Here is a 57135-nt window from a genome sequence, read left to right as displayed (position 1 = left end):
CCGGCGACATGCTCTGCGGCGCCAGCACCCGCAGCACCTTGCCGGTGGCCGCTTCCATCGCGACGCCGGCAAGCGTGTTGAGCCGGCGCTGCGGCTGGTGACCGTAAATCTCCACGCGCGCGTTGGCGTCGCCGGCGTCGTGGAAGGACAGGCTCTCCGGCACGAAGCCGGGGCTGGCCGCACGCGCGCGCGCCAGCAGGTCGGCCACCGGCAACGGCGCCGCCTTCGTCTGCGCCGGCTGCACATGCGGGGTCAATTCGAAATCCGGCGCCAGCACCTGCATCAGCTTGCCGTCGAACACCAGGTACTGGAACGGCGCCAGCAGCAGCACGCCCAGGGTCAGCACCGCGCCGGACCAGGCGAAGATCACGTGGAACGGCAGCGACAGCATGCCGATCGCGTTGTGCGCGTCCTGCCACAGGCGCTTGACGTTGCGTCCCAGGCGCAGCGCGAACAGGTCCTTCAGGAACACCGGCGCATACAGCACCACGCCGCTGACCAGGGCCAGGCCGTACAGGATGCAGACCACGCCGAACAGGTAGGTGCCGAAGGTGCGCGGCAGCCCGGCGGTGAAATGCAGGTCGTACAGGAAATCGGCAAAGCCGCTGCGCTGCGGCAGCTGCACCAGTCGCCCGTCCACACCGAGCTGGAACTGCACCGCCCCGCCGAACGGCTGCGCCGCCGGCCCGAACGCATACAGCCGCGGCAACGCGCCGTGTTCCCCCGGCAGCATCAGCGAGAACGACTCGGCCAGCGTCGGATGCCGCGCCAGCACCGCATCCTGCAGGGCTTGCGCCGCCTGTTCCGGCGTCTGCGTCGCCGGGGCGGCGACCGCCGCCGCGCGCGGCCAGTCGTTGAGCTCGTGGGTGAACACGGTGATCGCGCCGGCATAGAAGGCGATGAACAAGGCCATGCCGGCCAGCAGGCCCATCCAGCTGTGGGCCGACAGGAACTGGCGCAAGGTCGCCGCCTTCATACCGTCACCTGCACCAGGCCGGCGGCCTTCAACGCGTACAGCAGGCCATGGCACAGCAGCGTCGCCAGGCCCAGCCACAGCCAGGCGCGCGCGCCGCTGCGGAACACGAACGCCAGCGACATCGCGCCGATCCACAGCGGGAACACCAGCAGCAACCACGGCAGCGTGTGCACCTGCAGCGCGCCCGGCCACAGCAGCACGCACAGCCCGACCACGCCCACCGCCAGCGGCAGGCCGAGCACGATCGCCGCCAGCCACCTAGCCCACATCGGCGCGGCCTCCGCGCAGCTGCCGCCAGGCATCCAGGTACGGCAGCGCGACCGCGGCAAGCATCAGCGCGCTCAGCGCCGCGAAGATGCCGGCCCACACGCCGAGCGCGGCGATCGCCGCGGCCAGCGCCAGCACGCTCGACACCACGCCGGCCACGTTCAGCGCGCGCGCATGCCGGCGCCAGGCCGGACACAGGCGCTGGTGCGCGGTGGCCAGGTAAAACGCCAGCGCCGCCAGCGGCGCGGCGAGCAAGTACAGGGCGGTGGTCAGCGCGTGCATGGCCATCGTGGGTTACCAGCGCGCTTCGAAGCCGATGCCGACCACGCGCGGTGCGCCGAGGATGGCGATCGGCTGATCCGCCCAGCGGTACTGGATGTACTGCCGGTCGAGCAGGTTGTTGGCGAACACCCACGCGCTCCAGTCCAGGTTCTCGTAGCCGAACTTGGCGTTGAGCAGCGTGCGCGAGGCCAGCCGCGGCGCATCGCTGCCGATGTCGGTGTAGACCTTGTCGCGGAAGTTGGCGTTGAGATTGGCGACCCAGCCCGCGCCGAAGCGCCAGTTGCCGCCGAGCGCGGCGGTCCAGCGCGGCGCATAGGCGAACTCGCGGCCGGCATAGTCGGTGATCTCGGCATCGGCCACGGTCTTGAACTCGTCGAAGCGGGTGCGCGAATAGCCCAGCGAGGCGTACCAGTCGAAGCCTTCGCCGAGCCGGTGGCTGGCCTCCAGCTCGAAGCCGTACAGGTGCGCGCGGCCGGCGTTGACGGTGTTGTAGTCGTAGTCGTTGAGGCCGAAGAAGGCGAAGACCTGCTTGTCCTTCCAGTCGATGTAGTAGACGTTGGCATTGACGCTCAGGCGCCCGTCCAGCCACTGCGAGCGCAGCGAGGCCTCGTAGTTCCAGGTGTATTCCGGGTCGTAGGCGAAGGCCTGGCTGCGCGCGGTGTTGAAGCTGGAGCCGCCGGAACGGTAGCCGCGCTGCACCACCAGGCTGGCGGCCAGGTCCGGGCTCCACTCGTAGCGCGCGCCGAGCTTGGGCAGGAACGCACTGAAGTCGCGCGTGTTGTCCGGCACCTCGCCGCTGGCCGCATCGACGATGCCGGCCACGCCCGCGTTGATCGCGGTGATCGCCTGGTACAGCGCGGTCCCGGGACTGGCGAAGCTGGCCGCGCTCGGATAGCTGCCGACGAAGGTCGCGGTGGTGCTGGAGGCCATCTCGTAGCGCTGGCGGTCGTAGCGGAAGCCGCCGATCAGCGAGAAGCCGCCACCCACATGCCATTGCCCGTCGGCGAACAGCGCGCGGTTCTCCGAGGTGGTCGGTGCGTCGCTGACGTACAGCACCGGGATCACCGGCAGCGCCTGGCCGTAGGCGGCCGAGATCGCCGCGGCATTGGCGGCCGGGAAGCCGGCGCCGGTCAGCAGGCGGGTGATGGTGGCGAGCGGGGTATTCACGTTGAGACGGTTGACCACGTCGTTCTGGGTGTCGTGCTTGGCCCAGTACAGCCCGAACAGGCCGTCCACGGCCTGGCCGTCGTAGTTCAGGCGCACTTCCTGCGAAGTGGTGCGGGTGGTGGCCAGGCGCCTGGCGTAGGCGACCTGGGCGGCGCTGCGGTCGCCGTCCCAGCTGCTGTCCATGTCCACCTTGTTCCAGGCCGTCACCGCCGACAGCGACCAGGCCGCATCGATCGCGTAATCGACGTCGAGGGTGGCGATGTCGCTGTCGGTCTGACTGCGGTTCGGGGTGTTGTCGTGATTGACGCGGCGCTTGAAATAGTTCGCCTCGTCGGTGGGCACATACACGTACAGGTACGGCCCGTTGCGATGCGCCTTGGTGTAACCGAGCTGGACCTTCAACCCCTCGATCGCCGACGGCGTCCACAGCAGCTTGCCGCGGTAGGTCAGCGCGTGCTGCGCATCGTCGGACGCCTGGCGCGTGTCGTTCCAGCTGTAGCCCTCGAAGCTGCGCTGCTCGACCGAGGCGCGGAACGCCAGTTCGTCGGCCACCAGCGGACCGCCGAACGCCGCGGCCAGGGTCCGGTCGGACGGATCGGAGGCCAGCACCCGCAGCTTGCCCTCCCAGTCCATGGTCGGCTCGGCGGTGCGCAGGATCACCGCGCCGGCCAGCGCGTTCTCGCCCTGCAGCGTGGACTGCGGCCCGCGCAGGATCTCCACCTGCTGCAGGTCCCACAGGCTCAGCGGCGCCGAACTGATCGCGTTCTGCGGCAACGCCGCGCCGTCCAGGTAGATGGTGGCCAGCGGCGCATCGCCGCCGCCGTCGATCTCGCGGATGCCGCGAATGGTGAAGCCGGTATCGCCGTAGCTCTGCGCCACGTTGGCGGTGCGGTTGAATACCTCGTAGAGGTTCTGCAGGTTCTCCTGCTCGATCCGCGCCTGGGTGGTCACCGCCACGCTGCTGGTGGTGTCCTGCAGCGTGCGCGCGCGCTTTTCGCCGGTGACGACGACGCGGTCCAGGGTGGTGGGATCGGCGACATCCGCTTCGGCGGCCAGCGCAGGCGCTGGAGCATGCAAGGCCAGAACCGCGGCGACGGAAACAGACAGGGGCAGCAAATTGACGCGCACGCGCATCGCTCCGTAGAAAGAAGATCGGACGGAGGCATGGCGACGGCTGTGCCTGGCTGCCGGACCCGGCAGCGCTGGGCGCGGACTTTAACAGAGCGTGAAGATGGCGGCTACAAATTTGTGCGGTGTATCAAGGGCTGCCATGGCGGATCTTCGGCATGCCGTCTTCCCGCTCGCAAGGATGGAGCGCCTTTTGTAGGAGCGGCTTCAGCCGCGACGGGCCTTACCGATAGATCCTGTCGCGGCTGAAGCCGCTCCTACACAGGCGGGCGCGACGGTGCAGCCCGTCAACCGACAGGCTGCGCCATCGCGGCGCTGGCCACCCGAGGCCAGCCGGAGCCGCTACAGGACTACCGGCCTTTTGCGCATCAATGCCAGTGCACGTCGACCGACAGGCCGACGATGCGCGGCTCGTTGTACACCGCCGCCATGTAGTTCTCGATCACGCCCTTGAGGTTCTTCTCGTTGGTGATGTTGCGTGCGAACGCCGCCACTTCCCACGCGCCGTAGTCGCCGCTGTAGCCCAGCTTCAGCCCGCCTTCGAAGCTGCCCTTGGAATTGAACTCGGTCGAGTCGTACAGCACGAAGCTGGTCTTGCCCTGCTTGTTCCAGTCGGTGGCGACGAAGAACGCGCCGCCGTCGGCGACCGGGATGTCGTAGCGCGCGGCCAGGTTGACGTTGTAGGTGGGCGCGTTCGGCAGCGGATTGCCGTCGATCTGGGCGAAGGTGTTGGCGCCGACCTTGATCGTCGGATCGTTCACCGTGCACACCACCACGCCGTTCAGCGCGCACACCTGCGCGTACACGCGCTTGTCCTGGATCTCGCTGTGCAGCAGGCTCAGGCCGGCGCTCAGCGACAGGTTCGGGATCGGGCGCCAGTCCAGGTCCGCTTCCAGGCCGTAGGCCTTGGCCTTGTCGGCGTTGAACAGCACGCCGTTGCCGTTGGAGTCGTTGCCGTTGAGCTGGATGTCGTCGACCGTGTAGGTGAAGCCGGTGACGTTCAGGCGCAGGCGGTTGTCGAACAGGCTGCTCTTGATGCCCGCTTCCCAGGACAGGATCGTCTCCGAATCGGCGGTGGTGAAGTCGGAGTTGAACACCGCCGAACGGCCCTGGATGGTCGGGCCGCGGAAGCCGCGCGCCACCTTCGCGTACACGCTGACGTTGTCGTCGATCGCGTACATCGCGCTGAAATCCCAGCTCGGCTGCGTATCGGCCATGCGCACGTCGCGGCGGCCACGGTAGGTGACCACGCCGGCGGCGGTGTCGGCGGTCTTGAGCAGCTTGGTTTCCTTGCTGTCGCGGGTCTGGCGCACGCCCGCGGTCAGGGTCAGCGCATCGGTGGCCTTGTAGGTCAGCTGGCCGAAGCCGGCCCACGAGGTGTTGCTGTTGCGCAGGCGCACCCAGTTGTTCGGGTTGCGCGCCGCGGTCTGCAGGAAGTACGCGCGCTGGTAGAAATCGGTGGTGTCCTTGCCGTCGAAGTAGAACGCGCCGGCCTGCCACTGCAGCGCCGCGTCGCCTTCGCTGGCCAGGCGCAGCTCCTGCGTGTACTGGTCCAGGTCGCGCACCTGGCCCATCGACTGGCCGTAGCCGTTGGCCACGCCGTTGACCGGATAGTTCGCCGCCGCGCCGCCGTCGGTGTCGCCGCGGCTGTAGCCGGAGGTGGTCTCGTAGGCGCTGATCGAGGTCAGCGACACGCCGCCGAAGTCGTACACCGCCTTGAGCGAGCCGCCATGGGTCTTGTACGCCTGCGGATTGTCGTGCGCCTCGTCGTAGGCGACCTGGTCGCGCGGCACATCGACCTTGTTGGAGCCCTTGGTGACCGCGTTGCGCAGGAACAGCGTGGAGGTGCCGTCGTAGTCTCGGGTATGCGCCGAGGCCAGCAGCGAGAAGTCCTCGCTCGGCTTGAGCAGCAGCTGCAGGCGCGCGTTGCGGTCGTCGTAGCCGCCCATCGCGTCCTTCTTCGGCGTCACCGTGCCGTCGGCGCTAGGGCCGCTGTAGGTGTTGTCCACCCAATCGTCGCGGTGCTGGTACAACGCCGACAGGCGGAACGACAGCACGTCGTTGATCGGGCCGCCGAAACCGCCGTCGAGCGAGGTGGTGCCGTAGCTGCCGTAGCTGGCGCTGAGCCGGCCGCTGTAGTCGTCGCTGGGCTTGATGCTGTCGAACTTGACGATGCCGGCGGTGGTGTTGCGGCCGAACAGCGAGCCCTGCGGGCCGCGCAGCACTTCCACCTGGTCCAGGTCGTAGACCGGATTGGATTTCAGCACCACGTGCTCGAGCACCACGTCGTCCTGGATGATCGACACCGGCTGCGAGGCGCCGAGATAGAAATCGATGTTGCCCAACCCGCGGATGTAGAAGCGCGGGAAGATGCGCCCGGTGGTGGTCTCGGCGTAGAAGCTGGGCACGCGGCCGGACAGCGCCAGCAACGTGTCGTCGCCGCCGGCGGTGTAGTTGCGCAGCGCATCGCCCTGCACCACGCCCACCGACACCGGCACTTCCTGCAGGTTCTGCTCGCGGTGCTCGGCGGTGACGGTGATGGTGTCCAGCGAGGTCGCCGCATCGCCGGTCGCGGCGCCGCGCGTGGCCTGCTGCTCGCTACCGGCCAGCGACGGCGCCATGTCCTGGGCGGCGGCCGCGGTGGCGATCGACGCCAGCAGCAGGCCGGCGCAGGCCTGGGCCAGGCGGTTACGGACCGGGGCAGCGGACAGGCGCGACGAACGCGTGGCCGAGCGGCACGCGGAAAGATCGGGATGCAGCAACATGGCGATTCCTTTGGGCTGGATGACGATTCCGTTCGGCTTGCGCAGCAGCCCGCGACGGCGCGCCAGACGATGGCGTAGCGCGGCACGATATGTCATCCATGTTGCAACTCCGTGGCATCGCCGGCATGCGCGTGACGGCATGCAACGAAAGCGCGGTCCTCGCCAGGAGGCGGGCCTGCGCCTGCAGCCTCGGCGCGTGCAGCGCCGCGTCAGTCGCTATCGATCCCGATCACCGTCAACAGCAGGCTGGGTGAGTCACCACTCCCCGCCACCTCCGACAGCATGCCGGTGACGCGCACGATCTGCCCGGCGCCTTCTTCTTCCAGATGCGCCGCCTGGTCCTTGGTCACCGCCAGGCGCAGGCGCCGCACAGCGTCGTGGCGCGGCGCCTGACCGGCGGGCGACGCCGCCACGCAGACCGGCTTTGGCAGCACCAGCACCTCGCTGTCGGCGTCGGCTGCAACAGCTTCACTGGCCGGCGCTGTTTTTGCGTGCGGCTCCAACTTGCCGGACAGCGTGACCTTGATCGGGCCATAGGGCAGGCAGTGCGGCTGCGCTGCCCGCGCGATCGGCGCGGCCGCCAGCGACGACCACAACAGCAACAGCGGCAACATCCGGATCGACATCGGCAGCACACACGCAGGGAAGACCGGCGCGAGGATACGCCAGCTTGATGGCCGTGGCGCGTCAGCTGCCCAGGCCTCATCGCGCGGTTCCCGTCCGGGTTTCACCGGCACCAGCCGCAGGTCTTGGCGATCTCACAGCCGCAAGGAACTGCAGCCATGCCGTGCGCGATCCCGCTTTGTACATCCATGGCCGCGGCGAGCGGTTGCCTGCGGACCTCGCCGGATTCGATATCCGGTCGCATTGCCTCCTTGGACGCATGCCTGGCCGCGTAGTACCGTGCCGTGTCCACACGCGAAGGAGAGAGCAAGGATGCGGATCTGGATGATGACCGTGCTGCTGGCGCTGGCTCCCGCGGCGGAAGCGGAGGCGGAGGGAGGAAAGCTGGGATGGCTGCGGGCGCACGAGATCGTGGACCTGTGGCAAGACTTCTCCGTCAACGACGACATCATCGCCGAGGACTATGCGGGTTTCGTCCGCGCCGTCGATCTCGATGGCGACGGCACCGACGAGATCGTCTACCTCAACTCGTCGTACTGCATCGGATCCAGCAGCGACTGCCCCAACAGCATCGACGTACTGCGCAAGCGCGTTCCGGGCAAGACCCCGTCCATCGGCCGGCGCGTCGACGAATGGGAAGCCAGGGCACGCAAGACCGGGTACGTCCCGGACGCCGGCGAGCAGATTCCCGGAGAGGTAATGGAACTGCAGACCAAGGGCAATCGCATCGACGTCACCTTCGTCGTCCGCGAGACCTCGCCGATCTGCCTGCGGCACCAGCGCGCGCCCGACGGCAGCGATCGCTGCCCGCCACCGGGACGCTACACCTGGGCCTATGCCTGGGCGCCCGGCAAACTGACGCGCCTGCCCGACAGCCGCTACGAGAAGAACGTGGCCAAGTCCCACTTCCCCGCACAGCTCCAAGGCAAATGGGTGATCGCAGGTGGCTCGTGCGAAAAAGCCGACGACCCTAGCCATTACCTCACGTTCGGCAACGAGCGAATGACCGGCATGGGCGAGGACATCTGGCCCAACCTCGTTACCCTGCTCGCACGGACGCCGTGGACCTGGCAGATCCTCACCGCCTCGGCGAGCGATCCCGACAAGGAAGTTGCCGCCGTCTTCATGCTGGGCCAGCGCGGGGATCGCCTGGTCGTCGCCGAAGAGTCGCGGGTGCGCACCTTCGATCGCTGCAGTTTCTAGACGAAGATCCTGACGGCAATCATGCGCAAGCGCCGCGCGATATGCCGCTGGATGGCCCCAATGCCCGCTTCCATCCGCGTGCGGGCAGCCGGGTTCGCGGAGTGCACGCGACCTACCGGGGATACGAAACCGCGCGTGACGACGGCCTCCTCTATACGAGACCTCGAGCTGGCTAGGCCGCGTTCGCGCGAGCGCCCGCCACGGAAACTCCGAGCATGCGCAGGATGGGACCGGTCACGAGCACGCCGAGGATCGAGCTCGGCGTCCCCCAGAACAGGACCGCGACATAGATCATGGACGCCCCACCACCGGTGTATGGACGTACGCAATCGGTGTAGTACGCCAGTCCCAGCCAGGGCGCGAACAGAAGGCAGCCGCCGACGGCCCGCAACGGGTTGGCCGTCGCCAGCGCGATGATTGGCGGCAGCAAGGGAACGAGCAGGAACATCCCCAACGCGGCAAGGAATTCCCGCAACCCGTGCTGGTAGCAGGCAAAGCTATTGAATGCTTGCAGGGCCACGACGCCAAGAATGGCGACAAGGCCATATGTCACTGCGCGACCGCGATTGATCAGCATGGACGTTGCGCCTGATGCGGGCCGATCCGCAAAGTGGGAGCGGCTTGTGGTGAAGCGTCGACAACATGCAGCGATGGCACATCTCTTTAGCGGATCGAACGAACTTCTAAATCACCACTTCCCGAAGTACGACGAAATGTCGAAATAGACGTCTCGCTCTTCGCCGGATGGCCGCGAGATCGTAATCAGGTCCATGACCGGTGGTCCGGACAGAAGCGACTGCGATTTTACCTGCGCACCGGGGTAGTGCTGATTGAGCCAGTCCCTTTCCGCTCGTATTCCCTGTCCTTCGCTGTGCGCAGCGGATAGATCGACTGCATGCTCCGGGGAAGAACCGTCGCCATGGGCGATGTTCGCCCGCGGCGGCGACGCGGATTGGCAAGCCGCGAGACCTGTCGAAAGAACGACAGCCAACATTACACGCCGCATACGATTCCCCCTAGGTGATCCCAACATCCCTGGACCGCTCAGAACCGGCCGTCCCCCACGGCCGGACAAGGCTGTCGCCTCGCGTCACTCGGCCACTACGGGCCGCTGGATCTTTTTACCACAGGTGGAACAGAACGCGTCGCTGCCCGCCACCTCATGGCCATCGGCGCATCGCTGTCGCGAGAGTAGGCGCGGTGTACGGTACGCCGAGTAGAGAATGGCGAAGGCGGCACCATAGAACACCAACCAATGCCCGGAGAATGCACGGATGACCGAAGCGTCACCGATCCTCTTGAGATCCTGCGATTCGCTAGTCGCCATGATCCAGAAGAAGTTGGCGGCGGCATAGACGAATAGCGCGTATCCCGTGTAGCGCATCCATGGCGGGCAACCGGACAGCACCGTCTTCCAGTAGTCGCGGTGCGGCCTGCCCCGAGTGATACGGGTGGCGACCAGCACTGCGGGAAGCCACACCACGAAGATGCCGATGTGCAGCGACCAGACCAATGCACCGCCTGGAACCCGGAGTCCGAGCAGGGAGGCGACGTGGACGCAGAGGCTCAGCAGCAGCCCGACCGCCGCCAATGCCATGAAAGGGAGGAGTAGTGCGGCCATCGTTGCCCCTGATTGATACCTGACGCCTGAGTCGGCGGAATCTCAAGACAGCTTGGAACGAATGCGTTGCCATAGAGCGCCACGGCCGCAGCGCGAACCGGCGCGGGCGTGACGAAGTGTCAGGTCGCGCGGGCACGCACCTGCACGACATTGCCTTCCGGATCATGCCCATCCAAATGCAGTTGATCGCGCCAGCGCCACGCGGACGCGAGCGGCTTGAAGGCACCGCCGCAGGACTCGGCGGCAGACCGGGCATGCTCCAGACTCTCCACCAGGAACGAGCATTTGATTGGCGTCCCGGTTCTCACGTGGAGCGGCCCAGGTGCGGGAGCAGGTGTCCTGTCGCTCGCCATTCGGACCACCGCGATTTCGTAGTGGGGATTCCCCACCACCACGAAAGCGTCGTCCTGTTCCACAAGGTCGAGCGAAAGCGTCTTCCTGTAGAACTCGGCGACCCGCTCGATGTTCCGGGCGTAGATCACGCTGAGGGCATGGACGGGATGGGAGGTGCTCATGCAATCGGCTCCGGTTCGAAGGCTTGGTTGGGCAGCTGCTGGCCGCACCATGGACAGAATCGCGCAAACGCATAGTGCTCGTTGATCGACCAGCACGCATCCTCCCCCCTGAACAGTCCGAACGCGAATCGGACCTCGGCGTCGGGATGCGTCGCAGCGGCGAGCATGTGGATGCAGCAGTACTTGCTCAGCCGTTCGCGATGCGTCACACGCTCGGGAAACTGGGCGTCCAGCCAGCTGGCGCTCCACCGCTGGCACGCTGCGCACTCCTCGATATGCGCCATCGCCTCGTACGTCGTCCGGTCGGGGAAATGCGCTTCTTCGACGGCGATCATCCCTTCCAGCGTCAGCTTGAGCGCGGCATCGCCGTCGATGCGGTCGCGCATGCTGGCCATCGTCTGTCGGGCGGCAAGGCAGGTCTCGTCGGTCGTCATGTGCTGTTCGTTCGCTGCGATGCGTGAGATCGACCGAGCCGCAAGCGGCCTAGGTCGGCATGGCGTCAGGCAACATCCAGCGCTGCCTGCAGCCGCGAAAGCTTGTGGAGGTATTCGTCCGTGTACGCCCAATCGGGCTGGAGCCTGGCCCACACCGCTTGGCGCTTGAGCGCGCGTGCCACGTAAGGCTTGGCCGAGGCATCGATCGTGCCCTCATCGGCGAGCTGCCCGAATGCCGTCGCCAGCACCGAGACGTCCGTGGTGAAGATGTACTGCTGATCGTCGAAATCGGGATCTTCGATCTGCTCGCGCACCGTGGACTCGTTGAAGATGGCGTCGGAATACTCGGACACCTCCATCTCTCCAACCGACTCGATCGTCCAGACGATGCAGTCCTCGAGCGGTTCACCTGGATGGTGCTTGCGCCATTCGCGGTACTCGTGAAGGGCGGTGTCTCCTTCGTCGGATCCGAACGGGGCAAGCTCGTCCGTGCAATCCCAGAAGAATTCATCCGGAATGATCTGGAGTGCGCGAGGATGGCCGTGTTCCTTGTCGATACCGCCGAGATCTTCTTCCATGATGTTCCCTCCTGCCTGTGCGGACTGAATGGGCGGGATTGTAGGGGCTTCGGTTGCCGAACGGGAGCAGGCGCTCAGACCTTTCGACAGGCTTGCGAGCCTCTTGCCTGACGACACCGAGGTCGGCGTACCGCTGGAACGTCTGAGCGCGTCCGGGCCGCCGCTGACATCAGGTTGTCCCCATTCTTGCCGAAGCAGGCCCTGGGGAGCGGGCGCGCTGCAATCGGTGCTCGTTCGCGGATAGCCACGCATTCGACCGCGAGGTGGTGCGCGGGCGCCTGCGTGTCCGTCTCGCGCTTCCCGAATAGCGGTGAAGCCGCAAATGGATGACGCCGGATCGCCTCGGGTCGCTTGACGCCAACTCGCTGCCATTGGCCCACACTATTGCCCCCACCCCTGGAGTGATCGAGATGCAGAAAGCTTGGCTGTTCGCCCTGTTGGCGATACCGGCGATGGCGCATGCCGCGCCGGACGATGCCGATGCGGCCACCTGCCGCAATGGCCTGTTCACCAACAGCCCGGCTGGGTTCGCGCTTGCCAAGGTCGCGGTGCCGCGGTTGTACCTGCTCGACGACAGCGACGGTTGCCCGGGCAAGGGCGAGGCCGCCTGCCGGCAGCGCGCCTACGTGGTCAAGGGCGATGTGGTGGTGCTGGCCCAGCGGCGCGGCGGGTTTGCCTGCGCGTTCTATCCCAACAAGGTCGGCGGCAGTGCCGGCTGGGTCGCGCAGGCCAGCGTGCAGCCGTTGCCGAGCGCGGCCCAGCCGACGCCGAAGGCCTGGAACGGCCGCTGGCACGATGGCGACAACGAACTGCAGTTGACCGCCAATGGCGACGGCAGCGTCACCGTCAACGGCGACGCCTACTGGCCCAGCGCCAACCCGGATCCCCAGCAGGTGCCTGGCGGCCCGCACATAGGCGCCGTCACCGCGCGCGGCTATCCGGAGGGCAACCGGGTCGAGGTCAGCGAGGACGAGTGCAAGGTGCGCCTGCAGCTGCTCGGCGACCTGCTGGTGGTCGCGGACAACCTGCAGTGCGGCGGCGCGAATGTGAGCTTCGGTGGGGTCTATCGGCGGGAGGCGGCGGCGCGACGCTGAGGTCGTGCCGTGCGATGGGTTTCCAGCGACGCAGGAAGCCCGTCGGTGGAACCTTCGCATTTCAGCTCTCGAAAACGATATCTGCGTTCTTAGGCGCTGTTTAGCGCTCAGCTACCAAGAGCCGGGTCAGAGTGCACTTTCAAAAGCGCGCATAGAGAGGAGAGGGTCGCACTCTGACCCCATATTCCTTCTGTCAGCCATCCAGTTCGCGCAACCGCTGCTCGATCTTGTTTCGGTCCAAGCAACGGGCCACCGCGGGCCAATGCCGAGCCGCGCTCATGCGCCACTGGCCAAAACCAATAGCCAACCCGACGACGAGGGCGCCAGTCGTCGTGAACAGGGTGAGCAGGGAGTTGGCACGAAGGACGCCCAAAGCAATCACAACGACGAGGAATGGAATCGTCAAGCCAATCACCTCCCTCTTGAACATCGATTGCCAACGGTTGTCTATCGGCTCGTTCATGCTGGCCAGCATCGAGGCCAGCAGATGCTTTTCTTGCCGCTTGTCCAGGGGACGTAATTTCATTTTCTGTCCATACATGAGTAGACCATCGTGTTGCGAAGCGACCACGCCAGGAAACGCTGCTGGCCACCTATTCGACGAAGCATCTTGAAGGGTACCTGCCAAGACGGCTGAGCGAGGCTTAGCGGCGTCGGTAAAAAGTGGCGAGCACGAAGTACAGTGGCAAGGCCAGCAGCATGATCGCAAAGGCGATCTCATGCCTCGACCATGAATCAGCCCACTTTTCGATCGTGCGCGACTTTCCCACGAGCCCAACGAGGATAAGCAAGACTCCAACCAGGAGGGCGAGTCCGAACCCAAGTTGCCACGCTGGGGAATGCGCGCTAACGCCAACGGACTCGCGTCCTGCGATCAGACAGCATAGCCCGATCAACAAGCCGCCCAGAGTGGTGAGATAGCTGCGGCAGTAGACGGGCCACGAGAAGCTATCTGCAACTTTGCGTAGATCCAACATGGCATTCGCCATCCTTGGGTGGGTCGATACCGAGGCAGGTTCCACGCCACTTTGCTGGATTTGTAGAGGCGTCGCAACAAGGCTCTCCTGTCCTGACGTCGTTGACGGATAGCCATCCAATTGAGCTGGTAGCCGGCATCGCCGGCTTGAAGGGAACGCTAGGCATCTGCCCCCACGTCGGGGCACTTCCCGCGGGCCAGTAATGCTGCCATTGACCGCAATCCAGCTTGCACGCGTATGTTGCCGCGCACGGTCAGCCTCGTATTCCCACTGAGCCTCTGAGCGCAAAGCTTGGTGGGAGTGGGGGATCATCTGGGTTGGTGTAGACGAGATCGATACGCCGGCCGTTTTGATCCATCCGCGACTTTGTAGGATCTGCAGGAAGACTGCGTTACCCGCCGTTGCCGGAAACGAAGTTCCGCCAAGCGGTTCGTACCCCCGAAACCGGAGTCAGATTGCCCTTTTACTCCGTTACCGGCAAACGAGCATCGGCTTGGACGGATCGTTAGCCCGTCTTCCCACGATCCGGCGTGAACATCAGCGGCGTGTGGTGGTGACCGGTTTCAGCTGGCCACAGTTCGCCCGGCAGCGTGATGCGCTTGCCGAGCCGAGGCCGGAATAGCTTGTATTGCCCCGGCTCCAGGAGCAGTTGCAGGCGGTTGGCCGAGATTGCGCTTTGATCTGAATCGAGCACGCATACCGGCGCCGGCAGTCGCAGGACGAAATAGGTTTCGGGTGCGTCGCCGCTCTGGATGCTCTCGTAGTTGGGCGGGCCTGCGAACGTGACGCGCTCAAGTACGCCTGTGAGTCGAACCACGGATGGCTGACCGGGCAGACACTGGGCGTTCGCAGCAGTGGATGCCGCGAGGAGCAAGGCAAACAGACAAGTGAAATGTCGAAGCATGAGTGTGCGCGCTTAGTAACTTGGCCGCAGTGGCAGGCCAGGATACCAAGCCGCCGACGTCCGCTTGCTGCGTTGCTTCTGATCTGGACCCTGCTATCGGCGCTTCCGGCCGCCGTTCAGTAGCACTTCGCCGTTCCGTCCAGGAAGAACTGCACGTCATGCGCCTGGCACCAGGCCTCCAGCTCGGCCTTGAACACCGGCCATAGCGCTTGCGCCCACGCCGGCGCGCTCTGCGCCCAGGCGTGCTCGGTGGGCGCGAACACGGTCGGCACGCCCATCGTGAAGTCCAGCACGAACGCGCCGCCCGGGCCGGTGCAGACCAGTTCTTCTTTCCAGCGCGGTTGGAATTGGAAGGTGCTCATGGACGATTGATTGGAGCGATCCTCGACCAGCCGAGGGCCGTCAAGGATAGACGCACAAAGGCGGGGTCAGGCTGACTTCCTCTCAAGTGAACCTGACCACGTTCTTGCCGTCCTATACTCGCAGGCCCGCAGACTATGAACTGAAGGGCCTGATCATGACCGATCGCACACGCCGAGATCTCATCGTTGCCGCCACCGCTCTGGCTGCCGGTATGGTGGCCACCGGCTCCCACGCAGCCGCGCCCACACGCGCCAACAAGGCCGCGTTCCCGCCGGTCGTGCACCACGTGTTCTTCTGGTTGAAGAACCCGGATTCCAAAGAGGATCTAGCCAAGCTGCTCGCCGGTTTGCGAACGTTGGCCGGCATCGACACCGTGCGCGGCATCCACATCGGCGTGCCGGCGGAGACCGAGCAGCGTGGCGTCGTTGATGGCAGCTACAGCGCCTCGGAACTCCTGTTCTTCGACGATGTGGCCGGACAGAACGCCTATCAGGTCCATCCCATTCACAAGCAGTTCGTCGCCGATTGCGAGCACCTGTGGCAGCGCGTGGTCGTGTATGACGTCAAGGCCGCCGCGCCGTAGCGCGTTTGCAACTAGAAGTGCACGCTGACCCCATCCTTTGTTGACTGCCGTCAATCACCCCAAGCACCCGAGGCATTCCGTCCTTTTCAGCATGGATGCATGGCGGTCCGTTCAGTACTTGCCGGCCAATCGCGGCGCGAGTCCATGGTTGAGAGTTAAGGCCAGGAGGAGAACTAACTTTCTCCGCCCTTCTCTACCTTCCATCAACTTCTCAGCTTCCTAGCTACAGCCCTGGTAAAAGGACGCACACATATGAGCGCTAAAATTCCAGACGCTACGACACCAGCATAGGCCACATAAGCTTCGCGACCTGGAAACGTAAAATTTGACAGCCAAATCGTCAAAACACTAAATACGAAAATACTCAGTAGCGCGCAGGGGAAGAGCCAAATGGCGAGTTTATCTTTGATTTTCACAGCCACCTTGGGACTCCACGATATTCTATACCACCATATACTAGCATAAGTTGCAGCGGAGAGCATATTCAAATTTTGAGTGCACGCAAGCCATCAATTAGCGCAATCCTTTACTTGAATACCAGGAGCACTTCCTGTTCGCAGCCAGGCAATTGCCTGAGAGGATGGCAATTGAATCCTTCCAATAGCATTTGCTCGCTCGCGCGCCTCACGATCTGATTCAGTTCTCTGCAAGGGCGAAGCTCTCTTATCAAGCCTTTCGATCTGCTCGTCAACAAATCGAATTACTTGGCCGTCTCCATCTACGGCTGCAATTTTTGCCATCTTATAAAGGGTTAAGGACTCTTGAACATCGGCCTTTACGGCTTGGGCCAGATAGGATCTAAAACCAATCTGATTTTCAGGCTGATAGGCTGCTGCCAAGCTTAGAAGAGCCATCCCGCTTCCGCGATTGATCGCCGCTTGAGAGATCTGCGGTGCGATTTTTCGATAGGCGATCAGCTCCTCTGCACTATCCAGTGTGGAAGCAACCGAAAAAGCATTGCCTGCAGCATAATTTACCATTGCGGCAAGATTTCCGTTTTCGGCAGACCTTCTCCACATTCTCGAGATCTCTCCTGCTCCCACTTCCTCTGCGCCTTCGCAGTGGGCAACATTAGAATAGAATTTGGACTGATCCAGCGGGAGAGCGATATCTGGCACTTCCTCGCTGCCCGAGTGATTTTGGGAAAGCACATCATCAGCATGATTAACTTGCTGTCGCGTCAATTCGCACTTCTGATATTCCAAGGCCAAACGGCACGCAGCGTCAGCATCGCCCTTAAGCGCGCGGATCCTTAAGCTGTCTGCAATCAAACGGAAAGGGGTGTCTTCTGGCGGCAATTGAGTCCGCTCCTGTGAGCGAGAGACAGACGCCGCAGATGACTCAGGCGGATTTTGTCGTTGCGCAGCAACTTGTTGGACAATATTCTTACTTTGGGGACGGTAATAAATTAATGCGCACATGATGGCCAGCCCAGTTGCGGCCATCGCCAATGCAGAGCGCGAGAATTTTTCTTTCATGTTTTTTAAAGTGCTGGGAGACTTAACCTCCCAGCGCTCCTCTTTAATAGATCATAAGCTGGCAAATCGGAGGCCCATTACCTGCCGAAGAACAGCCGATCTTAAAATTGGTACCTACGCCGCCGCCAATGCCGATAGAAATTCCCATTTGGGATAGCCTGTTCGTGAATTGGGTCATATCGCTGTTACTGCCCTGACCAAACCGGTATTCGCGGTAGCCACCAGCGGTAACATCCTGGATAGTTTCAGGAATAATATTTCCAAAGTTGTCGCGCGCCGAACCCGGTACCCGAGTCCACAGCTTTGTTTCCGGCTTCCAAATGTAACGTGCCCAAGTCCCATCTGCAAATTTAACCCGCGCTGAAAGAGGGACAGCAGCTGGGCTAAAGCCGTTAAGAATTGGAATGACTGACGCACCCTGCTGGTAGGAATTAATAGCTCCGGCCATGGATCCTTCGACATAACTACTGATAACTAGATCGTACGAAGGACTGGCTATTGCGTCATAGGCCGATGGAGGCACCTGGCCCGCGGCCGCTGTGGTCATGCTGCGCGCTAATGATACCGAGCTAAGAGTTATCCATCCGTTCGGTGGCATCTGCGCATGCAACGATGAGATGAACTGACTGACTTGCGTCTCTACCGGAGAACTTATACCCCAAGCCCTAAAAGTGTCATTTTCCCAGTTAAAGTTCTGATCAACATTATGCGCATACATCACCTTGAGCACAGTGCCATCTTGAATGTTGGTAATGTAGACAGGGGGTGAGGCTTTCTGAAAGCGACACTTGTGACTAATGACTGCCCCTTCGCAAACATCTCAGACGATGAACATCCTTCGCAAGCGACTTGCGCTTTCGCTTGGCCACATATAGCCATGGCCACAACCATTAATACTCCAACTACTACGCGCATAGTTCTCCAATGTATAATTATTGAGTGCAAACTACTTATTTGCATTACATTAACAAACTGTACCAGGTATGTTTTAAAGAGAAAACGACTGCACGCAAGGCTAATGGGTGAAGCGAAGGCACACGATCGCATCTTCATAAAACTCAGATATTATGCTTTCAGTTATGGACCTAAACTAGTCAGACAAAACCTTAGTCGCGAGTAGGAAATTTCTGACATAGCTATTTCAAAATTTAGGCACATTCCAATCCTGGAAGATTTTTTCAACAAGATCCAAGTATTTTTGTCTACTGATCTCCAAATATTCTTGGCTCTGGATTCGATCTTCTATAGTTGAGCCAAGACGTCTAAAAGCCTATTGATTCCCGACAATATCTCGCGGGACGCTACATCTTTCCCGCCGCCCGCGGTCGGCGATAACATGAGTCAATGCACGCATTTTATGCAGCCGACGGATATTGACGGTTCAATCCTCGGTAGCTGCGCTCAGCACTAGTTCGCCATCACGTACACGCACGCGCACCTTCCCGCCGATGGCGAAGCCCAGTTCCTCCATCCAGCGGCCGGCCAGGCGCAACGCGGGCATGCGCTTGCCGTTGGCGGAATGGCCGCAGCCGACGGTGCACTGCTGCGGTGGGCGCCTGCGGCGCGGGGCGCGTTGCTGGCGGGCGAGATCGGCGGCGTCGGCCGCGGCGATCTGTTCGGGCGTCAGCATGGGGATAAGCTCGGACTCGACGATGGTCCAGTTCGGGCAGCAGTTTGCCTTGTGCGAGGCACGCTTGCGCGCAGGGGCGGGGCGGGATGACGGTGGATGCATGGCGAAGCCCTCCTTGACGGCCAGAAACCCGCCGCCGACCGGCGACGGGATGTCGGGAGGTTAGAAACCGCTAAGAGACGGCGGGCGTATTTCCCCGAAGGGTGTTGTATTAGCCGCCCTCCCGACGTAGGCATCGCGTCGGTTGTGCTTGAGGATCAGGCACAAAAACCCACCGGTTTGTCGGAGGTGGGTACCGCTCTTAGAGGAGTTTCTACGCTCCTTGAGGTTGAGATTGCTACTGGCTAGGCGGGATGTCAAGTGGGTAACGGGGCGACTAAAAATCTGGATCAGATTTAAATTTTTAGGGCAACTGGTACAGAGAAAATTGCACTCTGAACCCATTTTCTGCGCACAGATTAAGGGGTCACTTACGGCCTGCCGCGGGAGCTCCCATTAACTTAGGGGTTAGCTCGCATTACTCGTATGCGCCATCTTCATGGCTTCAACTACCGGCTTGATAAAAAATATTTTACCCGGCTGGAGAGCATCGCCTGGTTCCAATCTGCTAAGTACGGGAAGGTTAGCTCCGATGGGCCTCGTAATGTTCCACGCCACGACCTCGCGCAGATCTGATGCGTCTGCACCTACTACATGCAGTTGCTCGCCAATAATGGGTAGATCGCGAACTGGGCGATTTTGATGCTCTTTAAGATCTCTTACCCAAGCCTCGCTTATCCAAACCAATGCAAATGCCTTGAGATAGAAGGCCCGGTCTGCAACATTCCGCCAGAAAAGATACTTTTCGGCCTGATCAGCGAAGGCCGTGGACATGAAGTCAATCTGATTCCACTCTTTGTCATACAGAGCAAGCATCGGAACATGATTCCCATGAAGCTCGAAATTAGTCCAGGCCATCTTGGCGTGCATCGCTACAATCTCGATGAGGGAAGTGGGCCTTGGCATTGATGTGAGTTCTTCTTTTAGCCGCAGCAGCGCCGGCGGTGGCCGAAAGCTTGTATCTACAGCGATACGGATATTGGCGTGCCGTCCAACACCGGACTTGCCGAACTTAATGAACCGGACTTTTGCAACGTCGTTCGACGAGGGGTCGATCGTCGTGGGGTGTAGTACGGATGGATCCAACGCAGATTCTAGGTGGGCTGCGAGCGTGCTGCAGGCACGATAAAGTTGTGCGTAGACGTACGTGAGTGCGAAGATGAGTTCGCGATCGGGCAATGTGTTCGCAACCCACCGGCGCTGAATTTTGAGTACCGCAGAGTCAGCTATTCCTGGCGGCAGTTGGCGCCCTGCAATTTGTAGTAGACGATCCGTGGTCGCCTTGAGCAACTCTTCCCGAGTTACTTCAAGAACCATATCTTCATCAGAGCTGTAGGAGTAGAGAAGCGTTGCTTGGAGCGTGCTCTGCATGTCGAGATCGCCTTCCTTCTCGATAACATTACGCGCATCTTTTGCCCAAGACATTATGGGGTCGGTAGCCCAGGGCTGAAGCACGTTGGTCTTGTACCAAGACTCAAACTCAGGAATAGTAGCCTTGTTCTTCTGGATGATGAACGTAACCGTTCGAGAAGTCTGAAGGAATTGATTGATGGTTTGACGAAAGCGCTCTGGCGAAAAGTAAGTTTCACCACAATTACTCAACAGCTGAGCTAGATCACGGAGACGGCGTTCCCATGGTCGCATGACTAGTCTTTGTGGTTAATGATTAACAGGCATTTGTTGTGTAGCTTAACACCTTATTAAGCCGGCGCCGCGGAGCGGCGCCGGTTGGATCAATTTTTAGGCCCGCACCCTCACAGGCAGAATACCTCTTGCACCCAAGCGTCATGTTGATATGGGCCGTGAATTGATTGGAATGCTCCACGGCTCTCAGCCACTTCGCGATTCAGGTCAGTCGCCACCCAGTCGACAGTACAGAGAACCCGGTTTGTGTCGAGGATAACGCCACGCACAATTCCCAAGTGCATGATACGAATGCCTATCTTGGCCTTGCCTTTCATTCGTTTGATAGCAATACGGTCGCCTGGCTTTATCTCTGCTGCTCGCGCAGGCTGATGCCCATCCTCCCAGCCAAGCATCCAGATGCCCTCTTTGACGAAGCGCTGATCTTGATGATCAGAGCCGCCCCAGCTAGCGCCAACTACCCAATAGTTCGCCATAAATCTCCCATAGCACCCTAACGTTCGACGTCCCCTTGACAGCAAAAACCGTGGTCAGAGTGCGCTCTAAGAAAAGTGCACTCTGACCCCTGGTTTCACTCCAATGGGATTAAACTCGACCGGCAGGTTGCCGAAAGATTTGTGGTTTGATCTTACATATTGCTCAACGGTTTTCGGCCATCTGCCATCACGGTCGGCCTCAAGAATAGTGATCTTTGAAGTCTGGTAATTTCCATAGCTCTTCCCCATGGCTTTCTCCAGCGCCTTCTCAAACTCGTGAAAATTCCACTCGTCAATTCTTGCCTCAAATTGGTCGAGGACTTTAGTTTTCGTTTGGGAAATTTTTCTCATTATCGCGTGCACTCCTTCTTGGTCTAACGCCGGAATTAAGCCGCGCCGCGAGGCAGTGTCGGCTTGAATGAATTGTTAGGGGCACCCGCATGCGCATCAATTTGCCTTTTGGGGCCGCGCGATAGGTATCACTTCTGGAAGCAGTGTGTTGTAAACCCAATTAAATGCTTCATCGCCTTGTAGATTTAACGCGGGGTGGCCCTTTCCACTGGCCTTTTGGACAAGCTCTGACAGTGAAAAGTAAACAATAGGAATGTGCTCTAGGATGTTAAACGCAGGATCCCTTGCCAGGATAAGTGTCCCGAGATCCCAGCCGTCTCTCATACCGCACTCTTGTATCAAAAAGGTAGCGGAAGTAGATGAGCCGCTGACCAAATGGCTGCCATTGTGTTTTATGACGTTTGCGAGCGCGCGAATCATCTGCAGGGTTCTTGCATTTGACACGTCATGATTGTTGTCGAAAGAGTCAAATCTAAAATTGAAGGCTCTTTTTAGATCTCTAACTGTATCGTCTATTGCTTTGGCCAGCGAGAGTATGGCTGTTTCATGAAGATAGTCGTTGTACTGGATGGCGGCTGCGCCTACATCCTTCATCCGCATCTTGTTGTTGTAACGGTCAAGCGATTCGTCGACCCATGGGGTCGATGCGATCTCATTGATCTTTTCCAAGGTTGCGAGATATGAAAGCGCAAGACCGCCTAACCGACTATCAATGGCTCCCCATAGGCCAATCGCTTCCAAAAGCTTCTCTTCTTCCTGCGGTGACATCCTATTTATCTCCCATGCCCCTAACGCCTGAATTAAGCTGAGTTGCGAAGCAACTTCGGCTTGAATGAATTGTTATACGCCACGTAGGATCTGAGTGATTGTCTGTGACGCAACGGCAATAGCTGCTAAGACGGCACCTGCTGAGTTCCATCTGACCTGCGCCTCCATAGTCTCTTTCAACTCAGCACCGAAGAGTTCAATGCCACCAAGGTTTGGCTTTTCGCCAGTCTTCTCGGCACGTTTTCGACGCTTTTCCATTGCGGCCTCCCGGGTCACCTTCACGTTGCTGGCATAGAGCCAAGCTCCAGCAGACATGAAGCCTGCAATTACGGAGAGCCACGTGAGTATCGTCGCCAGCATGATTGCACCGTATAGCGCTTGAATTAAGCCGACCCGCGAAGCGGGTTCGGCTCGAATAAATAGTTAGCCCGCGCCACGGACACGGACGTGGATAGTCTTAGCCAAGTTTGAGTGGAACGAATCCGGCTCCAAGTCCCCGGGTTGCTCCCTCTATGACGGTCGCCATAATCGCGTCGACGGCGGGGCCAAATCTTGGAAAGTGAATCTCTAGTCCGCAGGAGCAGCGAAGTACGTACTCATCAGCTGGCTGGACATACTTTTCGATCATGCGTGCGCAGCCAGTGTGTGTAAACTGGTACGCACCGAAGGAGATCTCACGATCCTCGTTGGGATCGTAGACAACAAGCTCCACGTTCATTGATGCTCCATAAGAGGCCTAACGCGTGAGTTAAGCCGAGCCGCGAAGCGGGTTCGGCTTGAATGAATTGTTAGGCCTCATTGAGCGGGCTGAACATGGGTAAATGACTCTCCAATTGCGCTTTGCAGGTCGTTGTAGCTAGAGCGGGTGCCATCAACCTCAATATCTAAGCTGCTTCCGTCGCTACCGAAGATAGTGATGATCTTGGTGCCGCCAGATGTGAGTTGGAACTTGTAAGGAGTGCTGAGAGTGAGCGACAGCTTTACGTTGTGACTCATGAAATATCCAGTGTGAGTAAAGGAAGTGGTTTATTGAGGCCTAACGCCTGAGTTAAGCCGCCCCGCAGCGGGGTGGCGGACACGTGCTAGCGTAGCGCAGGCACGTGGACGACGCCACGATGCGGGGTCGGCTTAAACGAATTGTTAGGCGCCATTACGTAGTTCTTGATCGACTTGGCGATATACCCATGCCCAAGTGGCAGGATTGAGTTTTCCTTGTCCCCAATGAGTACTTGTCTTTCTCATGATGCCCATGCCAATCTCGCGGCACTTTTCTAGTGCTTCTTCGGGGTTTTCAATTCCGATGAATGGCTTCTCCCCGTACATGAGCTCGTACTCGCGTATGCCACGCAGTTGCCAATATGTTCCATAGAAGGGAACTGCATGTGCTCTGAGCCACTCCCACATAAATTCTGCATCATTGACGTTTGGAGCTTCTGAGTGGCATTGCGCGCACAGAAGAACGAGATTGCACGGATCCTCAGTTCCGCCTAGAGCCCGAGGAACTATGTGGCAACGTTGTAGAAGGCGCTTGTGGGCACACCTCCAGCAAAGTTTTTCTGCTTCCGCCCAGTCAACGGACAATCCGCATTCGTCTTGATGGCTTGCCCAGTAGTCAACAATGTCGCGATGGATAGTGAGCATGGCGCCTAACTACTATTGGACCGCCTAAACGCGGAATAACACAATCCTCGCTGAGTCGTTGAACGCCGTCAATCCGGCCGAAACATCTATGGTTCCTTGCCTCTGCCGACATTGTGCCAACTGCACCGCATGGCGTTATGCCGCATTTTTGCGGGTGTAACTGTTACAGCCGCTTATTTACGGGTGTAATGAAGGCCTGCCGAGATGCCAGCACACCAGGCGCTTTCGGTTTTCACCACAACACCAGCATGTTGTTGCGTTGAGTGACCTCCACCACCTCCTCTTGGGTCACTACGCGCAACCGCACCCCCTTGCCGCCGCCGCCCGCCGGCACCACTAGCCGCACCTCCGCAGTCCTCGGCTCCAAGTCCCGCGGCGCCTCCAACGCAGGAAACGCTGCCCGCGCCAATTCCCGGCCACGCGCGTCTTCCAGCACCACGTAGCCCGCCGGCGCATCCGCGTGGCCCAGGCTGTGCACGGTGACGTCGATGGCCTCCGCACTCACCCGCACATCGCCACGCCCGATCCCCAGATCCGGTCGCTGTTCGACCGGCACCGCGGCAGGTGCGATCAATTCGAACTCCATCACCACCGTCTTGCCTGCGGGGAATTCCACGTCCACCGCCCCGCTCTTCTCGAACGCGAACTCGCGCGTGGCGGGCTTGCCGTCGATGCGTCCATCGCCGTCGCGATCGAGGCCCGAGCGCATCCGCCATTGCCCGGCGGCGACATTCCACCCGGTCATCTGCGCCCGCTGCAGCTTGCCGCCGAGGTTGTAGCCGATGACGGTGAAACGATCCTGCCGCGGCTTGGGCAGCAGCAGGGCGACCTGCATCGCGCCTTCGGAGTCGGCGAAGCGCCAGCTGACGGTGTGGCCGGGGTAGGTCTGGTTGCGCTTGAGGGCCACGCCGCCCAGGCGGGCGCGCTGCAGGTTCACGGTGGGCGATTCGACGCGGTCGCTCCACCAGTGGCCTTCGGTGTTCATGTAGAAGCTCTGCAGTTTGTCGCGGGTCTCGGCGCGGTACAGGGTTTCCAGCCAGCGCGGGTCGCCGCTCTGCTCCCAGGCGACGTGATGGGCGAAGTCCGGGGCGTCGTTGGCGTCCGCGTCGGCCGCTGCCTTGGCGAGGCTGGCACCCCAGCTGTCGCGCTTGCCGAGCAGGTCGAGGAAATTCTCGTTGAGCAGCGACAGGCCCGCCGGGCCGGCGTTGGCGACGCGGTAGTCGATGGGCTTGAGGTAACGCGCCTCGCCGGTCCAGCGGTAGGCGGCCCAGAAGGTGTGCAGGGTGTCGGCGCCGCCGCTGCCTTCGAACAGTTCGCCGCCGCGGGTCTTACCCGTCTTCCAGTTGATCTCGTTGGGCAGCGCCCATTGGCCCTTGGCATTCGTGTAGGCGTGGGCCAGGTAGCCGTCGGCCAGGCCGGTGACGATGCGGCGGCTGTTGGGGTCGGCGTTGTAGCCGCCGAGCAGCAGCGCGGGGTGCAGGATCGGGAACGAGTAGGGTTTCTGCCACTGCCAGTTCGGCTCGCGGTAGACCTTGCGCCCGCCGAACCAGTTGCTGGCGAACAGCAGGTGGCCTTGCGGGTTGACCTGGATGATGCGGTCGAAGGCCTTCACCGTGCGCATCAGCCGCTCGACGGTGAGCGGGTCGCCCCAGTTGAGGTAGAGCATGGCGCTGTTGATGTTGATGCCTTCCTCGTAGGCATGCAGTTCGTCGGTCTCGATGGTGGACAGGCCGTCGGTGAACATGCCGTTGCGGTAGTTGGCGTCGGACAGCGCGGTGAGCGAGGCGTTGAGCTTGTCCGGGTCCACGCCCATCAGGGCGACGCCGGGCCATTGCTGGGTGAGGTCGGAGTCGTCGGAGATGCCGCCGCCGAAGTCGCCGTAGGCCACCTGGCGCTGGTCGATCCACCAGTTGATGTAGCGGCGCGTGGCCTTGAGGTCTTCCAGTTGCCAGAACGCCCAGGCCGGCACGCCCTTGGGCGGGGTGGGCAGCTCCACCGGCAACGCGCCCTGGTTGCCGTAGCTGATGTCGTTCCAGTATTCGCGGCCGAGCGCGTTGTCCGGATCCACGCGCAGCAGGTCGCCGATGTCCGCATCCAGGCGCGCGTACAGCAACTGGCGCTTGGAGGTGGTGTGTTCCTCGACCAGGAAGCCCCAGTTGTCCTTGACCTGGTTGAAGCGGTCGGCGATGTGTTCGGTCTTGGCCTGGTCGCGCGGCTTGAACAGCAGGCGGAGTTGCGCGCCGTCCAGCGCGCGCGCGTCGAAGCCGGGCGCAGCGGAGGCGATGCTGAGCATCAGGCTGTCGTTGGTGAGGATGCGGTCGCGCAGGTCCAGCCACAGCGTGCGCGCCTGGCCGGGCTTGACCGACACCGACACGTCGAGCATGTCGCGCGCCGGCCAGATCGGGTCCTTGATGCGGAGGTTGAGCGGGATCAGGCCGTCATGGGTGGCCGGCAGGTCCAGCGCCGGCAGGTCGATGGCAATGCCGTCCAGGCCGTCGTGCATGTTCTCCCAGCCGTAGGACCAGCTGCGCATCAGCGGTTGGTCCGGCGGGGCGTCGCCGAGGCTGGAGGGGATCAGCACGTGCACGATCGGCAGCGACGGCGCGGCGGATTTTTCGTCGCTGCGCTTGCGCGTCGGCGCCTTGCTGGGCAGCGCGACTACGGTGCTGCGTTCGGCCGGCGGGTAGCGGCCGGCGATGTAGCCGCGCAATGCGGCGAGGTTGGCGTAGTCCGGCGCGATGTCGCTGCGCACGGTGTAGCTGAGCGTGGCGCTGGGGTCGGACGGCGGCGCGCCGGCGCTGACGTCGTAGGCCCAGATTTCCTGGATCGGGGTTTCCTGCGCGGTGTTGGCGAAGCGCAGGTGGCCGCCGCGGCGGCGCTCGAACTGGTCCACGCTGCGCACGGTGCCTTGGCTGCGCTGGAACAGCGGCGCGGGCGTTGCGCCGGCGGCGGCGTAGCTGGCCTGGCCGTAGGCGGCGCCGCGCAGTTCGATGCGGTTGAAGGGTTCGTCGGGCAACGTGAGGTCCAGCGCCTTGCCGCCTTCGACGTAGACGTTCCAGTCGGGCAGCTGGAAGTAGTCGTCGCGGCCGGGCAGGCGTGAGCGGTTGTAGACGCCGGGCCAGGTGGTCTCGGCGATGCCGTCGGTGGCCTTCCACATCCACTGCTTGAGGTCCTTGGCGTCGGCGAATTCGACCTTGCGGATGCGGGTGGACGGTGCGTCCAGCGCGGGTGGGGCGTGGCCGTGGTCCCAGCCGTAGCGGTGCAGCCAGGCGTTGCGCGCTGCGTCGGCGCGCGGCGGTTCGGCAGTGCGCGGTTCCTGCTGGCGCGCCAGGGCGGCGGCGCCGGCGGCGTCGAGCATGCGGTCGTAGACGCGGATCTCGTCGAAGTCGCTGCCGCGCAGGAAGTTGTAGCGGCTCTGCACCTGGTGCGGCGCCATCACCCGCCCGGCCAGGCCGAGCTGGTCGAGCGCGGCGTCGAAGTCGAGCGAGCCGCCGTTGGCGCAGGCCTGCGCGCAGTCGGCGCGCGCGGCTTCCTTGCCGTCCACGTACAGGCGCACGCCGCGGGTTTCGTCCCAGGCGAAGGCGAGGTGGGTCCAGGCGCTGGCGGATGGGTTCTTGTCGAGGGTGAACGACACGCGCGTGCGCGCCAGGTTGGCGTCGGTGACGAAGGCGTCGAAGCCGTGGCCGTTCCAGTCGATGCGCAGCCAGGCCATGTCCCAGCTGCTGTGGTCGGCGTAGCCGACGCGGAAGATCACGAACGGCGCTTCGCCGACCGGATAGCGCGAGCGCCAGAAGAAGGAGAGGGTGCCGCGTTGGGTGTAGAGGTTGCCGGGCGCGTTCCAGGCGAGGACGCCGTCGTCGGCCCATTCGATGGCGTTGCCCTTTACGCCGGTGGGGACCAGCGCGACCTTGTCGCGGAAGTTGGGTTTGGCGTCGCCTTGGGCGATGTCGGCGTCGAAGCCTTTGTCGGCGGAGACGCGGAACAGGAGGTCGGGGGTGGTGGTGGTGGGTGCGGGGGCGGCGAAGGCCGGGAGTGCCAGGCAGGACAGCATGGCCAGGCAGTGGGCCAGGATGCGATTGCCGGTGGTGGGGGGATGTTTGACCTGTCCGTGCGGAGCATTGCGCGTGCGGCGCGATGTCGCGGGATGGTGGGTTTGTGTCGCGGCTGAAGCCGCTCCTACAGCGGGGTGCTTCGGCTGCGATGGGTCTTGTCGGTAGAGCCCGTCGCGACTGAAGTCGCTCCCACAAGGGGTCATGGCGCCGACGGCGCTAGCGGCAGCGCGCGTGGCGCTGCGGCGGATTGCCTCTTTCATGTCGCTCCTTTGCGATCGCCGTGCGCGCGTGCCGCCGCATGGCGATCCTCCCTACCCCCGATCCGGCGAGTATGCAGGCAGCGGCGCGCTGCCGGTGCCGCGCACGGGGCGCGACACCGGCGGGCGCAGACTTCAGAACTTGTAGCGCACGCCCAGCAGGTACTGGCGGCCGCTCTCGGTGTACTGCAGCGGCAGGCGGCCCGTGCTTGGCGAGTACACCCACTCGTCGGACGCTTCGTTGGTCAGGTTGACGCCTTCCAGGCTCAGTTCCAGCTGATCGCTGATCCTGTAGCGCAGCGAGGCGTCGATGACGGTGGTGCCGGTCATGCCGTGGGTGCCGTCGACGTTGAAGCCGGCTTCCGTGCCCGGCGCCTGGGTCAGGTAGTCGTCGCGGTTGGTGGCCGAGACGCGCCCGGAAAACACCTCGCCTTCGTAGAACACGGTGGCGTTCCACGAGGACTTGGACAGGCCGGTGAGGTCGTTCTTCATCACCGGCTTGCCGGTATTGTCCAGGTACTGGATCTGCGAATCGACCCAGGTGTAGTTCAACTGCACGCCCAGGTTGGACCACTTGCCCGGCAGGAAAGTGAAGGGCTGGATGTAGTTGGCTTCCACGCCCTTGAGCTTGCCGCCGGGAGTGTTGAGCGGGATGCTGAAGGTGAAATCGTCGTTGACCGTCGCGTTGGTGCCGTCGAGCAGCGATGCCGGCAGGCCGCTACTGGAATACGGACGCACTTCGCGCGCGGTCTGGATGAAGCTGTCGATGTCCTTGTAGAACAGGCCGATGCCCGCCATGGCGCCTTCGTCGAAGTACCACTCGAAGCCCAGGTCGACGTTGGTAGCGCGGATCGGGTCCAGATCCGGGTTACCGCCGCTGACGGTGCGCGCGCCGCCGGCCACGGCGACGGTCACGCCCGGGGTCAGGCTGCCCAGGCCCGGGCGGGTCATCACCTTGGCCGCGCCCAGGCGGATCAGGAAGTCCGGGGTGATCTCGGCGACCAGGTTGAACGAGGGCAGGGTGTCGTCGTAGCTGCGCTCGACCGTGGTCTGCGTCGGCACGTTGTTGATCAGCGCATAGCCCGTGGAAGCCTGCTTGGTGCGCACATAGCGCACGCCGATGTTGCCGGACAGCGGAATGTTGCCCAGATCGGTGGAGAACTCGCCCATCAGGTAGGCGCCGCGGTCCTTCTCTTCCACGCTGCGGCTGTTGTTGCTGCGCGGGGCGACGGCGAACAGACCGCTGTTGCTGTAGAGGTCGAATCCATCGACGAATGCGTTCAGATCCGGGACGACCCAGTTCGATGGGCTGCCCTCGATGCCCTTGAGACCGGCTTGGCCAGTCATATCCACCGGTACGATCTTGGTCCCGTTGGCGAAGTTGGGCACGGTGCTTTCCGAGGCGCGGCGCAGCTCCACGGTCTTGAAGGTGTAGTCCTTGGCCAGCACGCCGCCCTTGAGGCGGAAGCCGGGACTGATGTTCCAGTTGAAGTCGATCTGGCCGGTGTCGAAGTCGTTGTCTACGTACTGCGGACGCAGGCGGATCTCGGCCAGTTCCCAGCCACGCGGATCGGTCGTGTCGATGCCGTAGTTGATCACCGGCGCACGGCTGTTGCCGCGGTAGTCGTAGCTGTAACCATCGACATCGTACTTGTCCATGATGATGGTGGTCTGCACCGGGTTCTCGTGCTTGGAGCGCGAGGTGCCGACCTTGCCGGACAGGGTGAAGTCGTCGCTGAAGCGGTGCTGCGCACTGAGGCCGATCTGCTTGAACACGGTGTTCCACTCGTCGTGGCGGTTCTCGCTGCGGATGTCGACGTTGTCGAATTCGCCGTAGACCAGCGCGTTGTTGCGGATCTCGCCGTTGCGCACGATGGTGTTGGGCTTGCCGTCGCGGTCGGGGCGGCGCGCCGCGCCGGTGGCCGCATCGCGGTTGCGGCTGAAGGAGATCGCTTCGATGTAGTGTTCGTCGCGCTCGGCGTCGATCTTGGAATACAGCGCGTCCAGCGAGATCTCGGTGGCGTCGCTGGGCTTCCACTGCAGCGAGCCGGTCACGCCCAGGCGCTTTTGCTCGTGTTCCATCTGTACGTAGCGCGGGAAGCGCGGGTGGTAGACGTTGGCCGCGCGCGCGGCGGCGTACGGCGAGGACGCCGCGAAGCCGCCGTTGCTTGTGCCGCCGGCCCAACGGCCGGTGTTGGAGCCTTCCTCCAGCGCCTGGCGCTCGGAATAGGCCACCGACATCAGTGCGCCGAAGGTGCCGTCGGCGAAGGTGTTGGAGATCAGCGCGGCCAAGCGCGGATCGGCCTTCTGCGCCATCGCGTTGTAGCCGGCCTGGCCGCTAGCGACGAAGGTGAAGCCGCTGTAGTCGAACGGGCGCGCGGTCTTCAGGTCGACGGTGGCGCCGAGCGAACCTTCTTCGACATCGGCCGAGGCGGTCTTGCGCACGATCAATTGCGAGAACAGGTCGGAGGCGAAGACATTGAAGTCGAAGCCGCGGCCGCGATTGGTGCCGCCGCTCTGGTCGCCAGCGCCGACCGTGGTCAGCGCTTCCATGCCGTTGATGCGCACACGGGTAAAGTCTGGGCCGAGGCCGCGCACCGAGATGCTGCGTCCCTCGCCCGCCTCGCGGGTGATGACTACGCCCGGGACGCGCTGCAGCGATTCGGCCAGGTTGAGGTCGGGAAACTTGCCGATGTCTTCAGCCACGATGGCATCAACCACCCCGGCTTCGCCGCGCTTGATGTCCAGCGCCTTCTCCACGCTGGCGCGGTAGCCGGTGACGGTGACCGTGTCGAGCTGGGTGGCCGGCTCGGTGGAGCCGGTGGCGGGCGCAGGATCCTGCGCGGGCACGTCCTGCGCCTGAACCACGCCGGTCTGCAGAGCCAGACCGATCGAGAATGCGAGCAAGGTAACCGGTGTCTTCCGGCGTTCGGTACGAGATTGCATGTCCTCCCCTCCCAAGGGTTACATGAACTGCGTGATATTTCGGGCTGTTGCCGCGGATGACACCGCTGGTCAAAACCGACGTTAACAGTTGCGAAACATTGCGGCATCTTGCAGCGCAACAGAAAATCCGGCGAATTTGCAGGCTTTCGGCACAAAGCCTTGCCTGGCTTGGCGCGGCCGCTGCGACCGCTCGGCGTAGGTCGCCGCAAAAAATGACACCGATAGCCAATGGACTTGGCCGGGGCGGCCGTTCCCGGCATGCTGGGCCCCCTCTTCGACCGATCAGGATCTTCCCTGCCATGACCGCCTCCCGCATCGTCTGCTTCGGCGAACTGTTGCTGCGCCTCGGCGCCCCCGGCCACGAACGCCTGCTGCAATCGCCGCGACTGGACGTGCATGTCGGCGGCGCCGAGGCCAACGTCGGCGTGTCGCTGGCGCATTTCGGCCACGACGTGGCGATGGTCAGCGTGCTGCCGGACAACCCGTTGGGCGAAGCGGCCGCCGGCGAATTGCGCCGGCACGGCGTGGACACCCGCGGCGTGCGCTTCGTGCCCGGGCGCATGGGCCTGTATTTCCTGACCACCGGCGCCGGGCATCGCCCCAGCGAAGTCACCTACGACCGCGCTGGCTCGGCCTTCGCACTGGCAGAAGCGGACGCCTACGACTGGCCGGCGCTGCTGCAGGGTGCGGACTGGCTGCACCTGTCCGGGGTGACCCCGGCGCTGGGCGAACGCGGCGCGGCCGCGGCGCTGGCGGCGGCGCGCAGCGCGCGCGCGCTCGGCGTGCGCGTGTCGTTCGACGGCAACTACCGGCCCAAGCTGTGGGAGGCCTGGAACGGCGACGCGCCGGGCATCCTGCGCCAGCTGCTGGCGCAGGCCGACGTGCTGTTCGCCGATTACCGCGACCTGGGCGTGGTGCTCGGCCACCAGTATCCGCAGGACAGCGCGCAGGCGCGGGTGGAAGCCGGCGCGCGCGACGCCTTCGCTGCGTTCCCGCAGCTGCAGGCGATGGCCTGCACCCAGCGCGTGGCGCACAGCGTGGACCACCACAGCCTGGGCGCGATGCTGCTGCGCCGCGACGGCCGCGTGGCGCAGGCGCCGAGCGAGGAGCTGACCGGCATCGTCGACCGCATCGGCGGCGGCGATGCGTTCGCCGCGGGCGTGCTGCACGGCCTGAGCCAGGGCTGGGACGACACCGCCACGATCCGCTTCGGCTTGGCCGCCGGCTGCCTGAAGCACTCGGTGCCGGGCGATTTCCATCCGCTGGGCGAAGCCGATGTGCAGGCTTGCGTGGGGACGTCGCGGTTCGATGTGAAGCGGTGAGGGGCTGGGATTGGGGAGTGGGGATTGGGGATTGGCAGAAGCGCTGGTTGCGGCATTGGTGCGCGTGATCTGGTGTTGCCGGCGTTTCGTTTCTCCTGTCGCGGCTGAAGCCGCTCCTACAGGGGCAGCGCGCGCGGTTCTTTTGTAGGAGCGGCTTCAGCCGCGACAGGAAAATGAGGCGGTCGCGATGCCAGGCCCCCATGGGAATCGCGGCATCGACGCCACCACGAATCCCGAATCCCCCATCCCCAATCCCCAATCCCGGCCTTTGCAGAAGCGGCTTCACCCGCGAGCTGCGACACGCTTCAGCCGCCGGGCGGCGTCCATTGAGGCGTGGTGCGGACCTTCCTGCAATGCTCGGCACCGCGGCGCCCTGGTTTCCCGCGTCGCGACTGAAGTCGCTCCCACAGTGGCGACCTGCACCATCTCCGCGGCGGCCAGCGGCGCTCCTTGTGGGAACGACTTCAGTCGCGACGCAGGACGCCATCGAACGCGCCTGGCTCCAGGCGCCGGCCGGACCTTCGATCCGATGCGCGCCGCGGTAGTTTCATCGGTCCGGTCGCGGCTGAAGCCGCTCCTACAGAAGCGCGCATCTGCCCTGTAGGAGCGGCTTCAGCCGCGACAGACACCCAACGCAAAACGGCCGGCATCGCTGCCGGCCGCCTCTCCAATCCCGAATCCCGGCTCTTCCAATCCCGAATCCCGAATCCCGAATCCCGAATCCCGAATCCCCAATCCCCAATCCCCAATCCCCAATCCCCAATCCCGGCTGTTCCTACAGCTCGATGCAATCGAACTTCACGTCCGGATCCACATCGGCGTCGTAGTCCACGTCCTTGCGCTCGAAGCCGAACAGCTTGAGGAATTCGTGCTTGTAGCCGGCGTAGTCGGTGAGCTGGAACAGGTTCTCGGTGGTGACCTGCGGCCACAGCGCCTTGCACGCGTCCTGCACGTCGTCGCGCAGTTCCCAGTCGTCCAGGCGCAGGCGGTTCTGCTCGTCGGTGGCCGGCGCCTGGCCGTCTGCGCGGTACATGCGCTCGCGGAACAGGCGGTCGAGCTGGTCGATGGTGCCTTCGTGCAGGCCCTTTTCCTTCATGATCTTGTAGACCATGGAGATGTACAGCGGCATCACCGGGATCGCCGCGCTGGCCTGGGTCACCACCGACTTGAGCACCGCCACGTTGGCGCTGCCGCCGCTTTGCTGCAGGCGCGCGTGCAGGCGCTGCGCGGTCTGGTCCAGATCCACCTTGGCCTTGCCCAGCGCGCCGTGCCAGTAGATCGGCCAGGTGATCTCGGTGCCGATGTAGCTGAAGGCGACGCTGCGCGCGCCCGGCGCGAGCACGCCGGCGGCGGCCAGCGCGTCGATCCACAGTTCCCAGTCCTGGCCGCCCATCACGGTGACGGTGTCTTCGATCTCCTGCTCGGTGGCCGGCTCGATCGATGCCTCGATGATCGCGTCCTTGTTGGTGTCGATCGCGGTGGCGGTGTAGGTCTGGCCGATCGGCTTGAGCGCCGAGCGCTTCACTTCGCCCGTGCCGGGCAGCTTGCGCACCGGCGAGGCCAGCGAATACACGACGAGATCGACCTGGCCGCCCATCTCGGTCTTGATCAGTTCGATCACCTGCGCGCGCGCTTCGTCGGAGAAGGCGTCGCCGTTGATCGACTTGCTGTACAGGCCCTGCGCCTTGGCGAATTTGTCGAACGCCGCCGAGTTGTACCAGCCGGCGGTGCCGGCCTTCTTGTCGCTGCCCGGCTTTTCGAAGAACACGCCCAGCGTGTCGGCGCCGAAGCCGAACGCGGCGGTGATGCGCGAGGCCAGGCCGTAGCCGCTGGAGGCGCCGATCACCAGCACCTTCTTTGGCCCATCGCTGCGCACGCCGCGCGCACGCGTGGCCTCGATCTGTTCGAGCACGTTGCGCTCGCAGCCGAGCGGATGCGTGGTGGTGCAGATGAAACCGCGAACTTTCGGGTGGATGATCAACGTGGTGTCCTCTCGGCAAGATGCCCCGCGGCATCTTAATGTCTGCGGCGCGGTTGATGAAGCGCCACCGTGTGCACACGCACACGTATGGAAGCGCCCGCCCATGCCGGCCCCGCTGGCGCGGGGACGTCTCCACTCTGTCTACGCCACAGCCCGCGAAGCTGGATGCAGTCGATGAAACCTCGCGCGGCGATGGAACATCATCGCCTGTCGTCGATACGCGCCTGGCGACAGCAGGGGGGCCTGGCGGACACCGTGTCCGTCATCCTGCGGGCATGGCCTGTGCGGCGCGGACCGAGGTCCATCGATGTCGCAGAGAAGCGAGCGGGTGACCCAGCTCCGCTCCGTGCCGCGGTTCCGTCTCGGACCGCTGCTGGTGGAGCCGGAACGGCTGGTGCTGATCGACGCGGGCACGGAGATCGCGCTGGAACCGCGGATGATGGAAGTGCTGGTGGCCCTGGCCGAACGCGCCGGCGAGGTGGTCAGCGCCGAGCAGTTGCTGATCGAGGTCTGGCACGGCAGCTTCTACGGCGACAACCCGGTGCACAAGACCATTGCGCAGTTGCGCCGGCGCATGGGCGACGACAGCCGCCAGCCGCGCTACATCGAGACCATCCGCAAGCGCGGCTACCGGCTGCTGCCGAAGGTGAGCTTTCCCGACGACTACCGCGGCGCGCTACCCTGCGCGCGGCACTGGGGCCACGGCAATCCCTACGTCGGCCTGCAACCGTTCGATCCAGCGCATGCGGAAGTGTTCTTCGGCCGCAGCCATGCCATCGCCCAGATCATGGGTTCGCTGCGCGCGCAGTTGCAGAGCCGGCGCGGCCTGGTACTGGTGTCCGGGGCCAGCGGCTGCGGCAAGACTTCGCTGCTGCGCGCAGGCGTGGTGCCGCTGTTGTGCCAGCCGGGTGGACTGGACGGGCTGGAGGCGCTGGCGGTGGCGTACTGCAATCTGGCCGTGTGCCACGGCGGCGACGTGCTGGGCACGCTCGCGCAGGCGCTGGCGCAGTGGGTGCCCGACAAGCGCGCGGTGTTTTCCGCCGCGCAGATGGGCTCGCTGCCGGCCTGGCTGCAACATCCGCCGCCGTTGCACGCTGCCATTGCCGAAGCCCTGCTGCGCTGCCCGGCGGCGCGCGCCGGCGCAGCGGCCGAGCGCCATCTGCTGCTGGTGATCGACCATGCCGAAAGCATGGTCGCCTCGCCGGACATCGGCGAGGCCGATCGGGCTGCGCTGGACGCCGCGCTGCGCACGTTGTGCACCGCGCCGCAGGTCGCCGTGCTGCTGCTCACACGCAGCGACTTCTACCCGCGGCTGATCGAATCGCTGCCCGGCGTCGCCGAGCTCAAGCGCGGCGATGGCCACGTCGATCTGCTGGCGCCGCGCGCCGGCGAGATCGGCCAGATCATCCGCATTCCGGCGGCGATGGCTGGGCTGCGGTTCCAGGAGGACCGCGACAGCGCCAGCCGCCTGGACGATGTGCTGCGCGACGCCACCGCACACCAGCCCGATGCGCTACCGTTGCTGCAGCACACGCTGCATGCGCTGCACGAGCGCCGCACCGCGGAGGGGATGCTCACGTTCGCGGCGTATCACGCACTCGGCGGCCTGGAGGGCGCATTGGCGCACCACGCCGAACAGGCGTTCCGCGCGCTGGCGGAACCGGCGCAGGCCGCATTGGGCAGCGTGTTGGCGCGGCTGTGCGTGATCCATCCGGACAGCGCCGCGGTGACCTCGCGGCGCGTGCCGTGGTCGGCACTGCAGGCCGAGCCGGCGGCGCGCGCCATGGCCGAGGCGTTCGTGCAGGCGCGCTTGTTCGTCAGCGAACTGGCGGTCGGCGTGCCCGGCTTCGCCGTCGCCCACGAGGCCTTGCTGCGACAGTGGCCGCGCGCGGCCGACTGGATCCACGAAAACCGACGCCTGCTGCAGGCGCGCAACCGCCTGCAGCAGGCCGCGCAGCGATGGGCGGCCGAGGGCCGGCGCGCCGATCACCTGCTCAACAGCGGGCGCCCGCTGAGCGAGGCGCGCGAGGCGGCCAAGCGGCTGGCGCACGATCTCGACGCCACCGACCTGGCCTTCCTGCGCGCCAGCGAGCGTCAGCGCGACCGACGGCGCTGGCTGTACAGCGGCGCCGCCAGCATGCTGGCGGCGCTGGCCAGCGCGTCGATGCTGCTCGGTTGGCAGGCGCGGCAGGCGCAACGGATCGCCGAGCAGCGCCGCGATGAAGCACAGCAACTGGTTGGCTACATGCTGGGCGACCTGGCCGATCAGTTGCGCACCACCGGCAACCTGAAACTGCTCGACAGCGTCGGCAGCCGTGCCCTGGCCTATCTGGAGCGGCTGCCCAGCACCAGCATGGGCGCGGCCGAGCTGCTCAACCATGCGCGCGCCCTGCGCACCGCCGGCGAGGTGCTGATGAACCAGGGCAACCTGGGCGAAGCGCAGGCCGCATTCGACCGCTCGGCATCGACCGCGCGCCAGGCCAGCGCCGATGCGCCGGCCTCGCTGGACGCCTTGGCCGAGACCGGCCTGTCGGCATACTGGCTGGGCTATCTCGCCTACCAGCAGAAGCGTCCGGCGCAGGCGCGCCGGTACTGGGCATCCTACCTGGCGACCGCCGAACAGCTGACCCGGCGCGCGCCGCAGGAGCCGCGCTGGCAACTGGAGGTGTCCTACGCGCTCAACAACCTCGGCAGCCTGGCGCGCAGCGAAGGCCGGCACGAGGCGGCGATCGCGTTGTTCTCGCGCTCGGTGGCCTTGAAGCGGCAGGTGCTGGCGCGGGCCCCGGACAACGCCGCGGTGCGCTACGAACTGGTCGACAGCCTGTCCTGGCTGAGTACGGCGCAGGAATCCCATGGCGCGCTGGCGGCGGCCGAACAGGGCTATCGCGAACAGGTGGCGATGTTGCAGGCACTGGTGCAACGCGAGCCGAACGCCGATGCCTGGCGGCGCCGCTGGGCCACCTCGTTGCTGCGCACCTCCAATCTGGCGCTGGCGCGCGGCCACCTGGAGGACGCGCAAGCCGATGCGCAGCGCAGCGTGGCGATGCTGTCGGCCTTGGTCGCAACGCAACCGGACAACCGCACGTGGCGGCGCGACCTGGCCCACGCCTATGCGCAGGCAGGCTGGGTCGCCACGCTGCGCGGACAGCACGAATCGGCGCGGCGGCAGTTGTTGCAGGCGCAGCGCGCGCTGGCGCCGCTGCTGCAGGCGCAGCCGCTGCCGGAATGGCAATGGCTGGATGCGGTCATCGCGCTGCGCATCGCGCAGAACCAGCCACTGGGCGCGCGCGCGGAGCGCGAACGCAGCGCGCGCATCGTCGCGCGGCTGGAGGTCTTGCACCGGGCGATGCCGGACGACCTGCTGGGCCTGTCGGCGCTGGCACACGCGCGGGTGTGGCGCGGCGAACGCCTGGCCGCCGCCGGCGCGCAGGCCGAGGCGCGCGAGGAATGGCAACGCGTGGTGCAGTTGCTCGAGGCGCGCGCGGCCGGGTCGCGCGACAAGACGCTGCTGGATCCGTGGATTCGCGCGCAGGTCCATCTGGGCCGGCGCCAGACCGTGTCGCAAGCGCTCGCATGGCTGTCTCTGGCGGGCTACCGCCATCCGGGCTTCGTCGCTCTCTATGACCCGCCGCCCAAGGAGAACATCAAGTCATGACGGCCATTGTCGAAATCACCCTTACCGCCGCCCACGTCGTGTTCGGCGGCAACGCCGGGCATGGGCGCTACTTCTACAGCTTCTCGCCGGACGTGATCACCGTCGGCAAGGGGCAGACGCCGGTCAAGCTGATCTATCGCCTGGACAAGGAGGTCTCGCAGCATTTCAAGATCCGGGCGGTGCTCAATTCCGATGCCCGCGGGCAGATCGAGCACACCACGATCGCCCCGGACGGGCGTAGCGCCGACGTGTACAACCTCAACACCGTGCAGACGCTGATCTTCTTCTCGGTGCTGATCTGCGACGACAAGCGCGACCAGTTGTTCAGCTGCGACCCGCAGGTGGGCAACGACCCGGAAATCTCGCCGCAGCCGTAGCGGTAAGGGCGCCGCAGGACCCTGGCGGGCCGTGCCCGCCAGGGTCCTGCGCTCAGTTCACGATCTTCTTGCATTCGTTCAAGGTGGCGGTCGCGTTCTTCAGCGCGAGCGCGTGCCCCGGCTGGCCGTCCTTGATCTTCTTGATCAGCTTGGCCATCGCGTTCTTGCCCGGCTGCCGCCAGTTCTTGTAGCTCGGCCCCTTCTTGAACGCTTCCAGGTCCTTGAGCGTGCTGGCGAACGCGCCGTTGATCGACGTGCGCCGGTCCACGCAGCTCTGCCACGCCGCCAGGCGCAGGCGGTTCGCGGCGTCGCCTGCGGCCCGCTGGCATGCCAGCGCACCGCAGGCGGTGACGCCATGCAGGTCCACATTGTTGTCCACGCAGGTCTGGCGCCTGTTGTCGTAGGGGATCAGTTGGCAGCCTTCCATCTCCGAGCGCGCGATCACATCGGCTTCGGAGACGTCGTTGCCCTTGAACAGCGCCTGCGGCGGCGCGGAGGGCGCAGGCTGCTGGAGCGGGGTGCTGCATGCCGCGAACAGCAGCGACAGCGTCAGCAAGACGCACTTACGGAACAAGCTCATGGCGGTAGTCCTGGTCGGAGGCCGGAGCGCGCGATGCGGTTTCCGGGCGGCGCGAGGTGCCGCCGCGCCACCCTGACGGCAACCCGCCAAGCGGACCTGACGGATAGCTTACGGTTGCGGCCGGCACATGCCGGCAGGTCCCGGCGACCGCGGCGCACGTCGCTACCGGCATCGCCGTCGGTACCCGTGCCACGCCGGAATCCAATGTGATTCATGGACTTGCATTCCGGCAGATTGCGGTAAGGCGACGCCGGGACGCGGCGCGCACGGTAGGCGCCGTCCGGCTCCGTGCCGACCGGACGTCACCGCCGCGACGCCGGCGACCCAGGCACCTGCCGCGGCGATCGCTGCGGTCCATCGAGACGCACCCATGCTCACCCGTACCGACAACGCTACCGAGACCCTGGCCACCGAGGACCACGATTCCCCGGTGTCGCTGTTCCGCCATACCGCCGCGCAACGCCAGCAGTTCGACGCTGCCGCCCTGCAGGCGGCGGACTACGACCAGAAGCCCTGGGGCCTGCTGTACCGCGCGCTGACCGAGGCCATCGGGGCCAGCCCGGAGACCTTCCAGATGGTCTATCCGTTCACCACCTGGGCCTGGCCGACGCCGCCGGTGGGCTTCATCGGCACCGCGCAGTACGACTTCTGCTCGACCTCGCCGCAGTGGAGCGCGGTGGGCGCCTTCGTGTCCAGCGGCGACCGCTTCAACCAGGCCTACCAGGAATTCCTCAACGTGATTCCGGCGGCGACCGACGACCCCTCGCTGCGGCAGCGGATCAAGGCCGCCGACGACGCGGTGACCGCCGCCAGCAACGGTTACACCCTCGCCTACACCCAGGCGCGCTCGGTATACGAGGACGAGGTCACCGACAACGATCCGACCTTCACCGAATGGCTGGGATCGCCGGCCGGCGCCGGCTGGCAGATCAAGATCAGCAGCATGCAGACCAAGATGGAGCAGGCGCAGGTCACCTACAACGCGCTGGTGGCGCAGGCCAACACGCCGGGCCTGGGCGATGCGCAGAAGCAGATGGCCAATCACGCTTTCTGGGCCAAGCTCAACGACCCGGCGCTGGCCAAGTTCCCGCTGGTGCCGAATTGGTCGGTGGCGCAGAACGCCAGCGAGTGGCTCGATGCGGTGCAGGCCGGCCAGGGCCCGGCGGGCGCCAGCATGGGCTTCAACAACCGCGACGCTTCCTACGACTACAGCAAGACCTGGGCCGGCGGCTCGGCCAAGATCCGGCAGCTGTTCTGGCAGGTGCGCGTGGCGGGCAAGTGGGAGCGCGTCACCGAGTTCGAGACCGACAACGAACTCAACGTCGCGGTGGAGTTCGAAGCGCTGGATCATATCCAGATCCAGCCCAGCGACTGGTACAACGGCCCGTTCGTGCGCAGCAAGCGCAATGGCCCGTTCGTGAAGGGCTACAGCGCGTTCGGCGAGGACGGCACCCAGGCCGTATTCGGCGAAAAGGGCTTCTTCGGCCTGCTCAAGACCGGCATGTACGTGGGCTACAAGCCGACCTTCACCATCACCGCCAGCAAGGCGTCCTTCTCCAAGTTCTCCGAGAAGTTCAAGGTCTCGACTGGCTTGCGCATCGGGCCGTTCACCTTCGAGGCCGACGGCGGCAGCGAGAAGGCCGGATGGACGCTGAGCGAATCCGGGCATAGCTTCACCGGGACCACCAGTTCCGAGCAGCCGCTGATCATCGGCATCGCCATCTCCAAGCTGCCGCCAGAGTAATCTCGCGCCGCGTCACCGACGCGCCTGCGATGCATGACCGCGTTGCAGGCGCGCCGGGCGGCGGCCGCGGGAAGTGGCGGCCGCCTGTTGTGGCGGCCGTCGCTCTTGCCGTGGTCGTGCTTTCCGCAGTGCATGCAATTGCCGCCGCGGGCGCTCGGACGCACTGCGGCGAAGGAACGGCGGCGACGCCGGTTCAGATGATCCGCAGCGTGATCGCCTTGAGCACCGCGCGGGTGCGGTCGCGGGTGCCGAGCTTGTCCAGGATCGTGGAGACGTAGTTCTTCACCGTGCCTTCGGCCAGGAACAGGCTGCGCGCGATCTCCTTGTTGGAATAGCCGCCGGCGAGCAGGCGCAGGATCGCCACTTCGCGTTCGTTGAAGGTGTCGCGCGGCGCGTCCTCGTCGCGGTAGCGGTAGCGCGCGCGGACCGGGTCGGTGCTGACCGGCTGCAGCAGGGTCTCGCCCGCGGCCACGCGCACGATCGCATCGCGCAGGTCCTCCGGTGCGGCGTCCTTGAGCAGGAAGCCCTGCGCGCCGGCGTCGGTGGCGCGCAGCAGCAGGTCGGCGTCGTCGAAGGTGGTCAGCAGCAGCACCGGGGTGGCGTCGCCGCGCGCGCGCAGCCGTTGCAGCGCCTGGATGCCGTCCAGCCCGGGCATGCGGATGTCGCTGAGCACCACGTCCACCGGCGTGGCCGCCAGCGCGGCCAGCAGCGCTTCGCCGTCGTCGGCCTCGCAGGCCACGACGATGTCCTGGGTCTGCAGCAATGCGCGCAGGCCGGCGCGCACCAGGATCTGGTCGTCGGCCAGGGCGATGCGCAAGGCGCTCACAGCGGCAGCCGCGCGGTCAGTTGCATGCCGCCCAGCGGCGTGCGGCCCAGCTCGAGCCGGCCGCGCAACGCGGTCAGGCGCTCGCGCATGCCGGCGATGCCGTTGCCTTCCTGGATACGCTCGGCACGGCGGCCGTCGTCCTCGATGTCCACGCGCAATTGCCCATCCTCATGATGCAGACGTATCTGTACCTCATCGGCATCGGCATGCCGGGCGGCGTTGGTCAGCGCTTCCTGCACCAGCCGCAGCAGGGTCTCGGCCAGCTGCGGATCGGTGATGCGCACGTCCGGTGCGATCTGCAGCCGCAATTGCGGCCGCGGGAACGGCGCGGCCAGCGCGCGCAGCGCGGTCTCCAGGTCCAGGCCGCGGTCGTCGCGCAGCGACTGCACCACGTTGCGGATATCGGCCAGCAGCTCGCCGGACAGGCGCTCGACCACGCCGAGTTCCTCGCGCCGCGCCAGGTCCGGATCGGCCAGCAGCAGGCGCAGGTTGATCCGCATCGCGGTCAGTTTGTGCCCGGCCACGTCATGCAGCTCGCGCGCCAGGCGCAGGCGTTCGGCGTCGCGGGCGCTGTCGGCCAGCAGCGCGCGCGTGGCCAGCAGGTCGGCGTTGACCCGGGCCAGCGCTTCGCGGGCGAGTTCGGTGGTGCGCGCGTAGTGCGCGGACAGCGTGGCGAAGGCGTGGAAGCCGGCGTAGATCAGGGTGGTCAGCAGCGCGCGCTTGAAACCGGCCGTGGACAGCAACAGGAACGTGCCCAGGTTGACCAGCAGCGCCAGCATCAGCACCCGGCGCGGCTCCCACAGCAAGGCCACCTGCGTCACCACCACCACCAGCAGCACCGGCGCGGTGCCGACGCCCGGTTCCAGCCACACCAGGGCCAGCGCCGCCGCGGCTTGCAGCCATAGCGCGGCATCGCGCAGACGCGGGGCGGGCAGATATCGGTAGCCAAGCAACAGCAGCACGAACAGGCCGGCCACCGGCCAACGCAAGACGGCCGGCGCTTGCGGCTGCAACTGAAACGACCACAGCACGGTGGCCACGGTGGCCAGCCCGGCCAGGCGCTTGGGTTCGATCAGATCGTGCAGGAAGCGGTGCATGCCGCGGATGCTGACCGCGCGGCGCGGCGCCGGCAATGGGGCCGGCGCAGAAAGTGACTTCCGGCAGGTCGGATCGATGACCAGCGGCCCCTGTCCGCGCGCGCCGACACGGCCACACTGGCGGCACGCCATGGATGACGCGGCGGCCCGTTCACCAGGCGTCCAGCGCGATGGCGTACACCGACACTGCTCCCCACGAGGAAACGACGATGCACCTGACCCTGCGACATCCCGATCTGTGGTTCACCGTGCTGGGCGTGTGCTGGGGCGTCTACGAGATGCTGCTCAGCCACCGCCGCCGCGCGGCCGATGGCGGCGCGCGCGACCAGGGCACGCTGCAGCTGCTGTGGCGCGTGCTGTACGCGGCGGTGGCGCTGGGCGTGCTGCTGGCCTTCGTCGGCGTGTGGCGCTATGCGCCGGCGCTGCAGGAGCCGGCGCGCTGGCTGGGCTGCGCGCTGCTGGCCGGCGGCCTGGCGCTGCGGCTGTGGGCGATCCGGGTGCTGGCGCGCTGGTTCACGGTGGACGTGACCATCCAGGACGACCATCGGCTGATCCGCCATGGGCCGTACCGCTATCTGCGCCACCCTTCCTACACCGGCGCGCTGCTGGCGTTCTATGGACTGGCGGTCGGCCTGGGCAACGTGCTGTCGCTGCTGGTGATCGTGCTGCCGGTGACCTGGGCGTTCCTGCGCCGCATCCGCGTGGAGGAAGCCGCGCTGACCCAGGCGTTCCCGCGCGAGTACCCCGACTACGCCGCGCACAGCTGGCGGCTGCTGCCGTTCGTCTGGTGAGGGACGGCCGATGGGCGCGCTCGACCTGATCCTCGCCGTCCTCCACCACCTCGCGTTCCTGCTGCTGACCGCCGCGCTGGTGGTCGAGTGGACGCTGCTGCGCGAACCGCCGCACGCGCTGCGGCTGGCGCGGCTGCTGCGCGCGGACGCCGTGTACGGGGCGGCGGCACTGCTGATCCTGGTCGTCGGCGGCCTGCGCGTGCACTACGGACTCAAGGGCCAGGACTACTACCTGCACAACCCGTGGTTCTGGGCCAAGCTGGGCGTGTTCGCGGCGATCGGGCTGCTGTCGCTGCTGCCCACGCTGCGGCTGCTGCGCTGGCGCCGCCAGGCCCGCCTGCAGCCGGGGTTCGTGCCGCCGCCGGTGCAGGTGGCCGCGCTGCATCGCATCGTCAGCGCCGAACTGGCGCTGCTGGCGCTGCTGTTCGTGCTGGCCGCGACGATGGCGCGTTATGGCATGCTGTGATTGGTATGACCAAATTTTGAGGAAAAGTCCCTCCCGCAGTTGACTTTGCGGAATGCGCGGCGATCTAATGGCTGTCCTGTTACGCCATCGGCAGTTATTGGTATGACCAATCCATCAGCGCCCGCGACGACAGGCGTGATGGCCCCGCCAGCGGCAGGTCGCGGCTCGCGCGATGCGGCGCCGCCGGATGCGGCGTCGGCTCCCGGCGGCCCCCGCCTCAGCGATCGCGTTGCCGCGCAGCTGCGGGCGCTGATCGCAGAACGCGGGCTGCAGCCCGAGCAACGCCTGCCGGCCGAGCGCGCATTGGCGCTGGAACTGGGCGTGTCGCGCACCGCGTTGCGCGAGGCCATCGCCCAGCTCGCCAGCCAGGGCCTGCTGCGCGCCCGCGCCGGCGGCGGCACCTACGTGCAGCGCCCGCACACCCCCGAAGAGCGGGTGGTGGCGCCGCTGCAACCGTTCCTGCCGCTGCTGCAGGGCGATCCGGAATACCGCTTCGACGTGCTGGAGACCCGCCACGCGCTGGAAGGCGCCACCGCCTGGCATGCCGCGCTGCGCGCCACCGACGCCGACCGCGCGCGCATCGCCGCTGCGTTCGAGGCGATGCTGCAGGCGCATGCGCAGGGCGATGCGGCCGCCGAGGCGCGCGCCGATGCCGACTTCCACCTGGCCATCGCCGAGGCCGCGCACAACCGCGTGCTGCTGCAGGTGATGCGCGGGCTGTTCGACCTGCTGCAGACCAATATCTCGCAGAGCCGGCAGAAGCTGTTCCAGTCGCCGCGCACCTTCGCCCCGCTGCTGGCGCAGCACCGCGCGCTGCGCGACGCGATCCTGGCCGGCGAGCCGGAACAGGCGCGCGACGCCGCACACGCGCACCTGGCCTTCGTGCACACCTCGCTGCGCAGCCTCGACGAAGACGACGCGCGCCGCGCGCGCGCCTCGCGCCTCCCCTCCTCTCCCGACGACCCGCGCCGATGATCATTTCCGCCGCTTCCGACTACCGTGCCGCCGCCGAAGCGCGGCTGCCGCCGTTCCTGTTCCACTACATCGACGGCGGCGCCTACGCCGAGCACACGCTGCGGCGCAACGTCGCCGACCTGGCCGATATCGCGCTGCGCCAGCGGGTGCTGCGCGACATGGCCGCGCTGAGCCTGGAGACCGAGCTGTTCGGCGAGCGCCTGGCGCTGCCGCTGGCGCTGGCCCCGGTCGGGCTGACCGGCATGTACGCGCGCCGCGGCGAGGTGCAGGCCGCGCGCGCGGCGGCGGCCAAGGGCGTGCCGTTCACCCTGTCCACGGTGTCGGTGTGCCCGATCGAGGAAGTGGCGCCGGCGATCGACCGGCCGATGTGGTTCCAGCTGTACGTGCTCAAGGACCGCGGCTTCATGCGCAACGCGCTGGAGCGGGCCAAGGCCGCCGGCGTGACCACGCTGGTGTTCACCGTGGACATGCCCACGCCCGGTGCGCGCTACCGCGATGCGCATTCGGGCATGAGCGGGCCGCACGCGCCGCTGCGGCGCATGCTGCAGGCCGCAACCCATCCGCGCTGGGCCTGGGACGTGGGCCTGCTGGGGCGGCCGCACGACCTGGGCAACATCTCCGCCTACCGCGGCAGCCCGACCGGGCTGGCCGACTACATCGGCTGGCTCGGCGCGAACTTCGACCCGTCGATTTCGTGGAAGGACCTGGAATGGATCCGCGAGTTCTGGACCGGGCCGATGGTCATCAAGGGCATCCTCGACCCCGACGATGCGCGCGACGCGGTGCGCTTCGGCGCCGACGGCATCGTGGTCTCCAACCATGGCGGGCGCCAGCTCGACGGCGTGCTGTCCAGCGCGCGCGCGCTGCCGGCGATCGCCGACGCGGTGAAGGGCGAGCTGAAGATCCTGGCCGACTCCGGCATCCGCAGCGGGCTGGACGTGGTGCGCATGCTCGCGCTCGGCGCCGACGCGGTGCTGCTGGGCCGCGCCTTCGTCTATGCGCTGGCCGCGGCCGGCCAGGCCGGCGTGGAAAACCTGTTGTCGCTGGTGGAAAAGGAGATGCGGGTGGCGATGACGCTGACCGGGGCCAAGTCCATCGGCGCGATTTCGCGCGACTCGCTGGCGCGGGTCACCCGCGAAAGCACCGTGTCGCCGTAGCACCGATGTCGGACACGCGCGTCCCGGTGGCCGAAGCAGGCCTGCTGCGCCAGCTGCGCGACGCGGTGGGCCGCCGCCACGTGCTGGTCGGCGACCGCGCGACGCGGCGCTTCCGCAAGGGCTACCGCTTCGGCGAGGGCCGGGTGCTGGCGGTGGCGCGGCCGGGCACGCTGCTGGAACTGTGGCGGGTGCTGCAGGCGGTGGTCGCCGCCGGGCGCATCGTCATCGTGCAGGCCGCCAACACCGGCCTCACCGGCGGCTCCACCCCGGACGGCGACGGCTACGACCGGCAGATCGTGCTGATCAGCACGCTGCGCCTGCGTGGCGTGCAGCCGCTGCACGACGGCCGCCAGGTCGTCTGCCTGCCCGGCGCCACCCTGGATGCACTGGAACGGCAGCTGCGGCCGCTGCAGCGCGAGCCGCATTCGGTGATCGGCTCCTCGTGCATCGGCGCCTCGGTGCTGGGCGGGGTGTGCAACAACTCCGGCGGCGCGCTGGTGCGGCGCGGCCCGGCCTATACCCAGCTGGCGCTGTTCGCGCAGCTCGGCGCCGACGGCCATTTGCGCCTGGTGAACCATCTCGGCATCGCGCTGGGCGACACGCCCGAGCAGATCCTGGCCCGGCTGCAGGCGGGCGACTACGGCACCGCCGACATCCACGACGACCCTGCCCTCGCCGCCTCCGACCCGGACTACGCCGCGCACGTGCGCGACGTGGACGCGGACACGCCGGCCCGCTTCAACGCCGACCCGGCGCGGCACTACGAGGCCTCCGGCTCGGCCGGGCGGCTGTGCGTGTTCGCGGTGCGGCTGGACACGTTCCCGCGCGAGGACAGTACGGTCTTCTACATCGGCAGCAACGCCACCGACGACCTGACCGCGCTGCGCCGCGGCCTGCTCACCGCCTTCGCGCAACCGCCGATCAGCGGCGAATACCTGCACCGCGACGCGTTCGACATCGGCGCGCGCTACGGCAAGGACACCTTCCTGCTGATCGACCGCTTCGGCACCGGCGCGGTGCCCAGGGCGTTCGCGCTGAAGAGCCGCGTGGACGGCTGGTGCGAGGCGCTGGGCCTGCCTGGGCTGGCCGATCGCGCATTGCAGGCGCTGACCGACCGGCTGCCCGACCACCTGCCGCCGCGCCTGCGTGCCTACCGCGACCGCTTCGAGCACCACCTGCTGCTGCGCGTGTCCGCGCAGGACGCCGCCGCGACCGACGCCTTCCTCGCCGGCCACTTCGCCGGCAGCGACCGCGGCGCCTATTTCCGCTGCGATGCCGACGAGGGCCGCAAGGCGTTCCTGCACCGCTTCGCCGTGGCCGGCGCGGCGGTGCGCTATCGGCAGGTGCACCGCGACGCGGTCGAGGACATCGTGGCGCTGGACGTGGCGCTGCGCCGCAACGACCGCCAGTGGCAGGAGACGCTGCCGCCGGAACTGGAGGATGCGCTGCTGGGCAAGCTCTACTACGGCCATTTCTTCTGCCACGTGTTCCACCAGGACTACCTGGTGCGCAAGGGCCACGATCCGCTGGCGATCGAGCATGCGATGTGGGCGCTGCTGGACCGGCGCGGGGCCGAATATCCGGCCGAGCACAACGTCGGCCATCTATACCGCGCCAAGCCGGCGCTGGCGGCGTTCTACCGCGCGCTGGACCCGACCAACAGCTTCAACCCCGGGATCGGGCACACGCCGAAGGGCAGGCATTGGCGGGCGTGCGATGGCGGGCATGAGGAAGCGGAGGCGCGGTGAGCGCGCGCGTCATGCATGGCGTTGGCGCAGTTCGCCGCGGATGGGGTTGCGGTGTCGGCATGGAGCGGCTTGCACCAGCGTTGAGATGCGGCCTCCGTTCGTCGCGACTGAAGTCGCTCCTACAGTGGAGACGCGAGGACCAACCTGTCCATAGCAAGCGGCGCTTCCTGTAGGAGCAACTTCAGTCGCAACGGCATCCGCAGCCCGGAACAGGCTGTACTTGCAGATTGCGTGTCGCGGTGGACGCGGTCGGCATGTGACGGTTCGCGCCAACTGATGGATCGGGGCTCCGCTCGTCGCGACTGAAGTCGCTCCTACAGTGGAGACGCGAGGGCCAACCTGTCCGTAGCAAGCGGCGCTTCCTGTAGGAGCGACTTCAGTCGCGACGGCATCCGCAGCCCGGAACAGGCTGTACCTGCAGATTGCATGTCGCGGTGGACGCGGTCGGCATGTGACGGTTCGTGCCAACTGATGGATCGGGGCTCCGTTCGTCGCGACTGAAGTCGCTCCTACAGTGGAGACGCGAGGACCAACCCGTCCGTAGCAAGCGGCGCTTCCTGTAGGAGCGACTTCAGTCGCGACGGCATCCGCAGCCGGGAAGACGAAGCTGCCGCAATCGGTAGCGACCGTACCTGACATCGGCAGCGGGCATCGCCGCCGTCTCCGTGTCGACGTTTCACGATCGGTGACCAACGTGACCCGTTGTGGCTCCTGCCGGGGTTGCCATCCGCAGGCAGCCGCACGGCGATGCGCCCGATCGCCGTTTCACGTCCCCGGCAAGCGCTGCCGCAGCTTGTCCATCTCCTTCCACGGATGCTCGCGCAAACGCGCGGCGCGTTGCAACGCCTTGGCCAGCGGGAACGCCTGCGGCGAGGCGATCCGCGCCAGCTCCTCCCAGCGCAGCGGCACCGCCACCGTGGCGTGCTCGCGCGCGCGCAGCGACCACGAGCACACGCTGGTGTTGCCGCGGCCGTTGCGCAGCCAATCGACGAAGATCACCCCGGTGCGTTTGGCCTTGCTCATCGTGGCCACGTAGCGGTCGGGCGCGGACGCGGTCAGCGCCTGGGCGAAGGCTTCGCAGAAATCGCGCGCCTGCTCCCAGTCCGCGCCGGGCACGATCGGCACCACCACGTGCAGGCCCTTGCCGCCGGACAGGCGCACGAAGCTTTCCAACCCGGTCTCGCGCAGGCGGGTGCGGATCTCGCGCGCGGCGGCCTTGATCTGCGCCCAGCTCACGCCCTCGCCCGGATCCAGGTCGAACACCAGCCGGTCGGGGTGCTCGGGATCGTCCACGGTGGACCCCCAGGGATGCAGCTCCAGGGTGTTCATCTGCACCAGTTCCAGCAGGCCGGCGAGATCGTCGATGTACAGGTAGTCCTCGGTGCCGCTCTTCTGCTTCAGCGCGATCGCATGCACATGCTGGCCGAGCGCGCGGTTGTTGTGCTTCTGGAAGAAGCATTCGCCGCCGGCGCCATCGGGGCAGCGCAGCAACGACAGCGGACGCCCGGCGACTTCCTGCAGCAACCATGGCGCGATGGCGCGGTAGTAGTCGGCGACCTCGCCCTTGCTGATGCCGGCGCCCGGATACACCACGCGCTCGGGATGGGTGATGACAACCGCCGCGGCCGCGGCATCGGCGCTGGCGGAGGAAGCGGCTTTCTGCGCTGCGGTGCTTGCGCGCGGCGCGGACTTGGCGGCCGCCGGTTTGCGCTTGGCGGCGCCGTTTTTCCCGCCATCGCCGGCCGACGCGCCGCGTTTCGCCGGCTTGGCCGATTCGCGCGCGGCCGGCGCGGTCTTCTTTGCCGATGCCGCAGCGCGCGCCGCCACGGCATGACTGCCGTGGCCTGCCGCCTGTGGCGGTGGTGGCGCACGATCGCTGCCGAGATCCTGCAGCGGCTTGTCCTCGCGCAGGCGCTTGAATGCGGCCTGGCGCAACAGGCCTTCCTTGGCCCAGCCACGGAAGGCGACTTCGGCCACCAGCTGCGGCCGCACCCAGTGCACGCTGCGCCGCGGGAACGGCGCATGCGCAGGAAGATCCACCACCTCCTGCGCGCTGTGCAACGCCTGCAGCTGCGCAAGCAGCCGCTTCAGGCCAGCCTCGTCGAAGCCGGTACCGACACGGCCGACATAGCGCAACCCGCCATCGCTGCGCTGCGCCAGCAGCAGCGAGCCGAAGCCGTTGCGCGCGCCCTTGGGATCGGTATAGCCGACGATGACGAAATCGTCGCTGTTCTCGTGCTTGGTCTTGACCCAGTCGCCGCCGCGGCCGCCGTGATGGCGCGCGTCCACGCGCTTGCTGACCACGCCTTCGTAGCACTTCGCGGCCGCCGCGGCGAACACCTCCGGGCCATGGCCGAGCACGTGATCGCTATACGCCAGCACCCCGGGCGCATCGCCCAGCAGCGCGCGCAACAGTTCCTTGCGCTGCAGCAGCGGCACGTCGCGCAGGTCCACGCCGGCCACGCCGAGCAGGTCGAACACCAGGTAGCGCAGCGGCTGCTTGGAGCTGCCCTCGATGACCCGTTGCAGCGCGGAGAAATCGCTGCGGCCGTCGGCATCGAGCACCACCAGCTCGCCGTCCAGCCGCGCTTCGCCGACCGGCAAGGCCTGCACCGCGTGGGCGACCTCGGGGAAGGTCTCGGTCCAGGCCTGGTCGTTGCGCGAGCGCAGCGTCGCCTGGCCGGCGTCGAGATCGGCAAGCAGGCGATAGCCGTCCCACTTGATTTCGTGCAGCCACTGCGCGCCGTCGGGCGCGCGCTCGCGCAGGGTGGTCAGCTGTGCGCGCTCGCCTGGCGGACACGGACGCTCGTGCGCGCCCTCCAGCGCCAGCGCGCGCTTGCGCCAGGCCGTGTCGCTGCGCCGCGGTCGCGCTGCGGGTGTCGCGGCCGATGCTTGGCCGCGCGCGGGTTTTGCCTTGCTGGCCGCGCCGGCCTTGCTGACTTTAGTGACCTTGGTGACTTTGGTCGCCTTGGCGGCACGCGTCGCAGACGCCGCAGGCGAATCCTGCAGCAGGTCGTCGGCATCGCGATCGGCGGCGAACGCGTCGTCGCGCTTGATCAGCAGCCACTGCGGCTGCTTGCCGCGCAACGCGGTGCGTACCAGTTTCCAGTTGCCGTTGAGGCGCTCGCCGTGCAGCACGAAATCCAGCTTGCCGGCGGCGATCGCAGCCAGCGGCTCGCCGTCGCACGACCAGGTGCCGTGGTCGAACACATCGACATGGCCGGCACCGTAATGGCCCTCGGGAATATCGCCGGCGAAACCGGCATAGGACAGCGGATGGTCTTCCACCTGCACCGCCAGCCGCTTTTCGCCGACCCGCAATGACGGGCCCTTCGGCACCGCCCAACTCTTCAGCACGCCATCGGCTTCCAGGCGGAAATCGTAGTGGCGCGAGCTGGCGTGGTGCAGCTGCACGACGAAGATCGGCCGCCGCGACGGCGTCGCGACGCTGTCGTCGGCCGGTTCCGGCGTCGCGCCGAAGCGGCGTTTGCGGGCGTACTCGCGCAGCGTCATCGCGCCCTACCCCGCCTTGCGCCGCGCCGGCGCCTTGCGTGCGGCGGCCTTCTTCGCCGGCTTGGCCTTGCTTGCCGATTTCACGCCAGGCTTGGGCGCCTTCTTCGCCGCTTTCTTGGCCGGCGTTTTCGCGGTCTTGCGCACCGGCACGGACGCCTCCGCCTTCTTCGCCGGGGTGCGGCGCTTGGCGTCCAGACTCTTCTGCAGCAGCGACATGAAATCGACCACGTTGGTGGCGGCATCCTCGCGCTGCGGCGCGTCGGCGTCGTCCTCCACCTGCGCGGTGCCCTCCTGCGCCTTGATCCGTTTCTGGATCACCGCCTGCAGGCGCTCGCGGAATTCGTCGTGATAGGACCCCGGGTCCCACTTCCCCGACATCGAGCCGATCAGCTGCGTGGCCATCTCGGTTTCCTTGGCGCTGATCCGGTAGTCGGCGGCCTTGCCGCTGGGCAGGGTGTAGTCCTCCAGGTCGACCAGTTCCTGCGGATAGCGCAGCAGGATCAACACCAGCGCGTCTTCCTGCGGCAGCACCGCCGACAGGTATTCGCGGGTGCGGATCACCACCCGCGCGATGCCGACCTTGCCGGTGGCGCGCAGCGTCTCGCGCAGCAGCACGTAGCCCTTCTCCGCCTTCTTGCCCGGCACCAGCACGTAGGGCTTCTCGAAGTAGCGCAGGTCGATGTCGGCGGCGTCGACGAAGGCTTCGACCTCCACCGTCTCGTGGCTTTCCGGCGCGGCCGAGGCGATGTCCTTCTGCTCGACCACCACGTAGTTGCCCTTGCTGTACTCGAAGGCCTTGACGATGTCCTTCCACGGCACCTCTTCGCCGGTGTCGGCATTGACCCGCTCGAAGCGGATCGGGCGCTTGTCGCGCGCATCGAGCATGCGGAAGTGCAGGTCGACGCGGCGTTCGCCGGACATCAGCGCGACCGGCACGTTGAGCAGGCCGAAGGACAGGGTGCCGGTCCAGATCGGGCGCGCCATCAGTGCGCCTCCATGCGCAGCGCCGGCGCCGGCAGATGATCCAGCGCCTGCCACGCATCCTCGATCACCGGCCGCGCCTGGCGCCAGTCCAGCTGCGATTCGCCGCGGACCTGCTCCCAGTGCGCGGCCAGGTCACTGTCGGTGTCGGCCATCGGCGCGCGCGGCCAGCCGCCGGCGTGGGTGCGCAGCGCGAAGGCATAGGCCGGGCACAGGTCGCGCCACGGGGTGCCGTCACGGTCGCGGCGCTGGCGATAGTCGGCCAGGCTGTAGTGGCGGTAGTCCGCTGCGTCGTGCGGACGCGGACCTGCCGCGTCGGCGCCGTGCGGCGGCGCGGCCGGCAACGGATCCAGGTGGGCATTGAACAACGGCGGTTCGGGGCGGGCGCTGGGGCGCATGGCGGAAGCTCCGGGCGGCATCGGCGGCATGGGGAGGGGCAGCAGTAGCGCCGGCGCCGTTAGGCGTTCGTGACAATCATGTGGACGCGGTGCGATTCGCAGGGGTTTCACCGGGAACGCACTGCACTGGGCGCAGCGTTGCCCTACCCCACAGGAGGAATCGGCCATGTCCACACCCACCGACCCGCTGCGTCGCAGCGACCCCGTCCCCGGCGAACAACGCGGCAAGCGCGACGGCCAGGACCGCGAGGATCGCGGCGCCGGCGACCGCCCGCAGACCATCGTCGAACACGAGCCGCGCACCGGCGCGGACCGCCATGCGCCCGACGCCGGCACGGATAACGCCAGCGAGGAACACGCGCGCAAGCACCATAGCGACGCCAACCAGGACGAGGCGCTGGAAGAGACTTTCCCGGCCAGCGATCCGGTGTCGCCGTTCGTGCCGTCCAAGGCGCCTTAGGCCTGTAGGCCATCGCCCCCCCTGTAGGAGCGGCTTCAGCCGCGACAGGCTGCATGAATCGACAGATCCTGTCGCGGCTGAAGCCGCTCCTACAGTCCTTCGGCAGCTCCCGCCGTCAACGAATCCCCAATCCCCAATCCCCGCTCCTCACACCTTCCCCGCCGCCTGCAACGCCGCGTACTCCGCGTCGCCGAACAGCCGCGAGCGCACCAGGAAGCGCACGCCCTCGCCGTTCTCCAGCGAGAACATGCCGCCGCGTCCGGGCACCACGTCGATGATCAGCTGGGTGTGCTTCCAGTATTCGAACTGTGAGGCACTGATGTAGAACGGCGCGCCGCCGATCTCGCCCAGTTGCACGTCGCGGTCGCCGACGATGAAATCGTCCTGCGGATAGCACATCGGCGAGGACCCGTCGCAACAGCCGCCGGACTGGTGGAACAGCAACGGCCCATGCCGCGCGCGCAGCGTGTCGATCAGCTGCAGCGCCGGCAACGTCGCCAGCACCTGCAGCGGCACGCCGAAGGCGGGCGTGGCGGCGTCCATCAGGCCGCCATGTCCAGCACGATGCGGCCTTCGATCTGGCCGGCGCGCATGCGGGCGAACACCTCGTTGATGTTCTCCAGCGTGGCGGTGGCCACGGTCGCGGCGACCTTGCCCTGCTCGGCGAAGTCCAGCGATTCCTGCAGGTCCAGGCGGGTGCCGACGATGGAGCCGCGCACCGTCACGCCATTGAGCACCATGCCGAAGATGTCCAGCGGGAACTGGCCCGGCGGCAGCCCGTTCAGCGACACCGTGCCGCCGCGGCGGACCATGCCGATCGCCTGCTCGAACGCCTTCGGCGACACCGCGGTGACCAGGGCGCCGTGCGCGCCGCCGATCTCCTTCTTCAGGTAGGCCACCGGGTCGGTGGTCAGCGCATTCACCGTCACCGTGGCGCCCAGGCGCCTGGCCAGCGCCAGCTTGGCGTCGTCCACATCCACCGCGGCCACGTTCAGGCCCATCGCCTTGGCGTATTGCACGGCCATGTGGCCGAGCCCGCCGATGCCGGAGATCACCACCCAGTTGCCGGGCTTGGTGTCGGTGACCTTCAGGCCCTTGTACACGGTGACGCCGGCGCACAGGATCGGCGCGACCTCGACGAAGCCGATGTTCTTCGGCAGATGGCCGACGTAGTCGGCGTTGGCCAGCGCGTACTCGGCGAAACCGCCGTTGACCGAGTAGCCGGAATTCTGCTGCGCCTCGCACAGCGTCTCCCAGCCGCCCAGGCAATGCTCGCAATGTCCGCAGGCCGAATACAGCCACGGAATGCCGACCCGGTCGCCTTCCTTGACGTGGTCCACGCCGGCGCCCACCGCGACCACATGGCCCACGCCCTCGTGGCCGGGAATGAACGGCGGGTTCGGCTTCACCGGCCAGTCGCCCTCGGCCGCATGCAGGTCGGTATGGCACACGCCGCAGGCTTCGATCTTGACCAGGATGTCGCCGGCCTGCGGCCGCGGCACCTCCACTTCCTCGATCGTCAGCGGCTTGCCGAATTCGCGCACCACGGCGGCTTTCATCGTCTTGTTCATGCAGCACTCCTTGGGAGAACGGGTGACAGCACCATCGCTGATCCGGCGATGGCGCGCTTTGATCCAAATCAGGAAGCGGCGTCCGCTGCGGCGCCATGGCGCACCACGGCAGGTCGGGCCGCACGCGCGCGCCGCGACCAGGGCGACAGGCAGGCACACATGGCAATGGCGTGCGTCACCATGCGCCGGCAGCGCGACGTCCGGCGTGAGCACGGGCGACGCGCGGGGCCACCGCTGAGCGCGGCGGCCCCGGCGACGCGGCCGGACTCAGAAGAACCCCAACGCCTTCGGCGAGTAGCTCACCAGCAGGTTCTTGGTCTGCTGGTAGTGGTCGAGCATCATCTTGTGGTTCTCGCGGCCGATGCCCGACTGCTTGTAGCCGCCGAACGCGGCATGCGCCGGATAGGCGTGGTAGCAGTTGGTCCACACCCGCCCGGCCTGGATCGCACGGCCCATGCGGTACAGCCGCGACGCATCGCGGCTCCACACGCCGGCGCCCAATCCGTACAGGGTGTCGTTGGCGATCGCCAGCGCCTCGGCCTCGTCCTTGAACGTGGTCACCGATACCACCGGCCCGAAAATCTCTTCCTGGAACACGCGCATCTTGTTGTGGCCCTTGAACACCGTCGGCTTGACGTAGAAGCCGCCGGCCAGCTCGCCGTCGAGGGCGTTGCGCTCGCCGCCGATCAGCACCTCGGCGCCTTCCTGCCTGCCGATGTCGATGTAGGACAGGATCTTCTCCAGCTGCTCGCTGGAGGCCTGCGCGCCGACCATGGTGTTGGGATCCAGCGGATTGCCCTGCTTGATCGCGGCCACGCGCTTGAGCGCCTTCTCCATGAACTTGTCGTAGATCGATTCCTGGATCAGCGCGCGCGACGGACAGGTGCACACCTCGCCCTGGTTGAACGCGAACAGCACGAAGCCTTCGATCGCCTTGTCCAGGAAATCGTCGTCCTCGGCCATCACGTCGGCGAAGAAGATGTTCGGCGACTTGCCGCCCAGTTCCAGCGTCACCGGGATCAGGTTCTGGCTGGCGTACTGCATGATCAGCCGGCCGGTGGTGGTCTCGCCGGTGAAGGCGATCTTGGCGATGCGCGGGCTGCTGGCCAGCGGCTTGCCCGCTTCCAGACCGAAGCCATTGACCACGTTGAGCACGCCCGGCGGCAGCAGGTCGCCGATCACCTCCATCAGCACCAGGATCGAGGCCGGGGTCTGCTCGGCCGGCTTCATCACCACGCAGTTGCCGGCGGCGATCGCCGGCGCCAGCTTCCAGCACGCCATCAGCAGCGGGAAGTTCCACGGGATGATCTGCCCGACCACGCCCAGCGGCTCGTGGAAGTGGTAGGCGATGGTGTCGCTGTCGATCTCGGAGATGCCGCCTTCCTGCGCGCGGATGGCGCCGGCGAAGTAGCGGAAGTGGTCGGCGCACAGCGGCACGTCGGCGTTGAGCGTCTCGCGCAACGGCTTGCCGTTGTCCCAGGTCTCGGCATAGGCCAGCAGTTCGAGGTTCTGCTCGATGCGATCGGCGATCTTCAACAGCACGTTGCTGCGCTCGGTGGCCGAGGTCTTGCCCCAGGCGTCCTTGGCCGCGTGCGCGGCGTCGAGCGCGGCCTCGATGTCCTGCGCGTCGGAGCGCGCCACCGAGGTGAACACCTTGCCGGTGATCGGGGTGCTGTTGTCGAAGTAGCGGCCGCTCTTGGGTTCCACCCATTGTCCGCCGATGAAATTGCCGTAGCGCGACTTGAAAATGGATTGCGGATCGGTGGCATGCGGCTTGGCGGTGGTGACGGCGTTCATCGGGGTCTCCTGCGGCGGTGGGAAAGGAATGGGCACAGGCCCATCCAGGTAGGCGGTAACCGCAAGAGCGATGCCAGGTTTTCGCTGTTGCGCCGCGTCATGGCCGCGCGCCGCGGCCAATCGACACGGCGGCGCCATTCCTGTTGCAGCGCGTCACGCGTGCCGATTGCGCGGCGGCGGCGGATGTGGTGTTTATCGGAACACCTGTCCCAACACCTGTCGCAATTTGCGACAGCGGAGCCGTCATGGCGCAACAGCAATCGCAGCACCAGCTCGGCCACGCCCGCCGGATCTTCTTCGAGCGCGGCGGCGCCCCGGTCGGCCATGTGCCCGACACCATCCTGCAGTCGTGGCAGCGCTGCCAGCGTCTGGGCCTGCCCGCGCAGGGCACGCCGCCGATCGAGCCGGTCAGCGCGCCGCGCCTGCGCGAATTGCGCGAGGCGCACGAGCGCCTGTGGCGGCTGGCCCGCGCCGAACTGGAAGGCCTGGCCGGCGATGCCGCCGCCACCGGCAGCATCGTGCTGCTGACCGACGAGGCCGGCTGGATCCTCGACGCCGAAGGCAGCCCGGGCTTCCTCGACAAGGCCGGGCGCGTGGCGCTGATGCCGGGCGCGTGCTGGAGCGAGACCCAGGTCGGCACCAACGCGATCGGCACCGCCATCGTCGAGAGCCGCTCGGTGGAAGTGCGCGGCGGCGAGCATTACTTCGCGCCCCACCAGATCCTCAGCTGCGCCGCGGTGCCGATCTTCGACCCCTACGGCCAGCTGGCCGGCGTGCTGGACATTTCCGGCGACGCCAGCGTGCAGCACATGCACGCGCTGGGACTGGCGCGGATGGCGGTGGCCAGCATCGAACACCGCTATTTCGACGACG

At 65.8% G+C, this 57135-nt stretch carries 50 protein-coding genes (2 of these 50 only partly in view); 14 read left to right on the top strand and 36 right to left on the bottom strand.

Features of this window, described 5'->3' with window-relative positions:
• The 6 genes from HDC36_RS18995 to HDC36_RS18970 form a co-directional block, all read right to left on the bottom strand.
• A protein-coding gene (locus HDC36_RS18995; protein WP_179570380.1) for a PepSY-associated TM helix domain-containing protein crosses the window boundary here: on the bottom strand, positions 1 to 976 show its 5' portion. The gene continues 572 nt to the left of window position 1, outside the view; only the first 976 of its 1548 coding nucleotides appear in the window; it begins with the start codon at positions 974 to 976; its stop codon lies off the left edge, out of view.
• The gene (locus tag HDC36_RS18990; protein ID WP_179570378.1) at positions 973 to 1245 is read right to left on the bottom strand and encodes a hypothetical protein; all 273 of its coding nucleotides are present in this window, start codon (positions 1243 to 1245) and stop codon (positions 973 to 975) included. Before HDC36_RS18990 ends, HDC36_RS18995 begins: the two co-directional genes overlap by 4 nt.
• Entirely contained in the window at positions 1235 to 1531 is a 297-nt protein-coding gene (locus HDC36_RS18985; RefSeq protein WP_179570376.1) for a hypothetical protein, read from the bottom strand. Before HDC36_RS18985 ends, HDC36_RS18990 begins: the two co-directional genes overlap by 11 nt.
• Before the next feature lie 6 nt (positions 1532 to 1537).
• Positions 1538 to 3769, bottom strand: a complete 2232-nt coding sequence (locus HDC36_RS18980) for a TonB-dependent receptor (RefSeq protein ID WP_255432814.1) — start codon at positions 3767 to 3769, stop codon at positions 1538 to 1540.
• Between the two features lie 419 nt (positions 3770 to 4188).
• The gene (locus HDC36_RS18975) at positions 4189 to 6585 is read right to left on the bottom strand and encodes a TonB-dependent receptor (protein ID WP_179570372.1); all 2397 of its coding nucleotides are present in this window, start codon (positions 6583 to 6585) and stop codon (positions 4189 to 4191) included.
• A 209-nt stretch (positions 6586 to 6794) separates the two neighbouring features.
• Positions 6795 to 7211 (bottom strand): hypothetical protein, encoded by a 417-nt coding sequence (locus HDC36_RS18970; protein ID WP_179570370.1) that lies wholly within the window; start codon positions 7209 to 7211, stop codon positions 6795 to 6797.
• A gap of 325 nt (positions 7212 to 7536) precedes the next feature.
• Between HDC36_RS18970 and HDC36_RS18965 the strand changes: the two genes are divergently transcribed.
• Positions 7537 to 8412: a hypothetical protein gene (locus tag HDC36_RS18965; RefSeq protein ID WP_179570368.1), complete on the top strand. Its 876-nt coding sequence runs from the start codon at positions 7537 to 7539 to the stop codon at positions 8410 to 8412.
• A gap of 172 nt (positions 8413 to 8584) precedes the next feature.
• Here HDC36_RS18965 and HDC36_RS18960 read toward each other — a convergent pair whose 3' ends face one another.
• From HDC36_RS18960 to HDC36_RS18940, 5 genes are all read right to left on the bottom strand, one after another.
• Positions 8585 to 8989 carry a Na+:solute symporter gene (locus tag HDC36_RS18960; RefSeq protein ID WP_179570366.1) on the bottom strand — a complete coding sequence of 135 codons (405 nt, stop codon included), beginning with the start codon at positions 8987 to 8989 and terminating at the stop codon, positions 8585 to 8587.
• Positions 8990 to 9502: 513 nt separating this feature from the next.
• On the bottom strand, positions 9503 to 10033 hold the full coding sequence (locus HDC36_RS18955) for a hypothetical protein (protein WP_179570364.1): 531 nt from the start codon (positions 10031 to 10033) through the stop codon (positions 9503 to 9505).
• 119 nt (positions 10034 to 10152) lie between these two features.
• Positions 10153 to 10548, bottom strand: a complete 396-nt coding sequence (locus tag HDC36_RS18950; protein WP_179570362.1) for a VOC family protein — start codon at positions 10546 to 10548, stop codon at positions 10153 to 10155.
• A complete protein-coding gene (locus HDC36_RS18945; RefSeq protein WP_179569490.1) occupies positions 10545 to 10982 on the bottom strand; it encodes a hypothetical protein in 438 nt (145 codons plus the stop codon). Before HDC36_RS18945 ends, HDC36_RS18950 begins: the two co-directional genes overlap by 4 nt.
• A gap of 65 nt (positions 10983 to 11047) precedes the next feature.
• A complete protein-coding gene (locus HDC36_RS18940) occupies positions 11048 to 11560 on the bottom strand; it encodes a hypothetical protein (protein WP_179570360.1) in 513 nt (170 codons plus the stop codon).
• Positions 11561 to 11970: 410 nt separating this feature from the next.
• Here HDC36_RS18940 and HDC36_RS18935 point away from each other — a divergent pair, with 410 nt between their 5' ends.
• Positions 11971 to 12654: a hypothetical protein gene (locus tag HDC36_RS18935; RefSeq protein WP_179570358.1), complete on the top strand. Its 684-nt coding sequence runs from the start codon at positions 11971 to 11973 to the stop codon at positions 12652 to 12654.
• A gap of 193 nt (positions 12655 to 12847) precedes the next feature.
• Here the strand turns inward: HDC36_RS18935 and HDC36_RS18930 are convergent, their stop codons facing one another.
• The 3 genes from HDC36_RS18930 to HDC36_RS18920 all read right to left on the bottom strand — a co-directional run bounded on the left by HDC36_RS18930 (position 12848) and on the right by HDC36_RS18920 (position 14897).
• Positions 12848 to 13180, bottom strand: coding sequence for a hypothetical protein (locus HDC36_RS18930; RefSeq protein ID WP_179570356.1), 333 nt, complete (start codon positions 13178 to 13180; stop codon positions 12848 to 12850).
• A gap of 956 nt (positions 13181 to 14136) precedes the next feature.
• Positions 14137 to 14535: a DUF4431 domain-containing protein gene (locus HDC36_RS18925; protein ID WP_179570354.1), complete on the bottom strand. Its 399-nt coding sequence runs from the start codon at positions 14533 to 14535 to the stop codon at positions 14137 to 14139.
• Positions 14536 to 14651: 116 nt separating this feature from the next.
• Positions 14652 to 14897, bottom strand: coding sequence for a hypothetical protein (locus HDC36_RS18920; RefSeq protein ID WP_179570352.1), 246 nt, complete (start codon positions 14895 to 14897; stop codon positions 14652 to 14654).
• A gap of 86 nt (positions 14898 to 14983) precedes the next feature.
• Between HDC36_RS18920 and HDC36_RS18915 the strand changes: the two genes are divergently transcribed.
• Positions 14984 to 15481: a Dabb family protein gene (locus HDC36_RS18915; protein WP_218848574.1), complete on the top strand. Its 498-nt coding sequence runs from the start codon at positions 14984 to 14986 to the stop codon at positions 15479 to 15481.
• A gap of 509 nt (positions 15482 to 15990) precedes the next feature.
• Here HDC36_RS18915 and HDC36_RS18910 read toward each other — a convergent pair.
• From HDC36_RS18910 to HDC36_RS18855, 12 genes are all read right to left on the bottom strand, one after another.
• Complete coding sequence (locus HDC36_RS18910; RefSeq protein WP_255432812.1) at positions 15991 to 16959, bottom strand: hypothetical protein; 969 nt, start codon at positions 16957 to 16959, stop codon at positions 15991 to 15993.
• 43 nt (positions 16960 to 17002) lie between these two features.
• Positions 17003 to 17689, bottom strand: coding sequence for a hypothetical protein (locus HDC36_RS18905; RefSeq protein WP_179570350.1), 687 nt, complete (start codon positions 17687 to 17689; stop codon positions 17003 to 17005).
• A 651-nt stretch (positions 17690 to 18340) separates the two neighbouring features.
• Positions 18341 to 18589 (bottom strand): SymE family type I addiction module toxin, encoded by a 249-nt coding sequence (locus HDC36_RS18900; protein ID WP_343204359.1) that lies wholly within the window; start codon positions 18587 to 18589, stop codon positions 18341 to 18343.
• A 507-nt stretch (positions 18590 to 19096) separates the two neighbouring features.
• A complete protein-coding gene (locus tag HDC36_RS18895) occupies positions 19097 to 20332 on the bottom strand; it encodes a hypothetical protein (protein ID WP_179570346.1) in 1236 nt (411 codons plus the stop codon).
• 110 nt (positions 20333 to 20442) lie between these two features.
• On the bottom strand, positions 20443 to 20808 hold the full coding sequence (locus tag HDC36_RS18890) for a hypothetical protein (protein WP_179570344.1): 366 nt from the start codon (positions 20806 to 20808) through the stop codon (positions 20443 to 20445).
• Positions 20809 to 20874: 66 nt separating this feature from the next.
• Entirely contained in the window at positions 20875 to 21159 is a 285-nt protein-coding gene (locus HDC36_RS18885; RefSeq protein WP_179570342.1) for a hypothetical protein, read from the bottom strand.
• 96 nt (positions 21160 to 21255) lie between these two features.
• A complete protein-coding gene (locus HDC36_RS18880; protein WP_179570340.1) occupies positions 21256 to 21927 on the bottom strand; it encodes a hypothetical protein in 672 nt (223 codons plus the stop codon).
• A 72-nt stretch (positions 21928 to 21999) separates the two neighbouring features.
• A complete protein-coding gene (locus HDC36_RS18875) occupies positions 22000 to 22287 on the bottom strand; it encodes a hypothetical protein (protein WP_179570338.1) in 288 nt (95 codons plus the stop codon).
• A 435-nt stretch (positions 22288 to 22722) separates the two neighbouring features.
• Positions 22723 to 22923 (bottom strand): hypothetical protein, encoded by a 201-nt coding sequence (locus HDC36_RS18870; RefSeq protein WP_179570336.1) that lies wholly within the window; start codon positions 22921 to 22923, stop codon positions 22723 to 22725.
• Positions 22924 to 23067: 144 nt separating this feature from the next.
• Positions 23068 to 23568: an HNH endonuclease signature motif containing protein gene (locus HDC36_RS18865; protein WP_179570334.1), complete on the bottom strand. Its 501-nt coding sequence runs from the start codon at positions 23566 to 23568 to the stop codon at positions 23068 to 23070.
• Positions 23569 to 23800: 232 nt separating this feature from the next.
• Positions 23801 to 27619, bottom strand: a complete 3819-nt coding sequence (locus tag HDC36_RS18860) for a LamG-like jellyroll fold domain-containing protein (protein ID WP_179570332.1) — start codon at positions 27617 to 27619, stop codon at positions 23801 to 23803.
• A 393-nt stretch (positions 27620 to 28012) separates the two neighbouring features.
• Positions 28013 to 30823, bottom strand: a complete 2811-nt coding sequence (locus tag HDC36_RS18855; RefSeq protein ID WP_179570330.1) for a TonB-dependent receptor — start codon at positions 30821 to 30823, stop codon at positions 28013 to 28015.
• A gap of 299 nt (positions 30824 to 31122) precedes the next feature.
• Between HDC36_RS18855 and HDC36_RS18850 the strand changes: the two genes are divergently transcribed.
• Complete coding sequence (locus HDC36_RS18850; RefSeq protein ID WP_179570329.1) at positions 31123 to 32145, top strand: sugar kinase; 1023 nt, start codon at positions 31123 to 31125, stop codon at positions 32143 to 32145.
• Positions 32146 to 32920: 775 nt separating this feature from the next.
• On the opposite strand, the gene fabV is transcribed toward HDC36_RS18850, so the two are convergent.
• A complete protein-coding gene (fabV, locus tag HDC36_RS18845; protein ID WP_179570328.1) occupies positions 32921 to 34126 on the bottom strand; it encodes an enoyl-ACP reductase FabV in 1206 nt (401 codons plus the stop codon).
• Between the two features lie 307 nt (positions 34127 to 34433).
• On the opposite strand from fabV, the gene HDC36_RS18840 reads away from it, so the two are divergent.
• Positions 34434 to 37781 (top strand): winged helix-turn-helix domain-containing protein, encoded by a 3348-nt coding sequence (locus tag HDC36_RS18840; protein ID WP_179570327.1) that lies wholly within the window; start codon positions 34434 to 34436, stop codon positions 37779 to 37781.
• Positions 37778 to 38158 (top strand): hypothetical protein, encoded by a 381-nt coding sequence (locus HDC36_RS18835; RefSeq protein ID WP_179570326.1) that lies wholly within the window; start codon positions 37778 to 37780, stop codon positions 38156 to 38158. Before HDC36_RS18840 ends, HDC36_RS18835 begins: the two co-directional genes overlap by 4 nt.
• A gap of 52 nt (positions 38159 to 38210) precedes the next feature.
• Here HDC36_RS18835 and HDC36_RS18830 read toward each other — a convergent pair whose 3' ends face one another.
• Positions 38211 to 38738, bottom strand: a complete 528-nt coding sequence (locus HDC36_RS18830) for a hypothetical protein (RefSeq protein WP_179570325.1) — start codon at positions 38736 to 38738, stop codon at positions 38211 to 38213.
• 370 nt (positions 38739 to 39108) lie between these two features.
• Between HDC36_RS18830 and HDC36_RS18825 the strand changes: the two genes are divergently transcribed.
• Positions 39109 to 40482 carry a hypothetical protein gene (locus HDC36_RS18825; protein WP_179570324.1) on the top strand — a complete coding sequence of 458 codons (1374 nt, stop codon included), beginning with the start codon at positions 39109 to 39111 and terminating at the stop codon, positions 40480 to 40482.
• A 193-nt stretch (positions 40483 to 40675) separates the two neighbouring features.
• Here HDC36_RS18825 and HDC36_RS18820 read toward each other — a convergent pair whose 3' ends face one another.
• Together HDC36_RS18820 and HDC36_RS18815 are read right to left on the bottom strand one after the other, a co-directional pair.
• Complete coding sequence (locus HDC36_RS18820) at positions 40676 to 41308, bottom strand: response regulator transcription factor (RefSeq protein ID WP_179570323.1); 633 nt, start codon at positions 41306 to 41308, stop codon at positions 40676 to 40678.
• On the bottom strand, positions 41305 to 42405 hold the full coding sequence (locus HDC36_RS18815; protein WP_179570322.1) for a sensor histidine kinase: 1101 nt from the start codon (positions 42403 to 42405) through the stop codon (positions 41305 to 41307). Before HDC36_RS18815 ends, HDC36_RS18820 begins: the two co-directional genes overlap by 4 nt.
• Positions 42406 to 42614: 209 nt before the next feature.
• Between HDC36_RS18815 and HDC36_RS18810 the strand changes: the two genes are divergently transcribed.
• From HDC36_RS18810 to dld, 5 genes are all read left to right on the top strand, one after another.
• On the top strand, positions 42615 to 43196 hold the full coding sequence (locus tag HDC36_RS18810) for a PEMT/PEM2 methyltransferase family protein (RefSeq protein WP_179570560.1): 582 nt from the start codon (positions 42615 to 42617) through the stop codon (positions 43194 to 43196).
• Positions 43197 to 43206: 10 nt separating this feature from the next.
• Positions 43207 to 43662: a DUF2214 family protein gene (locus HDC36_RS18805; protein WP_179570320.1), complete on the top strand. Its 456-nt coding sequence runs from the start codon at positions 43207 to 43209 to the stop codon at positions 43660 to 43662.
• 102 nt (positions 43663 to 43764) lie between these two features.
• Positions 43765 to 44637 carry a transcriptional regulator LldR gene (gene lldR, locus HDC36_RS18800; protein WP_179570318.1) on the top strand — a complete coding sequence of 291 codons (873 nt, stop codon included), beginning with the start codon at positions 43765 to 43767 and terminating at the stop codon, positions 44635 to 44637.
• Positions 44634 to 45794 carry an FMN-dependent L-lactate dehydrogenase LldD gene (gene lldD / locus HDC36_RS18795; RefSeq protein ID WP_179570316.1) on the top strand — a complete coding sequence of 387 codons (1161 nt, stop codon included), beginning with the start codon at positions 44634 to 44636 and terminating at the stop codon, positions 45792 to 45794. Before lldR ends, lldD begins: the two co-directional genes overlap by 4 nt.
• A gap of 5 nt (positions 45795 to 45799) precedes the next feature.
• Entirely contained in the window at positions 45800 to 47542 is a 1743-nt protein-coding gene (gene dld / locus HDC36_RS18790; protein ID WP_179570314.1) for a D-lactate dehydrogenase, read from the top strand.
• Positions 47543 to 48307: 765 nt separating this feature from the next.
• Here dld and ligD read toward each other — a convergent pair.
• From ligD to HDC36_RS18775, 3 genes are read right to left on the bottom strand one after another with little or no spacing between them, the layout of a single operon-like run.
• On the bottom strand, positions 48308 to 51055 hold the full coding sequence (gene ligD, locus HDC36_RS18785) for a DNA ligase D (RefSeq protein WP_179570312.1): 2748 nt from the start codon (positions 51053 to 51055) through the stop codon (positions 48308 to 48310).
• A 6-nt stretch (positions 51056 to 51061) separates the two neighbouring features.
• A complete protein-coding gene (locus HDC36_RS18780; RefSeq protein ID WP_179570310.1) occupies positions 51062 to 52039 on the bottom strand; it encodes a Ku protein in 978 nt (325 codons plus the stop codon).
• Complete coding sequence (locus HDC36_RS18775; protein WP_179570308.1) at positions 52039 to 52434, bottom strand: hypothetical protein; 396 nt, start codon at positions 52432 to 52434, stop codon at positions 52039 to 52041. The genes HDC36_RS18780 and HDC36_RS18775 overlap by 1 nt, the downstream gene beginning before the upstream one ends.
• A 166-nt stretch (positions 52435 to 52600) precedes the next feature.
• Between HDC36_RS18775 and HDC36_RS18770 the strand changes: the two genes are divergently transcribed.
• On the top strand, positions 52601 to 52894 hold the full coding sequence (locus HDC36_RS18770; RefSeq protein ID WP_179570306.1) for a hypothetical protein: 294 nt from the start codon (positions 52601 to 52603) through the stop codon (positions 52892 to 52894).
• Between the two features lie 147 nt (positions 52895 to 53041).
• On the opposite strand, the gene HDC36_RS18765 is transcribed toward HDC36_RS18770, so the two are convergent.
• From HDC36_RS18765 to adh, 3 genes are all read right to left on the bottom strand, one after another.
• Positions 53042 to 53437 (bottom strand): DUF779 domain-containing protein, encoded by a 396-nt coding sequence (locus tag HDC36_RS18765; protein WP_179570304.1) that lies wholly within the window; start codon positions 53435 to 53437, stop codon positions 53042 to 53044.
• Entirely contained in the window at positions 53437 to 54465 is a 1029-nt protein-coding gene (gene adhP, locus HDC36_RS18760; RefSeq protein ID WP_179570302.1) for an alcohol dehydrogenase AdhP, read from the bottom strand. The genes HDC36_RS18765 and adhP overlap by 1 nt, the downstream gene beginning before the upstream one ends.
• Positions 54466 to 54732: 267 nt before the next feature.
• Positions 54733 to 56262 carry an aldehyde dehydrogenase gene (gene adh, locus HDC36_RS18755; RefSeq protein WP_179570300.1) on the bottom strand — a complete coding sequence of 510 codons (1530 nt, stop codon included), beginning with the start codon at positions 56260 to 56262 and terminating at the stop codon, positions 54733 to 54735.
• Positions 56263 to 56507: 245 nt separating this feature from the next.
• Here adh and HDC36_RS18750 point away from each other — a divergent pair, with 245 nt between their 5' ends.
• Positions 56508 to 57135, top strand: partial view of a sigma-54-dependent Fis family transcriptional regulator gene (locus HDC36_RS18750; protein WP_179570298.1) — the beginning only. It continues 1313 nt past the right edge of the window; 628 of the gene's 1941 nt are visible here — the first part of the coding sequence; its start codon is at positions 56508 to 56510; its stop codon lies beyond the right edge, outside the window.

The organism is Xanthomonas sp. JAI131 (assembly GCF_013410075.1).
Taxonomy (GTDB): domain Bacteria; phylum Pseudomonadota; class Gammaproteobacteria; order Xanthomonadales; family Xanthomonadaceae; genus Xanthomonas_A; species Xanthomonas_A bonasiae.
The sequence above is the reverse complement of the archived record's forward strand: the minus strand, read 5'-3'. Positions and strand labels throughout refer to the sequence as shown.

Coding starts and splice junctions, on each gene's coding strand:
- HDC36_RS18990 (WP_179570378.1), bottom strand. CDS start 1,245: ATGTGGGCTAGGTGGCTGGCGGCGATCGTGCTCGGCCTGCCGCTGGCG.
- HDC36_RS18985 (WP_179570376.1), bottom strand. CDS start 1,531: ATGGCCATGCACGCGCTGACCACCGCCCTGTACTTGCTCGCCGCGCCG.
- HDC36_RS18975 (WP_179570372.1), bottom strand. CDS start 6,585: ATGTTGCTGCATCCCGATCTTTCCGCGTGCCGCTCGGCCACGCGTTCG.
- HDC36_RS18970 (WP_179570370.1), bottom strand. CDS start 7,211: ATGTCGATCCGGATGTTGCCGCTGTTGCTGTTGTGGTCGTCGCTGGCG.
- HDC36_RS18965 (WP_179570368.1), top strand. CDS start 7,537: ATGACCGTGCTGCTGGCGCTGGCTCCCGCGGCGGAAGCGGAGGCGGAG.
- HDC36_RS18960 (WP_179570366.1), bottom strand. CDS start 8,989: ATGCTGATCAATCGCGGTCGCGCAGTGACATATGGCCTTGTCGCCATT.
- HDC36_RS18955 (WP_179570364.1), bottom strand. CDS start 10,033: ATGGCCGCACTACTCCTCCCTTTCATGGCATTGGCGGCGGTCGGGCTG.
- HDC36_RS18950 (WP_179570362.1), bottom strand. CDS start 10,548: ATGAGCACCTCCCATCCCGTCCATGCCCTCAGCGTGATCTACGCCCGG.
- HDC36_RS18945 (WP_179569490.1), bottom strand. CDS start 10,982: ATGACGACCGACGAGACCTGCCTTGCCGCCCGACAGACGATGGCCAGC.
- HDC36_RS18940 (WP_179570360.1), bottom strand. CDS start 11,560: ATGGAAGAAGATCTCGGCGGTATCGACAAGGAACACGGCCATCCTCGC.
- HDC36_RS18935 (WP_179570358.1), top strand. CDS start 11,971: ATGCAGAAAGCTTGGCTGTTCGCCCTGTTGGCGATACCGGCGATGGCG.
- HDC36_RS18930 (WP_179570356.1), bottom strand. CDS start 13,180: ATGAAATTACGTCCCCTGGACAAGCGGCAAGAAAAGCATCTGCTGGCC.
- HDC36_RS18925 (WP_179570354.1), bottom strand. CDS start 14,535: ATGCTTCGACATTTCACTTGTCTGTTTGCCTTGCTCCTCGCGGCATCC.
- HDC36_RS18920 (WP_179570352.1), bottom strand. CDS start 14,897: ATGAGCACCTTCCAATTCCAACCGCGCTGGAAAGAAGAACTGGTCTGC.
- HDC36_RS18910 (WP_255432812.1), bottom strand. CDS start 16,959: ATGAAAGAAAAATTCTCGCGCTCTGCATTGGCGATGGCCGCAACTGGG.
- HDC36_RS18900 (WP_343204359.1), bottom strand. CDS start 18,589: ATGCTGACGCCCGAACAGATCGCCGCGGCCGACGCCGCCGATCTCGCC.
- HDC36_RS18895 (WP_179570346.1), bottom strand. CDS start 20,332: ATGCGACCATGGGAACGCCGTCTCCGTGATCTAGCTCAGCTGTTGAGT.
- HDC36_RS18890 (WP_179570344.1), bottom strand. CDS start 20,808: ATGGCGAACTATTGGGTAGTTGGCGCTAGCTGGGGCGGCTCTGATCAT.
- HDC36_RS18885 (WP_179570342.1), bottom strand. CDS start 21,159: ATGAGAAAAATTTCCCAAACGAAAACTAAAGTCCTCGACCAATTTGAG.
- HDC36_RS18880 (WP_179570340.1), bottom strand. CDS start 21,927: ATGTCACCGCAGGAAGAAGAGAAGCTTTTGGAAGCGATTGGCCTATGG.
- HDC36_RS18875 (WP_179570338.1), bottom strand. CDS start 22,287: ATGCTGGCGACGATACTCACGTGGCTCTCCGTAATTGCAGGCTTCATG.
- HDC36_RS18870 (WP_179570336.1), bottom strand. CDS start 22,923: ATGAGTCACAACGTAAAGCTGTCGCTCACTCTCAGCACTCCTTACAAG.
- HDC36_RS18865 (WP_179570334.1), bottom strand. CDS start 23,568: ATGCTCACTATCCATCGCGACATTGTTGACTACTGGGCAAGCCATCAA.
- HDC36_RS18860 (WP_179570332.1), bottom strand. CDS start 27,619: ATGCTGTCCTGCCTGGCACTCCCGGCCTTCGCCGCCCCCGCACCCACC.
- HDC36_RS18855 (WP_179570330.1), bottom strand. CDS start 30,823: ATGCAATCTCGTACCGAACGCCGGAAGACACCGGTTACCTTGCTCGCA.
- HDC36_RS18850 (WP_179570329.1), top strand. CDS start 31,123: ATGACCGCCTCCCGCATCGTCTGCTTCGGCGAACTGTTGCTGCGCCTC.
- HDC36_RS18840 (WP_179570327.1), top strand. CDS start 34,434: ATGTCGCAGAGAAGCGAGCGGGTGACCCAGCTCCGCTCCGTGCCGCGG.
- HDC36_RS18835 (WP_179570326.1), top strand. CDS start 37,778: ATGACGGCCATTGTCGAAATCACCCTTACCGCCGCCCACGTCGTGTTC.
- HDC36_RS18830 (WP_179570325.1), bottom strand. CDS start 38,738: ATGAGCTTGTTCCGTAAGTGCGTCTTGCTGACGCTGTCGCTGCTGTTC.
- HDC36_RS18825 (WP_179570324.1), top strand. CDS start 39,109: ATGCTCACCCGTACCGACAACGCTACCGAGACCCTGGCCACCGAGGAC.
- HDC36_RS18815 (WP_179570322.1), bottom strand. CDS start 42,405: ATGCACCGCTTCCTGCACGATCTGATCGAACCCAAGCGCCTGGCCGGG.
- HDC36_RS18810 (WP_179570560.1), top strand. CDS start 42,615: ATGCACCTGACCCTGCGACATCCCGATCTGTGGTTCACCGTGCTGGGC.
- HDC36_RS18805 (WP_179570320.1), top strand. CDS start 43,207: ATGGGCGCGCTCGACCTGATCCTCGCCGTCCTCCACCACCTCGCGTTC.
- lldR (WP_179570318.1), top strand. CDS start 43,765: ATGACCAATCCATCAGCGCCCGCGACGACAGGCGTGATGGCCCCGCCA.
- lldD (WP_179570316.1), top strand. CDS start 44,634: ATGATCATTTCCGCCGCTTCCGACTACCGTGCCGCCGCCGAAGCGCGG.
- dld (WP_179570314.1), top strand. CDS start 45,800: ATGTCGGACACGCGCGTCCCGGTGGCCGAAGCAGGCCTGCTGCGCCAG.
- ligD (WP_179570312.1), bottom strand. CDS start 51,055: ATGACGCTGCGCGAGTACGCCCGCAAACGCCGCTTCGGCGCGACGCCG.
- HDC36_RS18780 (WP_179570310.1), bottom strand. CDS start 52,039: ATGGCGCGCCCGATCTGGACCGGCACCCTGTCCTTCGGCCTGCTCAAC.
- HDC36_RS18775 (WP_179570308.1), bottom strand. CDS start 52,434: ATGCGCCCCAGCGCCCGCCCCGAACCGCCGTTGTTCAATGCCCACCTG.
- HDC36_RS18770 (WP_179570306.1), top strand. CDS start 52,601: ATGTCCACACCCACCGACCCGCTGCGTCGCAGCGACCCCGTCCCCGGC.
- HDC36_RS18765 (WP_179570304.1), bottom strand. CDS start 53,437: ATGGACGCCGCCACGCCCGCCTTCGGCGTGCCGCTGCAGGTGCTGGCG.
- adhP (WP_179570302.1), bottom strand. CDS start 54,465: ATGAACAAGACGATGAAAGCCGCCGTGGTGCGCGAATTCGGCAAGCCG.
- adh (WP_179570300.1), bottom strand. CDS start 56,262: ATGAACGCCGTCACCACCGCCAAGCCGCATGCCACCGATCCGCAATCC.